General features: G+C 59.9%; 54 protein-coding genes and 1 pseudogene (1 of these 55 running past the window's edge). 24 read left to right on the plus strand and 31 right to left on the minus strand.

All coding sequences use genetic code 11. The features are described 5' to 3' along the window. Nucleotides 1–220: pseudogene (locus tag AC13QE_RS05115) on the minus strand (extensin family protein); the annotation flags it as partial. A 274-nt stretch (nucleotides 221–494) separates the two neighbouring features. Between AC13QE_RS05115 and AC13QE_RS05120 the strand changes: the two are divergent. Continuing rightward, nucleotides 495–2750 carry a TonB-dependent hemoglobin/transferrin/lactoferrin family receptor gene (locus AC13QE_RS05120; protein WP_488482879.1) on the plus strand — a complete coding sequence of 752 codons (2256 nt, stop codon included), beginning with the start codon at nucleotides 495–497 and terminating at the stop codon, nucleotides 2748–2750. A 421-nt stretch (nucleotides 2751–3171) separates the two neighbouring features. Further along, on the plus strand, nucleotides 3172–4695 hold the full coding sequence (locus AC13QE_RS05125) for an ABC-F family ATP-binding cassette domain-containing protein (protein ID WP_488482880.1): 1524 nt from the start codon (nucleotides 3172–3174) through the stop codon (nucleotides 4693–4695). A gap of 15 nt (nucleotides 4696–4710) precedes the next feature. Here AC13QE_RS05125 and AC13QE_RS05130 read toward each other — a convergent pair whose 3' ends face one another. Then, a complete protein-coding gene (locus AC13QE_RS05130) occupies nucleotides 4711–5610 on the minus strand; it encodes a LysR family transcriptional regulator (RefSeq protein ID WP_488482881.1) in 900 nt (299 codons plus the stop codon). A 122-nt stretch (nucleotides 5611–5732) separates the two neighbouring features. Here AC13QE_RS05130 and AC13QE_RS05135 point away from each other — a divergent pair, with 122 nt between their 5' ends. The 4 genes from AC13QE_RS05135 to AC13QE_RS05150 all read left to right on the plus strand — a co-directional run bounded on the left by AC13QE_RS05135 (nucleotide 5733) and on the right by AC13QE_RS05150 (nucleotide 10147). Then, nucleotides 5733–6098: an antibiotic biosynthesis monooxygenase gene (locus AC13QE_RS05135; protein ID WP_488482882.1), complete on the plus strand. Its 366-nt coding sequence runs from the start codon at nucleotides 5733–5735 to the stop codon at nucleotides 6096–6098. Nucleotides 6099–6364: 266 nt separating this feature from the next. Further along, nucleotides 6365–8554 (plus strand): anthranilate synthase, encoded by a 2190-nt coding sequence (locus AC13QE_RS05140; RefSeq protein WP_488482883.1) that lies wholly within the window; start codon nucleotides 6365–6367, stop codon nucleotides 8552–8554. A gap of 54 nt (nucleotides 8555–8608) precedes the next feature. Then, on the plus strand, nucleotides 8609–9394 hold the full coding sequence (locus tag AC13QE_RS05145) for a TIGR02117 family protein (protein ID WP_488482884.1): 786 nt from the start codon (nucleotides 8609–8611) through the stop codon (nucleotides 9392–9394). A gap of 117 nt (nucleotides 9395–9511) precedes the next feature. Further along, a complete protein-coding gene (locus AC13QE_RS05150) occupies nucleotides 9512–10147 on the plus strand; it encodes a glyoxalase superfamily protein (protein WP_488482885.1) in 636 nt (211 codons plus the stop codon). 39 nt (nucleotides 10148–10186) lie between these two features. On the opposite strand, the gene bluB is transcribed toward AC13QE_RS05150, so the two are convergent. Beyond that, the gene (gene bluB / locus AC13QE_RS05155) at nucleotides 10187–10927 is read right to left on the minus strand and encodes a 5,6-dimethylbenzimidazole synthase (protein ID WP_488482886.1); all 741 of its coding nucleotides are present in this window, start codon (nucleotides 10925–10927) and stop codon (nucleotides 10187–10189) included. A 403-nt stretch (nucleotides 10928–11330) separates the two neighbouring features. Between bluB and AC13QE_RS05160 the strand changes: the two genes are divergently transcribed. Continuing rightward, nucleotides 11331–12245, plus strand: coding sequence for a cation diffusion facilitator family transporter (locus AC13QE_RS05160; RefSeq protein WP_488482887.1), 915 nt, complete (start codon nucleotides 11331–11333; stop codon nucleotides 12243–12245). Between the two features lies 1 nt (nucleotide 12246). After that, entirely contained in the window at nucleotides 12247–12711 is a 465-nt protein-coding gene (queF, locus tag AC13QE_RS05165; protein WP_015340658.1) for a preQ(1) synthase, read from the plus strand. Nucleotides 12712–12770: 59 nt separating this feature from the next. Here the strand turns inward: queF and AC13QE_RS05170 are convergent, their stop codons facing one another. Continuing rightward, a complete protein-coding gene (locus AC13QE_RS05170; protein ID WP_132717177.1) occupies nucleotides 12771–13574 on the minus strand; it encodes a DUF2076 domain-containing protein in 804 nt (267 codons plus the stop codon). Nucleotides 13575–13805: 231 nt separating this feature from the next. On the opposite strand from AC13QE_RS05170, the gene AC13QE_RS05175 reads away from it, so the two are divergent. Beyond that, on the plus strand, nucleotides 13806–14393 hold the full coding sequence (locus AC13QE_RS05175; protein WP_132717176.1) for an ATP-dependent Clp protease proteolytic subunit: 588 nt from the start codon (nucleotides 13806–13808) through the stop codon (nucleotides 14391–14393). A gap of 199 nt (nucleotides 14394–14592) precedes the next feature. On the opposite strand, the gene AC13QE_RS05180 is transcribed toward AC13QE_RS05175, so the two are convergent. Genes AC13QE_RS05180 through AC13QE_RS05190 form a run of 3 tightly spaced genes read right to left on the minus strand, consistent with a single transcriptional unit; the run spans nucleotide 14593 to nucleotide 16940 of the window. Beyond that, nucleotides 14593–14976 carry a VOC family protein gene (locus AC13QE_RS05180; RefSeq protein ID WP_488482888.1) on the minus strand — a complete coding sequence of 128 codons (384 nt, stop codon included), beginning with the start codon at nucleotides 14974–14976 and terminating at the stop codon, nucleotides 14593–14595. Further along, a complete protein-coding gene (locus tag AC13QE_RS05185) occupies nucleotides 14942–16132 on the minus strand; it encodes an MFS transporter (protein ID WP_488482889.1) in 1191 nt (396 codons plus the stop codon). The genes AC13QE_RS05180 and AC13QE_RS05185 overlap by 35 nt, the downstream gene beginning before the upstream one ends. Before the next feature lie 22 nt (nucleotides 16133–16154). Then, nucleotides 16155–16940 carry a DeoR/GlpR family DNA-binding transcription regulator gene (locus tag AC13QE_RS05190; protein WP_488482890.1) on the minus strand — a complete coding sequence of 262 codons (786 nt, stop codon included), beginning with the start codon at nucleotides 16938–16940 and terminating at the stop codon, nucleotides 16155–16157. 191 nt (nucleotides 16941–17131) lie between these two features. Here AC13QE_RS05190 and AC13QE_RS05195 point away from each other — a divergent pair, with 191 nt between their 5' ends. Next, nucleotides 17132–18316: a benzoate/H(+) symporter BenE family transporter gene (locus AC13QE_RS05195; RefSeq protein WP_132717172.1), complete on the plus strand. Its 1185-nt coding sequence runs from the start codon at nucleotides 17132–17134 to the stop codon at nucleotides 18314–18316. 328 nt (nucleotides 18317–18644) lie between these two features. Continuing rightward, the gene (leuA, locus tag AC13QE_RS05200) at nucleotides 18645–20351 is read left to right on the plus strand and encodes a 2-isopropylmalate synthase (RefSeq protein ID WP_488482891.1); all 1707 of its coding nucleotides are present in this window, start codon (nucleotides 18645–18647) and stop codon (nucleotides 20349–20351) included. 68 nt (nucleotides 20352–20419) lie between these two features. Here leuA and AC13QE_RS05205 read toward each other — a convergent pair whose 3' ends face one another. From AC13QE_RS05205 to AC13QE_RS05225, 5 genes are all read right to left on the minus strand, one after another. After that, nucleotides 20420–22264: an ABC transporter ATP-binding protein gene (locus AC13QE_RS05205; RefSeq protein WP_488482892.1), complete on the minus strand. Its 1845-nt coding sequence runs from the start codon at nucleotides 22262–22264 to the stop codon at nucleotides 20420–20422. Between the two features lie 272 nt (nucleotides 22265–22536). Next, the gene (locus AC13QE_RS05210) at nucleotides 22537–22740 is read right to left on the minus strand and encodes a hypothetical protein (RefSeq protein ID WP_488482893.1); all 204 of its coding nucleotides are present in this window, start codon (nucleotides 22738–22740) and stop codon (nucleotides 22537–22539) included. Nucleotides 22741–22841: 101 nt separating this feature from the next. After that, complete coding sequence (locus AC13QE_RS05215) at nucleotides 22842–23681, minus strand: anti-sigma factor family protein (RefSeq protein WP_207899610.1); 840 nt, start codon at nucleotides 23679–23681, stop codon at nucleotides 22842–22844. Nucleotides 23682–23684: 3 nt separating this feature from the next. Next, a complete protein-coding gene (locus AC13QE_RS05220) occupies nucleotides 23685–24197 on the minus strand; it encodes an RNA polymerase sigma factor (RefSeq protein WP_488482894.1) in 513 nt (170 codons plus the stop codon). Nucleotides 24198–24584: 387 nt separating this feature from the next. Then, complete coding sequence (locus tag AC13QE_RS05225; RefSeq protein WP_488482895.1) at nucleotides 24585–25523, minus strand: metallophosphoesterase family protein; 939 nt, start codon at nucleotides 25521–25523, stop codon at nucleotides 24585–24587. 50 nt (nucleotides 25524–25573) lie between these two features. Between AC13QE_RS05225 and AC13QE_RS05230 the strand changes: the two genes are divergently transcribed. Beyond that, entirely contained in the window at nucleotides 25574–26065 is a 492-nt protein-coding gene (locus AC13QE_RS05230; protein ID WP_488482896.1) for an NUDIX domain-containing protein, read from the plus strand. Nucleotides 26066–26080: 15 nt separating this feature from the next. Here the strand turns inward: AC13QE_RS05230 and AC13QE_RS05235 are convergent, their stop codons facing one another. Next, entirely contained in the window at nucleotides 26081–27070 is a 990-nt protein-coding gene (locus AC13QE_RS05235) for a glutathione S-transferase family protein (RefSeq protein WP_488482897.1), read from the minus strand. 348 nt (nucleotides 27071–27418) lie between these two features. On the opposite strand from AC13QE_RS05235, the gene AC13QE_RS05240 reads away from it, so the two are divergent. Then, on the plus strand, nucleotides 27419–27994 hold the full coding sequence (locus AC13QE_RS05240) for a GNAT family N-acetyltransferase (RefSeq protein WP_132717165.1): 576 nt from the start codon (nucleotides 27419–27421) through the stop codon (nucleotides 27992–27994). A 135-nt stretch (nucleotides 27995–28129) separates the two neighbouring features. On the opposite strand, the gene AC13QE_RS05245 is transcribed toward AC13QE_RS05240, so the two are convergent. The 5 genes from AC13QE_RS05245 to AC13QE_RS05265 are packed head-to-tail and all read right to left on the minus strand — an operon-like array spanning nucleotide 28130 to nucleotide 35408. Beyond that, the gene (locus tag AC13QE_RS05245; RefSeq protein WP_132717706.1) at nucleotides 28130–28552 is read right to left on the minus strand and encodes a GNAT family N-acetyltransferase; all 423 of its coding nucleotides are present in this window, start codon (nucleotides 28550–28552) and stop codon (nucleotides 28130–28132) included. A gap of 2 nt (nucleotides 28553–28554) precedes the next feature. After that, nucleotides 28555–30627, minus strand: coding sequence for a hypothetical protein (locus AC13QE_RS05250; protein ID WP_488482898.1), 2073 nt, complete (start codon nucleotides 30625–30627; stop codon nucleotides 28555–28557). Between the two features lies 1 nt (nucleotide 30628). Next, nucleotides 30629–33451, minus strand: coding sequence for a DUF4159 domain-containing protein (locus AC13QE_RS05255; protein ID WP_488482899.1), 2823 nt, complete (start codon nucleotides 33449–33451; stop codon nucleotides 30629–30631). Beyond that, a complete protein-coding gene (locus tag AC13QE_RS05260; protein WP_112411599.1) occupies nucleotides 33448–34368 on the minus strand; it encodes a DUF58 domain-containing protein in 921 nt (306 codons plus the stop codon). The genes AC13QE_RS05255 and AC13QE_RS05260 overlap by 4 nt, the downstream gene beginning before the upstream one ends. 26 nt (nucleotides 34369–34394) lie before the next feature. Next, the gene (locus AC13QE_RS05265) at nucleotides 34395–35408 is read right to left on the minus strand and encodes an AAA family ATPase (RefSeq protein WP_488482900.1); all 1014 of its coding nucleotides are present in this window, start codon (nucleotides 35406–35408) and stop codon (nucleotides 34395–34397) included. Nucleotides 35409–35575: 167 nt separating this feature from the next. Here AC13QE_RS05265 and AC13QE_RS05270 point away from each other — a divergent pair, with 167 nt between their 5' ends. Genes AC13QE_RS05270 through AC13QE_RS05280 form a run of 3 tightly spaced genes read left to right on the plus strand, consistent with a single transcriptional unit; the run spans nucleotide 35576 to nucleotide 38084 of the window. Next, a complete protein-coding gene (locus AC13QE_RS05270; RefSeq protein ID WP_112334301.1) occupies nucleotides 35576–36199 on the plus strand; it encodes a DUF1285 domain-containing protein in 624 nt (207 codons plus the stop codon). Next, the gene (locus AC13QE_RS05275; RefSeq protein ID WP_132717161.1) at nucleotides 36196–36831 is read left to right on the plus strand and encodes a CoA pyrophosphatase; all 636 of its coding nucleotides are present in this window, start codon (nucleotides 36196–36198) and stop codon (nucleotides 36829–36831) included. Before AC13QE_RS05270 ends, AC13QE_RS05275 begins: the two co-directional genes overlap by 4 nt. Further along, nucleotides 36828–38084, plus strand: a complete 1257-nt coding sequence (locus AC13QE_RS05280) for a CCA tRNA nucleotidyltransferase (RefSeq protein ID WP_488482901.1) — start codon at nucleotides 36828–36830, stop codon at nucleotides 38082–38084. The genes AC13QE_RS05275 and AC13QE_RS05280 overlap by 4 nt, the downstream gene beginning before the upstream one ends. A 29-nt stretch (nucleotides 38085–38113) precedes the next feature. Here the strand turns inward: AC13QE_RS05280 and AC13QE_RS05285 are convergent, their stop codons facing one another. The 3 genes from AC13QE_RS05285 to hemF all read right to left on the minus strand — a co-directional run bounded on the left by AC13QE_RS05285 (nucleotide 38114) and on the right by hemF (nucleotide 39797). Beyond that, complete coding sequence (locus tag AC13QE_RS05285; protein ID WP_075851104.1) at nucleotides 38114–38299, minus strand: DUF1059 domain-containing protein; 186 nt, start codon at nucleotides 38297–38299, stop codon at nucleotides 38114–38116. A 123-nt stretch (nucleotides 38300–38422) separates the two neighbouring features. Then, entirely contained in the window at nucleotides 38423–38701 is a 279-nt protein-coding gene (locus AC13QE_RS05290) for a hypothetical protein (protein WP_132717158.1), read from the minus strand. 184 nt (nucleotides 38702–38885) lie between these two features. Continuing rightward, nucleotides 38886–39797 carry an oxygen-dependent coproporphyrinogen oxidase gene (hemF, locus tag AC13QE_RS05295; protein WP_132717157.1) on the minus strand — a complete coding sequence of 304 codons (912 nt, stop codon included), beginning with the start codon at nucleotides 39795–39797 and terminating at the stop codon, nucleotides 38886–38888. Nucleotides 39798–39968: 171 nt separating this feature from the next. Here hemF and AC13QE_RS05300 point away from each other — a divergent pair, with 171 nt between their 5' ends. Further along, nucleotides 39969–40229 carry a hypothetical protein gene (locus tag AC13QE_RS05300; RefSeq protein WP_041677939.1) on the plus strand — a complete coding sequence of 87 codons (261 nt, stop codon included), beginning with the start codon at nucleotides 39969–39971 and terminating at the stop codon, nucleotides 40227–40229. Nucleotides 40230–40318: 89 nt separating this feature from the next. Here the strand turns inward: AC13QE_RS05300 and AC13QE_RS05305 are convergent, their stop codons facing one another. Together AC13QE_RS05305 and AC13QE_RS05310 are read right to left on the minus strand one after the other, a co-directional pair. After that, nucleotides 40319–41473 carry a hypothetical protein gene (locus AC13QE_RS05305; RefSeq protein ID WP_488482902.1) on the minus strand — a complete coding sequence of 385 codons (1155 nt, stop codon included), beginning with the start codon at nucleotides 41471–41473 and terminating at the stop codon, nucleotides 40319–40321. Between the two features lie 77 nt (nucleotides 41474–41550). Continuing rightward, on the minus strand, nucleotides 41551–42039 hold the full coding sequence (locus tag AC13QE_RS05310; RefSeq protein WP_488482903.1) for a tRNA (cytidine(34)-2'-O)-methyltransferase: 489 nt from the start codon (nucleotides 42037–42039) through the stop codon (nucleotides 41551–41553). Nucleotides 42040–42433: 394 nt separating this feature from the next. Between AC13QE_RS05310 and AC13QE_RS05315 the strand changes: the two genes are divergently transcribed. Then, nucleotides 42434–44287 (plus strand): ABC transporter ATP-binding protein, encoded by a 1854-nt coding sequence (locus AC13QE_RS05315; RefSeq protein WP_488482904.1) that lies wholly within the window; start codon nucleotides 42434–42436, stop codon nucleotides 44285–44287. A 105-nt stretch (nucleotides 44288–44392) separates the two neighbouring features. On the opposite strand, the gene AC13QE_RS05320 is transcribed toward AC13QE_RS05315, so the two are convergent. Next, nucleotides 44393–45004: a LysE family translocator gene (locus AC13QE_RS05320; protein WP_488483328.1), complete on the minus strand. Its 612-nt coding sequence runs from the start codon at nucleotides 45002–45004 to the stop codon at nucleotides 44393–44395. Nucleotides 45005–45838: 834 nt separating this feature from the next. Here AC13QE_RS05320 and petA point away from each other — a divergent pair. From petA to AC13QE_RS05340, 4 genes are all read left to right on the plus strand, one after another. Then, entirely contained in the window at nucleotides 45839–46417 is a 579-nt protein-coding gene (gene petA, locus AC13QE_RS05325) for a ubiquinol-cytochrome c reductase iron-sulfur subunit (RefSeq protein WP_132717153.1), read from the plus strand. Between the two features lie 14 nt (nucleotides 46418–46431). Further along, complete coding sequence (locus AC13QE_RS05330; protein ID WP_488482905.1) at nucleotides 46432–47709, plus strand: cytochrome b; 1278 nt, start codon at nucleotides 46432–46434, stop codon at nucleotides 47707–47709. A gap of 21 nt (nucleotides 47710–47730) precedes the next feature. Further along, nucleotides 47731–48597, plus strand: coding sequence for a cytochrome c1 (locus tag AC13QE_RS05335; protein WP_488482906.1), 867 nt, complete (start codon nucleotides 47731–47733; stop codon nucleotides 48595–48597). A gap of 217 nt (nucleotides 48598–48814) precedes the next feature. Beyond that, nucleotides 48815–49357: an adenine phosphoribosyltransferase gene (locus AC13QE_RS05340; RefSeq protein WP_075851091.1), complete on the plus strand. Its 543-nt coding sequence runs from the start codon at nucleotides 48815–48817 to the stop codon at nucleotides 49355–49357. Nucleotides 49358–49403: 46 nt separating this feature from the next. On the opposite strand, the gene AC13QE_RS05345 is transcribed toward AC13QE_RS05340, so the two are convergent. Together AC13QE_RS05345 and AC13QE_RS05350 are read right to left on the minus strand one after the other, a co-directional pair. Continuing rightward, nucleotides 49404–49871, minus strand: coding sequence for a MaoC family dehydratase (locus AC13QE_RS05345; protein ID WP_488482907.1), 468 nt, complete (start codon nucleotides 49869–49871; stop codon nucleotides 49404–49406). Next, complete coding sequence (locus AC13QE_RS05350) at nucleotides 49868–50332, minus strand: MaoC family dehydratase (RefSeq protein WP_488482908.1); 465 nt, start codon at nucleotides 50330–50332, stop codon at nucleotides 49868–49870. Before AC13QE_RS05350 ends, AC13QE_RS05345 begins: the two co-directional genes overlap by 4 nt. Nucleotides 50333–50512: 180 nt before the next feature. Here AC13QE_RS05350 and AC13QE_RS05355 point away from each other — a divergent pair, with 180 nt between their 5' ends. Beyond that, nucleotides 50513–51637, plus strand: coding sequence for a hypothetical protein (locus AC13QE_RS05355; RefSeq protein WP_488482909.1), 1125 nt, complete (start codon nucleotides 50513–50515; stop codon nucleotides 51635–51637). 234 nt (nucleotides 51638–51871) lie between these two features. Here the strand turns inward: AC13QE_RS05355 and ychF are convergent, their stop codons facing one another. Continuing rightward, a complete protein-coding gene (ychF, locus tag AC13QE_RS05360; protein ID WP_488482910.1) occupies nucleotides 51872–52975 on the minus strand; it encodes a redox-regulated ATPase YchF in 1104 nt (367 codons plus the stop codon). A 234-nt stretch (nucleotides 52976–53209) separates the two neighbouring features. Between ychF and clpS the strand changes: the two genes are divergently transcribed. Next, a complete protein-coding gene (clpS, locus tag AC13QE_RS05365) occupies nucleotides 53210–53521 on the plus strand; it encodes an ATP-dependent Clp protease adapter ClpS (RefSeq protein WP_488482911.1) in 312 nt (103 codons plus the stop codon). 15 nt (nucleotides 53522–53536) lie between these two features. Here clpS and AC13QE_RS05370 read toward each other — a convergent pair whose 3' ends face one another. From AC13QE_RS05370 to AC13QE_RS05385, 4 genes are all read right to left on the minus strand, one after another. Continuing rightward, nucleotides 53537–53956, minus strand: a complete 420-nt coding sequence (locus tag AC13QE_RS05370) for a GNAT family N-acetyltransferase (RefSeq protein WP_488482912.1) — start codon at nucleotides 53954–53956, stop codon at nucleotides 53537–53539. A gap of 55 nt (nucleotides 53957–54011) precedes the next feature. After that, nucleotides 54012–54728, minus strand: coding sequence for an aminoacyl-tRNA hydrolase (pth, locus tag AC13QE_RS05375; protein WP_488482913.1), 717 nt, complete (start codon nucleotides 54726–54728; stop codon nucleotides 54012–54014). A gap of 73 nt (nucleotides 54729–54801) precedes the next feature. After that, the gene (locus AC13QE_RS05380; protein ID WP_488482914.1) at nucleotides 54802–55533 is read right to left on the minus strand and encodes a substrate-binding periplasmic protein; all 732 of its coding nucleotides are present in this window, start codon (nucleotides 55531–55533) and stop codon (nucleotides 54802–54804) included. Between the two features lie 14 nt (nucleotides 55534–55547). After that, a protein-coding gene (locus AC13QE_RS05385) for an EAL domain-containing protein (RefSeq protein ID WP_488482915.1) crosses the window boundary here: on the minus strand, nucleotides 55548–56141 show its 3' portion. The gene runs 1773 nt beyond the window's last position; only the last 594 of its 2367 coding nucleotides appear in the window; its start codon lies beyond the right edge, outside the window — the gene reads right to left on this strand; its stop codon occupies nucleotides 55548–55550.

Consider the following 56141-nt stretch of genomic DNA (forward strand, 5'->3'; position numbering starts at 1 on the left):
GTGACGCCGGCTTTTCCTCCGGTTGAGCCGTCGGTTTTTCCGCCGGAATGACGGGGCCGTTTGGTGATGCTGCGGGTTTTTCTGCAGGGATCGGCGCTTTGCCATCCGGCTGAACTTGTTCCTGATCGGGTTTTTGCTCGGGTATCGGGCCGGTCTGAGGGAGAGACGTGGCGATGAGAAGGGCGGCGGCGGAGACTAATGAGATAATTCTAAACAGCATCAAGTAATTCAGCCAATTCTAATGATGATGCCGATAGAACGCGCGAAGCTGTGATTTCGTTGCAATTCAGCAACGTTCGCTTCTTGTCTTAAAAGATGACAATTTTATTCATGATTATGCACGCCGAATATATTGACAATAATACTCATGTTTTTTATGCGGCAGAAAGAAGGCGGGATATTTCCGCCCGTTAACAAGATAACCTAGCCAGCCCCTTGCCTGCATTCGACGCAGCAACCAGCCAGCCCGGTGAAGCAATTCGAAAGGAATGGTTATGGTTGTCCGGCGATCCCGCTCGGTTCTTTTGGCATGCACCGCGTTTCTCGCGCTCGGGCTGGCGACGACATCTCTTGCGCAGACCGCAGCTCAGAACGAAGAGGCGACGGGCGAGGCCGCCAAGGGCGACCGCGTCACCAATCTGAAACCGATTGTGGTGACTGGGAAGGGCAAGGCAAACAAGGATGTGCTTGCCGACTCTCCGACCACAAGTGAGACGACGGCTCAGGACATCGACGACAAGCAAATCACACGTATCGAGGATCTCGGCCGCAGCACCGAGGTCGGCGTCGGCTTCAACCGCGCTACCGGTGGTGTCAATATTCGCGGCCTCGGTGATGACCGTGTGCTGACGACGGTCGACGGCATTCAAATTCCTTTCCTTCTCGATGCTTCGCGCGGCAACGCCAATGGCGCCAATAATGGTGGCAATGGTGGCGTCAACAGCTTCGATTTCAATGCACTTTCGAGCGTCGATATCGTGCGCGGCGCCGATTCCAGCCGTGCCGGCTCAGGCGCTCTCGGTGGTGCCTTCGTGCTTCGCACTCTGGAGCCGGAAGATCTGATTGCGCCCGGTTCTACCTGGGGCGGTGTTTTCAAGTTCGGCTATAATGGCGACGACCGCAGCCTCGGCGGTTCAGCCGCGGTTACCAAGCGCATCGACAATACCGCCGTTCTCTTCCAGGGCGGCTACACGCATGGTCATGAGCTTGAGAACAACGGCGATATCGGCGGCTATTCCACCAAGCGTACCGAGGCTAACCCGGCTGACTACAATCAGAGAAGTGGCCTGTTCAAGATCCGTCAATATACCGACATCGGCACCTTCGGCATCACGGCCGAGCATTACAACAAGGACAAAACCACCGATCTCATGACCCAGCAGAGCCCGACCGGAAACTTCCGGCCCGGCAACTATAACGGGAAAGACAATGTCGAGCGCAATCGCGTTTCGCTCGATTACAAATATGAAGCCGAGAGTGCCGATTCGCTGCTCGATACCGCCAATGCCGTTTTCTACTGGCAGAATCTTCTGCGTGAAGGCGGTGTGGAAGGCTATCGCTATACCTCCGTCATCGGCGACTATTGGCGCCGCAATGAAATGGAAGATCGCAGCATCGGCTTCGCCGGCAATGCATCGAAGTCTTTCGACACCGGCAGCCTGCATCACCAAGTCACTTTTGGTCTCGATGTTGCCTTCGACAAGGTTCACCAGTACTCGGCCGGTGAGGATAGCTGCGCGCTTCCTCGCTGGCGTGCTTCTTGCGCCTTCCTGCACACCAACCAGTCCGATATGCCCGATGTCGATGGCAAGCGCGTCGGCGTCTTCATCGACGACAAGATCGAATTGGGCTCCAGCAATTTCTATTTGACGCCGGGTCTTCGCTTCGACTGGTACGATTACTCGCCGAAGAACACGGCCGCCTATCGCGAGAGCGCCAACTATAACGGCCTGCCCTCCGGGCAATCCGACAGCCGCTTCTCGCCGAAGCTGCGCGCCTCCTATCAGCCGCAGGACAATGTCGAGCTCTATGCGCAATGGGCGATGGCCTTCCGTGCGCCCAGTGTCAGCGAACTCTACGTCAACTACGGCGTGCCCGGCGGTTATGTCACCTACGGCAACCCCGACCTGAAGCCCGAAACCAGCAACGGCATCGAAATCGGCACCAACCTTGGTGACGACGATTTCGGCGGCCATATCGGTGCGTTCTATAACAAGTACAAGAACTTCATCGACACGCTGAACTATCGCGATCCCACGGGCACCTATCCGCTCGGGATTACCGAATACTTCAATCGCGCCAACGTCCGCATGTTCGGTGTCGAGGTCAACGCGCGCAAAAAGTTCGACAACGGCATCCACATAAAGGGCTCGGTCGCCTATGTGAACGGCAAGGACTCCGATACCGGTCAATGGATCAATTCCGTCGCTCCGGCCAAGGCCGCCTTCACCGTCGGCTATGCGACCGAAATCTGGGGAACGGACCTGACCTTCGTCACTGCGGCGCGCGAGGCGAAGAAGACAGGCGACACGCTGCAGGCCCCTGGCTATGGTGTCTTCGATCTGACTGCCTGGTGGGAGCCGGAGCAGGTGAAGGGGCTCAGCATTCGCGGCGGCGTCTACAACATCTTCAACAAGACCTATTACGACGCTCTCAACGCGCCGTCCTATAGCGGCACGCTGACCCAGCCTGCTTCCTATTATTCCGAACCCGGCCGGACCTTCAAGCTGACGCTGACGCAGAGGTTCTAAGCCACCTCATCGATGCAGCAAACTTGGGCGGTGCTTCGGCATCGCCCTCTTTTTTGCCCTCTTGCGTGGCATCGGGAAAATTGCGCAATTGTAAATCGCAGGCTTCGATGCTATTTGACGCCCACAGTCTTCAACCCGTCGAGAAAAAAGAGAGGAGGACCATATGACCAAGATAGTCTGGCATATTCGCCAGTTCGGTCCGACTCGTGCCCTGCAGATGCGTTTGCAGGGCTGATCAGAGGCTGTTTCTCACTCATTCCTCCTGGTCTGCCCCTTGGGCGACGTGAGCCGGCGTATTTGCGCAGCCGCGTCATGACATGTTTTCGAGTATTGGCCTGCTTGGGCCTTTGGCATCGGTTTAGCGCGGCAAAAGAAGCCGCCGGCAATGCCTTGAGATGCTCGATCGAGACCGGAAAAGACCATGACTCTGATCAATCTCCGCAATCTCGGCGTCACCATGAGTGCGCCGCTGTTTTCCAATCTCAACTTCACCATCGATGCCGGTGACCGCGTCGGCATCGTCGCCGCGAATGGACGCGGGAAGACCACGCTGCTCAACTGCATCACGGGTAGGCAGGAGCCGACCACGGGCGAGATCACCCGCGCGCGAGGCTTGCGCGTCGGCTACGTCGAACAGAATGTGCCGGCGGCCCTGATGGATGTCTCCTTTTATGACGCCGTTCTGCGCGCTTTGCCCAAGGAGCAGGTAGAGAGCGAGAGCTGGCGTGTCGACGTCACTCTCGATTCGCTCGACGTGCCGGCGGCGATGCGGGAAAGAACATTGGTGCAGCTCAGCGGCGGCTGGCAGCGGCTTGCCATGCTTGCCCGCGTCTGGGTAACCGAGCCCGATGTGTTGCTGCTCGACGAGCCGACCAACCATCTCGATCTCGCCAAGATCGCGCTGCTGGAGGATTGGCTGAATGCCTTGCCGCGCGACGTGCCCGTCATCATCGCCAGCCACGACCGCGCCTTCCTCGATGCCGTCTGCAATCGAACCCTGTTCCTGCGCCAGGACCAGTCGCCAACCTACGCCTTGCCATATAGCAAGGCGCGTGCGGCGCTGGACGAGGTCGATGCCTCGGATGAGCGCCGTTACCAGAAGGAGATGAAGACGGCACAGCAACTGCGCAAGCAGGCGGCCAAGCTCTACAATCTCGGCGTCAACTCCGGCAGCGATCTTTTGACGGTGAAGACGAAGCAATTGAAGGCTCGGGCCGAGAAGCTGGAGGATAGCGCGAGGCCGGGTTACCGCGAGCGCTCCTCCGGTTCGATCAAGCTCGCCAATCGGGGCATCCACGCCAAGGTGCTGCTGACGCTGGAGGATGCGTCGGTGACCACGCCTGACGGTACGCTGCTGTTCAAGACCGGTCAGCAGTGGATTTGCCAGGGCGACCGCATCGTGCTGCTCGGGCAGAATGGCGCGGGCAAGACGCGGCTCGTGGAGATGATACGCAGGGCGATTGCCGATCAGGCGGTCGGCGGTACGATCAAGCCGACGCCATCCATCGTGCTCGGCTACAGCGATCAGGGGCTCTCCAATCTTGACCAGAAGGACACGCCGCTCGGCATGGTCACGCGCCTGTTCGAGCTCGGCGAGCAACGTGCCCGCACGCTGCTGGTCGGGGTCGGGATAAATATCGATATGCAGGGCAAAGAGATCGGCCGCCTATCTGGCGGGCAGAAGGCGCGGCTTGCCATGCTGGTGCTGCGGCTGACCAATCCCAACTTCTACCTCCTGGACGAGCCGACAAACCATCTGGATATCGATGGCCAGGAGGCGCTGGAGGGCGAGCTGACGGCAAATGAGGCTAGCTGCCTTCTCGTCTCGCACGACCGCAGCTTCGTGCGATCTATCGGCAATCGCTTCTGGCTGATCGACCGGAAGCGGCTGGTCGAGGTGGATGGTCCCGAGGAGTTCTTCGAAGCCGCCAGAGCGCAAGAGTAGACGAGGGCGGAATCTTCAGGCGGCCAACTGACCCAAAAACAGATTGGCCGCCATGAAATCCACGAAGACCCGTATTTTCGGAGAGAGATAGCGGCTTGTGGGCCACAATATGCGGAAGATGCCTGTCTTCCCGATATGGTCTTCGAGCAGTGGCACGAGCCGGCCATCGGCGATTTGTGCGCTGACGGCAAAGGACGGCAAAGATGTTATGCCGAAGCCATTCTCGGCGAGATGGATGAGCGGCTCGATGGTGCTGGCGATCGTCGTCGTCGGCAAGGTGAGCCGCAACTCCTCTCCATTACGCACCAGAGGCCATGGTTCCAGCTTGCCCGTACTGGGATAGCGGTGATGCAGGCATTTGTGCTGAAGCAGGTCTTCAGGTGTAAGCGGGGTTCCTTCCGCTTTCAGATAGTTGGGTGCGGCGACGATTTGAAAGCGGAACGTCCCGAGTTTGCGGCTCATCAGCCTCGTATCCCTGACGTCGCCGGTGCGGATGACCGCATCGAATCCCTCCTCGATCACATCGACCAGCCGGTCGGTAAAATCCAGATCCAGCGTGATATCGGGATAGGTGCGCATGAACGCCGATATTGCCGGCATCAGCAGCATTCCGGCCAAGGGTAGGCTGACGCGAAGATGACCGCGAGGAGCCGCATGCGATTTCGAAAGCTCTGCCTGAGCCGTATCCAACTCGGAGATAATGCGCCGGCAGGTGTTGAGAAAGAAGCTGCCTTCTTCTGTCAGGGTCATGCTGCGGGTCGAGCGGTGAAAGAGGCGGACCCCCATCTCCTGTTCGAGGCGGGCGATCGCCTTGCCCACGGCGGAACTGGAGAGGCCAAGCCGTCGCGCGCCCGCGACGAAGCTGCCGCCTTCCGCCGTTTGCACAAAGATGCCGAGCGTTCCAAGCCTGTCCATCGCCACTCCGATTGCGGAATATAATTCCGATCTTATGAGAATACCGGATCATTTATCCGCTATCTTAACCCCGATATCCAGTGTCGGCGCGGCAAGGACGCCGCTTTTCTAGAGGAACCGCAATGGATACGAACTCTGCACATTTCATCGCCCAGCCGCTGCCGACTACCTTCATCGTCAATGTCATCCACGTTCATCCCGGCAAGCAGGAGGAAGCCTTCCGGGTGATCCAGGATGTTGTTCACTACGTCGCCGAAAGGAAAGAAGGGTTCCTCTGGAGCAATCTCGCCAAGAGCACGGACGGTCTTACGGTTGTGAATATCGAAGCCATCAAGGGCGCCGGCAATGTCGATGAATTCTTTTCCGATCCGGTCTTTGTCGAGAAATTCCGCAGGCTCGACCAGGTTTCGACGAGCGAATTTCACACCTACACCGTTGGTGATCTGGTTTTGCCGAAGCTCGGACATTCCGAAAGTGGTCGCGTCTAAGGAACCTTGATCGATCGCGAGCGGACGGTGCTTTCTTATGCCGGAAACTTTCCTTCCATCTTCCGCTTGCGCATCGCGGCATCTCACGCTAACAATTCCCGCCATGAACATGTCCTTGAACAACATTGCGGTTTGGTGGTGGGCACGCTGAGGCGGCCTCGACCAATCGTGTTCAAAGACGACGAGTGAGCCGCCCGAGATTTCGAGGCGGCTTTTTTGTTATATTGGCCGCCTGTCGTCCGGGCCCGATAACGGAGTGAGGAACAATGGTAACGATCCTTCGGGATGATGGTGCGGAGATCTACGAGACGAAGGGCGGCATCACCGTCACCCGGCAGCGTCGGCCGACGCCCTATGCGGATGCGGTTTTGTCCTACATCGACAAACTCGACGAGCGCCGCGGCGCGGTCTTCTCCTCCAATTACGAATATCCCGGCCGTTATACGCGTTGGGATACCGCCATCGTCGATCCGCCGCTCGGCTTGTCCTGCAATGGGCGCGATGTCTGGATCGAAGCCTATAACGAGCGCGGCGAAATCATTCTCGGCTTCATCGCGGATAAGCTGAAGACGGTTTCGGAGGTCGTTCTCGGCGCTTCGACGCCGCGCCGGCTCGATCTGACCGTAAAGACGCCGGATCGCGTCTTTACCGAGGAAGAGCGCTCGAAAATGCCGACGGTCTTCACCGTGCTGCGTGCCGTCACCGAGCTGTTCTATTCGCAGGCCGATGCCAGCATCGGCTTTTACGGCGCTTTCGGATACGATCTGGCTTTCCAGTTCGACGCGATCGATCTGAAGCTCAAGCGACCGGACGACCAGCGCGACATGGTGCTCTACCTGCCGGACGAAATCCTGGTGGTGGACAACTATTCCGCCAAGGCCTGGATCGACCGGTACGATTTCGCCAAGGGCGACGTATCGACGGAGGGCAAGTCGGGCGAGATCGCGCCCGAGCCATTCAGGCACACCGATGCCATTCCGCCGAAGAGCGATCATCGCCCGGGCGAATATGCCGAGCTGGTGGTCAAGGCGAAGGAGAGCTTCCGCAAGGGCGATCTTTTCGAAGTCGTGCCCGGCCAGAAGTTCATGGAGCGCTGCGAGAGCAAGCCGTCGGATATTTCCAAGCGGTTGAAGGCGATCAATCCGTCTCCCTATTCCTTCTTTATCAATCTCGGCAATCAGGAATATCTCGTCGGCGCTTCGCCTGAGATGTTCGTGCGCGTATCCGGCCGCCGCATCGAGACCTGCCCGATTTCGGGCACGATCAAGCGCGGGGACGATCCGATCGCCGACAGCGAGCAGATCCTGAAGCTCTTGAACTCCAAGAAGGACGAGTCCGAGCTGACCATGTGCTCCGACGTCGATCGAAACGACAAGAGCCGTGTCTGCGAGCCGGGTTCGGTCAAGGTCATCGGCCGCCGGCAGATCGAGATGTATTCGCGCCTCATCCACACGGTCGATCATATCGAGGGTCGCCTGCGCGACGACATGGACGCCTTCGACGGCTTCCTGAGCCACGCCTGGGCCGTCACCGTCACCGGCGCGCCGAAGCTTTGGGCCATGCGTTTCATCGAGAGCCACGAGAAGAGCCCGCGCGCATGGTATGGCGGCGCGATCGGCATGGTCGGCTTCAACGGCGACATGAACACCGGCCTGACGCTGCGCACCGTTCGCATCAAGGACGGCATTGCCGAGGTGCGGGCCGGCGCGACGCTGCTCAACGATTCGATCCCCGAGGAAGAAGAAGCCGAAACTGAACTGAAGGCCTCCGCCATGCTTTCCGCTATCCGTGACGCCAAGACCGGCAATTCCGGCAAACAGCAACGGGACGTTGCTTCCGTCGGCAAGGGCGTGAAGATCCTGCTCGTCGATCACGAGGACAGCTTCGTCCATACGCTTGCCAACTACTTCCGCCAGACGGGTGCGACGGTTTCGACCGTTCGTACGCCGGTGCCGGAAGAAGTCTTCGACCGGCTCGATCCGGATCTCGTCGTGCTGTCGCCTGGTCCCGGCAATCCGAAGGATTTCGATTGCAAGGCGACGATCAAGAAGGCGAGGGCGCGCAACCTGCCGATCTTCGGCGTCTGCTTGGGCTTACAGGCGCTGGCCGAAGCCTACGGCGGCGAGCTGCGCCATCTGGCGATCCCGATGCATGGCAAGCCCTCGCGCATCCGAGTGTTGGAGCCCGGTCTGGTCTTCTCCGGTCTTGGCCGCGAAGTGACCGTTGGCCGCTATCACTCGATCTTTGCCGATCCGTCGAGCCTGCCGCGCGACTTCATGATCACGGCCGAGAGCGAAGACGGCACGATCATGGGCATCGAGCATGTGAAGGAGCCGATCGCAGCCGTCCAGTTCCACCCGGAATCGATCATGACGCTCGGCGGTGATGCCGGCATGCGGATGATCGAGAATGTCGTGGCGCATCTGGCGCGCCGGGCAAAGACGAAGGCCGCCTGAGGTTGGCGTTTAGAATTCGGAAGTTTGATAGTCCCATGCACTCGGAAAAAGTGCATGGGACTATTTTTATGCCTTGAAAGAGCCAATAAACCGCTGAAGAGATTGAATGATGGCGGGGGCGTTCAGTCGGTGATCTCAAGGATATTCAAGGGCGTTCTCTACGTCGTTCTTGCTGTCGTGCTCCTCGTCGGTCTCGGCATCGTCGTGCCACGGCCGCTCTGGCATGACGGGCCGGCTGTCCGCACCGAACGCTCCCAGCAAGTCCTCATGCTCAGCAACCCCATCCATACGGACATTGCCATTCCCGTCGATGCCGATCTCCTGAGCCGCTTCGCCTTCCTGCGGCCGGCCGGGCTCGATCTCGACAATCCCAACCTGCGCTATCTCATCTTCGGCTGGGGCGGCAGGAGCTTCTATACAGAGACGCGCACGTGGGCTGATTTGAAGGCGGGTCCCGTGCTGAAGAGCTTCGCGCTCGACCGTTCCGTCATTCATGTGGAGCTCGCAGGCGATATCCCGCTGGATGCTCCGGCTGTCACTGCGATCAACCTCGATGCCGCCGGGCTGGAGCGGCTCAAACAGTTCATTCTCGGCAGTTTCGATCGCTTTGACAGTGGCCCGATATCTCTGCCTGGCAGCAACTACGGACCCAACGATGCGTTCTTCGAAGCGCGGGGCTATTTCAATGCTTTGATGGGCTGCAACACCTGGACGGCTGCCGCGCTGAGGCAGGCGGGATTGACCTCCGGCCTTTGGACATCCTTGCCCTTGATGCTGCGAATGTCCCTGAGGCTGCATAATGACGATGAACGCTTTGTAGCACGCCATGCCCTGCCTTGAGGCGGTTTGACTTGCTTCAGGTTGTATCCTAATCTTTGCGCCGTTCCTGTGGGGCACATCGGCATCGCGCCGAAAGGGCTAGGCCTGCCCGCTGATATCCTCAGCAGGAGTCTGCCCATGCCAACCCTCGATACCTATCGCAAGCAAGCCAAGCTCTTGATGCGCTGGCACCGTGAGCGCGACTATTCCATTGGCGGAAGAGTCCGAATGCTCGATCGTTTCAAGGAGTTGACGGATCGCGAGATCCTGGCGATGAAGTTCCCCCTAACGCTGGCGCAGGAGATCGTTGCGGTCGAAGCGGGCCACGGGAGCTGGGCGGAATTGAAGTCCGTCGCAGCGGACGCGCTGAAGATGCCGGCCGCATTGGCAGAACCGCCGATTTTCAAGAGAGTGGTTCCGATCCTTTTCGTGCGGGATGTGACGGTCAGCGCAGTCTTCTTCAGGGAGAAGCTTGGCTTTGTGGAGGAATTTCTGCATGGGTTGCCGCCATTCTACGGTGCCGTGTCGCGTGATGGCATCCGGATTCACCTGCGGCTCGTCTATGAACCCTATTTTGCAGCTGCTGCGGCGAAAGAGGGCGCGCTGATCCTGGCGTCGATCGAGGTTTCGAACGTCCAGGGATTGTTCGAGGAATTCAAGGCGAAAGGCGTGGAGTTTGCGCAGCCGCTCACCAAGCAAGCTTGGGGAGGCACCGATTTTCACGTGCGCGATCCCGATGGAAACGTGATCTCGTTTGTTACGTTCAGGTCGTAACATTTTGATCCGTCGAGGATTGCCGCAGAGCGGCCACCGTCACATATCCTCGCAGTCCTGCCAGCCTTCCTCGAAGACCAGCTTGTCGAGCGGCAGACGGTCGCGCCATCCCTTCACCGCAAGTTCCGGCATATCGTAGAGCTCGTCGACATAGCCGACACAGAGCCATGCGACGATCTTGACGTGTTCGGGTATGCCGAGGATCGCCTTGATGGCATCCTCGTGGAAGATGCTGACCCATCCGACGCCGACGCCTTCGGCCCTTGCCGCAAGCCAGAGGTTCTGCACGGCGCAGACCGTCGAATAGACATCGGTATCCGGATTGTGGGTGCGGCCGAGCACGACGGGACCGCCGCGCTTGGTGTCGCAGGTGATGCAGATGCTGAGGGGCGCCTTGCGAATGCCTTCCAGCTTCAGCCGCTGATACTGCGCGCGGCGATCGCCTTCGAACATCGCACAGGCCTCCTCATTGGCTTGATGGAAGGCCTGCCACACGCGCTCGCGCGTCTCGCTCTGACGGATCAGGATGAAATTCCACGGCTGCATGAAACCGACCGACGGCGCCGAATGAGCGGCCTTGAGCAAGCGCCGGACAAGATCGTCGGGCAGGGGATCGGGCCGGAACTGGTCACGCACGTCGCGCCGCGTCTCGATGGCGCGATAGACGGCGCTGCGTTCCCCCTCCGAAAATGCCCCGGCTGTAACCAGATGGTCCGACACACCCGCGGGAGCGTCGGCGATGGACGGTGTAGCATCGGCAGTCTTTTCAGGAGCGGGCATGTTCAACCATGATTTTTATTAGGCGGCGTATCGGCCGGTATCGACGACCCTTGCACACCAGGCTGAAGCACAGCTTAGTGCTGGATGGCAAGCCAAACTAGCAGGACGATTTTCCACAGGCGAGCGCATTATCGGCTTCCAATTGTTGTGGAACGGCGGTTTGGGAAACGTCTTCCTCATGTTCCGCGAATGGACTGCCCGGATGGCGCTTCCTTCAATCCGCACATCGGCAACGAATTGTGGTGTGAAAAGGTGACTGCCTTTGACAAACGCGAAGTCCTGGCCCATATGGACCGTCAATAAGCCGCCTGCGCGAAAATCCGCGCGGGCGGTTTTGCATTTCAACGGCGCCTTTTTTGCAATTCATTCGCATAAGCAGGCGTGGGGGCATTTGGAGACGGGCATGAACAGTCAGGGAAACGATACGATCAGGCGGCTCGCCCTTTGGGGCATTCCGCTGTCGCTCGGCGTCATGGGGCTGAAGATGCTGGCCTGGTGGTTGACAGGCTCCGTTGCGCTTCTGTCCGATGGACTGGAATCGCTCGTCAATGTCGTTGCCGCTTTCATCGCCTTTTTCGTCATCCGTTATGCCCAGAAGCCGGCCGATCACGATCATCCCTTCGGGCATCACAAGGCGGAATATCTCTCTGCTGTTACCGAAGGCGTGATGATTGTCGTTGCGGCGCTGATGATCGTGCAGGAAGCGGTCGGGCATCTCGGTAATCCGCAGCCGATGCAGGCGCCTGTGCTGGGTCTCGCCATCAACTTCGTCGCCGGCGTCATCAACGGCGTGTGGGCCCTGACGCTGATCCGCGCCGGAAGGACGCACCGCTCACCGGCACTGACGGCGGACGGCCAGCATATCATGTCGGATGTCTATACTTCGATCGGCGTGCTCATCGGCTTGTTGCTGGCGCTCGGCACCGGCCAGCCGATCTTCGACCCCGTACTTGCCATTCTTGTTGCCATCAACATTCTCTACCAGGGCTGGAAGGTCATCTCCACTTCGATCGATGGGCTTATGGACAAGGCCGTCCTGCCGGAAGAGGAGGAGACTATCAAGAGTGCGATCGCGGGGAATGCCGAGGGTTCGCTCGGCGTGCATGATCTCAAGACGCGCAGGGCAGGAGCAGTGACCTTCGTCGATTTTCATATGGTCGTGCCCGCCGCCATGCCGGTGCGAGAGGCACACAGAATCTGCGACCGCCTTGAAGATGCCATACGGGCGATCCATGCGGGCGCCGAAATAACCATTCATGTGGAGCCGGAGGGCGAGAAAGCCCATGGTATCCGCGTCAAAGTGATCAAGGAGACCTGAGATGCCAAAGACCGATGTGTCCGGCCTGTCGATGCTCGGCAACCAGACGGAGACCGCCAGCAACCCGGAAGAAGCCGTTCTGGAGAAGGTGCCGTCCGGCCATGCCGGCACCGATTATGTCGTGCGCTTCACAGCGCCCGAATTCACCTCGCTCTGCCCGATGACGGGACAGCCGGATTTCGCCCATATCGTCATCGACTACATTCCGAACGAATGGCTGGTCGAATCGAAGTCGCTGAAGCTTTTCCTGCATTCCTTCCGCAATCATGGTGCTTTCCACGAGGATTGCTCGATCTACATCGCCAAGCGCCTTGTGGATCTGCTGCAGCCGAAGTGGCTGCGCATCGGTGCTTATTGGTATCCGCGCGGCGGCATTCCGATCGACGTCTTCTGGCAGACCGGCAAGCCGCCGGAGGGTGTGTGGCTGCCGGATCAGGGCGTGCAGCCCTATCGCGGCCGAGGCTGAATGAAAAAGCCGCCATCCGGAGATGGCGGCTTTTCTGCTAGATGCGATCAGACTGCGGCTCAGGCAAACGAGTTGTCGTCGCCGTTGTCATAGGACGAGTCATCATAATCGTCGTCCTGAGCGTCTTGGGCAGCATCCTGGGCGTAATCGGCCGCGCTCTGATCATTCTGGTCGCTATTATCGTCATTGCCGAAATAGTTGTTGTTGATGATCGTTTCCTGCACCGGTTGCTCGGCAGCATTGGCCGCCGTGCCTCCGAAGAGGCCGCTGCCGGCATTGCCGCCGAAGAGGCCGCCGCCAGTACCGCCCAGATGCGGGCTGAAGAGGCTGGAGAGCGATTCCGCCAGCATCACACCGCCGGCCACGCCGGCCGCCGTACCAAGCGCGCCGCGCAAGAAGCTGCCGCCGGCCGAAGGCGCTGATGCCTGTTGGCTCCACGGGCCGGATGGTTGCGGCTGGCCAGCCCAAGGGCCGGGCTGAGGCGCATTGCGGGCATAATCGTCATAGAGCCGGCCCTGCTGCTGCGGATTGCCGCCCTGTGGAGCTACGGCGCGCTGCTGGCCGCCACCGAAGAGCGAGCCGATCCCGCCCAGGAAGCCGCCGCTCTGGCCTTGCGGATGGGTGTCGGCGCCCTGCTGCTCGAGTTCGTGCACGCGGGCTTCGAGCTGCTGGATGCGATCGGCCGCAGCCTTCATGCCCTGTTCCTGCATGATGACGGCCTGCGCCAGGAAATAGGGCGCATAGGGCTGGTCGCGGACCGCCTGGTTGATGAAGGCCTCTGCATCGGCGTCGCGGGGCGTGCTGGCGGCACCGCGCACGCGATCGAAGAGAGAAGCGAGCAATTGACGTTCTTCTGGCGACATGATGGCCTCCTTGGCTATCCGTGCTGCAAATTAGGGGCGCGATTTCTAACCGCGCTGACCTGACGTAGGATCAAATCTCGGCTTTTCAAAGCCATTCAAGTTACATTTCGGTAATCCGCAATCATAACACCATGTTGTCAGTCGCTATTCCCGCCTTGTCTTTTTCCGGCATTGTTTTACGCATTGAGTCGCACTATGTGCGGTGAACGACGCATCATGCTGGAGAGTTGAATGAACGACGAAGACGAACAGGAAGACAAGAAGACCGAGCAGCCCTTGGGCAAGGACGCGGAGGCGAATCTTTTCAAGTCGCGTTCGATCTTCATCTATGGCGGCATCACGCAGGAACTGGCGCAGAAGGTCTGCTCGCAGCTCGTGGCGCTTTCCGCTGCCAGCGACGATGATATCCGCATCTATGTGAATTCGCCCGGCGGTCACGTCGAATCAGGCGATTCCATTCACGACATGATCAAGTTCATCAAGCCGAAGGTCTGGATGATCGGTACGGGCTGGGTTGCTTCCGCCGGTGCGCTGATCTATGTCTCCGTTCCCAAGGAGCGCCGCATTTGCCTGCCGAACACGCGCTTCCTGCTGCACCAACCGTCCGGCGGCACGCGCGGTATGGCCTCCGACATCGAAATCCAGGCACGCGAGATCATCAAGATGAACGAGCGCCTGAACAAGATTTTCTCGGAAGCCACCGGCCAGCCGATCGAAAAGATCGCCAAGGACACGGATCGCGACTACTGGCTGTCTGCTGAAGAAGCCAAGGCTTACGGCCTGGTCTCGCGCATCGTGACCTCGCAGGCAGAAATCTGATCTGACGGGTTTTCCCGATGGAATTAAGCGCCCTCGCTTGCCGGAAGGCTGGCGGGGGCGTTTTTGCGATGAAGTAGTTTTGATCGAAAGCCCAAAGCTGGCGGCAGAAATCTCCGCCGCCAGCCTTCGCCACTCTGGAGTTGCAACGTTTCCGGGAGCGGCGAACTCGAAAGCTTAAGTTTCAAGCGGAGTGCGCCTCCTAGATGGTGATCTCTACCGGTATTCCCTCAGGCATGGTGATGACAGCCTCATAGAAGCCGTCGCCGGTGGTGCGGGGCGCGGATTTCAGGCAATTATCCGCCTTGCATCGTTCGGCCAGCGCATCAACCGCAGCTTTGCTGCCGAGCGATATGGCAATGTGGTCCCAGCCAATGCGTTCACTCTGCGAGTCGCGGGGAAGCCAGGGACCGGTCATCAGTTCGATCTGGTCGTCGCTTCCAGGCAAGGAAACAAAACGGGAGACGAAGCCAGGCCGTCGCAGGCTTCGATAGGCTTCGCCGACGGTCGCGCCGAAATAGGTCTTCCAGAAATCGACGGCGGCATCGAGATCATGCGTCCATAGAGCGGTATGAGCGATCCGCATTGGTCTCTCCCTGTTCCTGTTCGTGATTGCGGGTGACGATACCGGCGCAGAGAGGTGCGACGCAGAGGAGTGCGGCGAGCATCCAGAATGCGCCGGGCAGGCCAAGATGATCCGCCGCAAAACCGACGCCGGCGGGGCCGACGAGCACCCCGGCATATCCCGTCATGGTGATGGCCGCGACGGCCAAGCCTGCCGGCATGACCTTTTGCGCGCCGCCCTTGCGGAAGAGCACCGGGACGATGTTGGAGGCGCCAAGACCGATCAGCAGGAAACCACCCATTGCGAGGATCGAAATTGGGCTAAGCAGGAGGACGACAAAACCTGTAACTGCAATCACGCCGCCCCATAGCATGACCACCCTGTCTCCGACCCTTACTGTAATGGCATCGCCACTCAACCGTCCGATCGTCATCGCAATGGCAAACAGCATGTAACCGAGACCGCCATGGCTCGCGTCGACCCGGTCCTGCGTCGTGAGGAGCAAGGCGCTCCAGTCTAGGATCGCGCCTTCGACGAGGAAGGTGATTGCTGCCAGCGCGGCGAGCAGCAGCACGAAGCCGCGCGGCATGACGAAAAGCGGCGCGTCTTCCGCGGGGACGGTCCGAAGCAGGCGGGGCCATGTGACGAGTATGGCGACGACCATCACGGTCGAGCTTAGAAGCGTGGCGGCGAGAGGGCCGGCCTTGACGGACAGGAGCAGCGTGACGAGCAGGGAACCGATGAAACCGCCGATGCTGAACAACGCATGGAAGCCGGACATTAGTGGCCGGTCTGCGCCTTTCTCCACTTCGACGGCGTGGATGTTCATGGCAACGTCGAGCGATCCGAGGCAGGCGCCAAAGGCCGCCAGCGCAAGGCCCAGGGTGAACGGCGAGTTGGCCACGGCTAGTGTTGGTAAAATGAGTGCGAGGCCGAGTCCGCTCGCGATGATGATCGGCTTGCTGCCATATCGGGCGCTCAGCATACCGGTCGCCAGCATCGCCGCCACCGAGCCCAGACCGAGGCAAAGCAGCAGCATGCCCAGCACGCCGTCATCGACTCTGAGGCGAGCTTTGGCGAAAGGGACGAGGGGCGCCCAGCAGGCGAGAGCGAAGCCCCCGACCAGAAAAGCAAGTCGTGTTGCCAGCCGGGTTTCCGGCTGATCCGTGGATTGCATGGTCATTTCTTGTCTTTCGAAATCAGGAGGATGAGGTGACGTCGCTTGCTTTGACGAGCGAGAAGCCGGCGTCGGCGGCCGCTTTTTCGTCTGCGGCAGGCAAGTCATCCTCGACAACGAGCCAGTCGATATCATCGGCGCCACCGATGCGGTGCGGTGCGCGTTCGTGAAATTTCTCCGAAGTAATCAAGGCGATGCGGGCAGCGCTTCTCTTCAGTAGCGTCCGTTTGAAGATCGCATCTGCATGTTCGTACACGCTGATGCCGATTCTTGCCGAAACGGCGCAGACACCCAGGAAACAACGGTCGATGTTCATGGCTTCGATGGCCGCAACGGCGGACGCATCGACGCTGCCGCCGACGATGGGATCAACTGCGCCGCCGATCAGGACAAGCGGGATGTCGCCGCGCTTCATGATGGCACTGGCGATATCAATGGAATTCGTCGCGATGGTCGCTTTCAGATCCTTCGGCAGAAGATCGACTATTGCGAGATTGGTGCTGCCGCTGTCGAAAAACAGGAATTCACCCGGCTCGATCATTGCGACGGCGGCTTTGGCCAAGGCTTTCTTGCGGCCTGATTCCTGTCCGACGCGGGCGGCCATGGGCTGCGATGGTGTCAGCAGGGGGAGCGCGCCGCCATAGACGCGGCGGCATTTGCCCTCTGCGGCAAGCGCCCGCAGATCGCGGCGCACGGCATCTTCGGACACGTTGAATTCGGCAGCCAGAGATGCGGCCACGATCTGCCGGCCCTCTGCAAGCCGCGCTTCGATGACGTCCCGGCGGGACAAGGGGAGTGGATTGCTCATAATCATGCATTAACGTGCATAAACGAGATAGTCAATTTGCATATTTGTACACGATTTGAATCATGCTTGATATAGACGGCGGTCGATTCGACCTTGCCGCCGTTACTTCGTCCGGAACTGCACTTGCACGCCCGATGCTTGTGATGCTCCATGCGGTTTCAATCGATCATCGCCCCTGAGTCTCCGCCGCCATGCTCAAAGATTTTTCCATTCAAAGCCTGTTCATGGGATGCCTTACGGCTTTTGTCGGCTTTGCCAGTTCCTTCGCCGTGGTCTTCCACGGCCTGCAGGTGGTGGGCGCCACGGATGCACAGGCGGCCTCCGGTCTGACGGCGCTTTCCGTTGCGATGGGCCTCTGCGCCATCGTTCTCAGCATGGCAACCAAGCTTCCGATCAGCATTGCCTGGTCGACGCCTGGCGCGGCGCTATTGGCGAGTGCAGGGGCGATCGAGGGCGGCTTCCCGACAGCTGTCGGTGCATTTTTCGTTTGCGGCATATTGATCGTTGTTGCCGGGCTTTTTCGGCCTTTTGGCCGGGCGGTCGCATCCATCCCGGCACCGCTTGCCAATGCCATGCTGGCCGGAGTTCTGCTCGGCCTCTGCTTCGCACCGGTGAAGGCGATCGCCTTCAATCCTGCCTTCGGCCTGCCGATCATCCTTGCCTGGATCGTCGTTGGGTCCTTCAAGCGGTTATGGGCGGTGCCGGCGGCGCTTGCTGCCTTTGCATTGGTGCTGGCCTTCGGCGTGAAGATACCCGATGGCGCCTTTGCTTCGCTCGAACATTCGCTGCTGCCGACGGCCGAATTCGTGAAGCCGGTCTTCACGCTTGCCGGCATTGTGTCCATAGCGCTGCCGCTGTTCATCGTGACGATGGCGTCGCAGAACATTCCCGGCATTGCGGTGCTGAAGGTGCATGATTACGACCCGAAGCCAGGTCCGCTGTTTGCCGTGACCGGCGTGTTCTCGCTGCTTGCCGCTCCCTTTGGAGGTCATGCCGTCAATCTGGCGGCCATCACCGCCGCCATGTGCGCCGGACAGGATGCGCATGCCGATCCCGCGCGGCGTTATTGGGCGGCGATCGTCGCCGGCATTGGCTATGTGATCCTCGGATTGCTGGCGAGCGCGGTTACGGCTTTCGTGGCGCTGGCGCCGCCTGTTCTCATCGAGGCGGTTGCCGGTCTGGCGCTGGTCGGTGCGCTCTCCAATTCCGCCTTGAACGCCTTCCAGCAGCCGGAATCGCGCGAGGCGGCCGCCATCACTTTTCTCGTGACGGCATCGGGTGTTTCCTTCGGCGGGATCTCCGGCGCCTTCTGGGGGCTGATCGCAGGCGGATTGATGCTGGCGCTGTCGCGCGGCGTGCAGATGCTGAAGAAGTAGGCGAGGGGTTGCTTCTTTTTGATCCGGCGGCTATAAGCGCGGCCATGAAGCTGAATGGCGCAAAGATTTCCGAACAGATTGCACGTGGGCGCGTTGCCCTGCGTGACAATACGCGCGCCCTTACCTCGCTTCTCCTCCTCGGCCTTACGCGCGGTTGCCGGGTCCTTTGAGGAGCGCCCGGCGGCCGAAAAGCCCGCTGGCCATCGCTCCTCGCGACTTACCCTAAAATCGATAGCTTACCCGCAAAGGGTCCGCATTTGTCATCGCCAAGCCGCATCCGATCGGCTAAGACGCGGGATAAAATGACGGGAAAGGAAGAGACGAGACCATGGACGCGAACAGCCATTCCCCCAAAGGCATGCCCGAAGCAGCGGTGAAATACCGCGCCTATCCCCAGATCAACATTCCCGACCGGACCTGGCCGTCCAAGACCATTACGAAGGCGCCGATCTGGTGCTCGGTCGACCTGCGCGACGGCAATCAGGCGCTTGTCGACCCGATGGGCCATGACCGCAAGGCGCGCATGTTCCAGCTGTTGCTGGATATGGGCTTCAAGGAAATCGAGATCGGCTTCCCGTCGGCTTCGCAGACCGACTTCGACTTTGCCCGCTGGTGCATCGAACAGGGCAATGTGCCTGCCGACGTATCGCTGCAGGTTCTCGTCCAGTGCCGCCCGGAATTGATCACCCGCACCTTCGAAGCGCTGGAAGGCGCCAACAAGCCGATCGTGCATTTCTACAATTCCACCAGCGAATTGCAGCGTCGCGTGGTGTTTGCCAAGGATGTGCAGGGCATCAAGCAGATCGCCGTTGATGCCGCCAAGATGATTAGCGATATGGCTGCCAAGGCCGGCGGCGGCTATCGCTTCGAATATTCGCCTGAGAGCTTCACCGGCACCGAGCTGGATGTGGCGCTGGAGATCTGCAACGCCGTCATCGACGTTATGAAGCCGACGCCTGACAACAAGCTGATCATCAATCTGCCGTCGACGGTCGAAATGGCGACGCCGAACATCTATGCCGACCAGATCGAATGGATGTGCCGCAATCTCGACAACCGCGAAAACCTGATCATCTCCCTGCATCCGCACAATGACCGCGGCACCGGCATCGCCGCCGCTGAGTTGGCCTTGATGGCCGGCGCCGATCGCGTCGAAGGCACGCTGTTCGGCAATGGCGAGCGCACGGGCAATGTCGATGTCGTCACCATGGCGCTGAACATGTTCACGCAGGGCGTCGATCCGGAGCTCGATTGCTCCAACATCGAGCGCATGAAGGAAGTCTTCGAATATTCCAACCAGATGGCGATCGGCGAGCGTCATCCTTACGTCGGCGAGCTGGTCTATACCGCCTTCTCCGGTTCGCATCAGGATGCGATCAACAAGGGCATGAAGGCCGCCAAGGTCGCCAACGATCCGGTGTGGGAAGTGCCGTATCTGCCGATCGACCCGCAGGATGTCGGCCGCACTTATGAGGCGATCATCCGCATCAACTCGCAGTCCGGCAAGGGCGGCATCGCTTATATCATGCAGCAGGACTACGGCTTGAATCTGCCGCGCAATCTCCAGGTGGAATATCGCGAGGGAATCCAGCGCATCACTGACGAGGAAGGCAAGGAACTGCCGTCCAAGCGCATCTATGAGCATTTCATCGAGCGCTATGTGACGCAGCCGGACGCACGGCTCCGCTTCGTCGATCATCACACTTTCGCCGATCCCGAGCACAAGGGGCAGCGCATCGTCGCGGCCGAAATCACCGACAATGGTGAGGTAAAGCGCATCGAGGGCAGGGGCAACGGCCCGATCGACGGCTTCATCAATGCGCTCTCGATCTATCTCGGCATTCCGATGTCGGTCGAGGATTATTCCGAGCATTCGCTCCAGCACGGCTCCAACGCTGCGGCGATCTCCTATGTCGAGGTCTCCTATCCGGGCGGCAAGCTTTTCGGCGCCGGCATCAACACCAATATCGTCGCGGCGTCTCTCGAGGCGATCGTATCGGCGGCGAACCGGGTGCTTGCAGTCAAGGCGGCCTAAGGCTCTGGCTTGCTTCCAGTTCTGGTTTGAAGGCCCCCTCGTTTTCGAGGGGGCATTTTTATTGCACATCAGTCGGCCGCTGGCTCATCCTCTTCGATGAGGCCGCCGGATTGGTGCGACCACAGCGTTGCGTAGATGCCGTTTTGGGCGATCAGTTCCGCATGCGTGCCGTCCTCGATGATGCGGCCGTGGTCGAGCACGACGATGCGGTCCATGCGCGCGATGGTTGACAGGCGATGCGCGATGGCGATCACGGTCTTGTCTTCCATGATGCCGTAGAGCGTATCCTGGATTTCGGCTTCGACTTCGGAATCGAGGGCGGAGGTTGCTTCATCGAGCACCAGGATCGGGGCATCCTTCAGGATAGCGCGCGCAATCGCCACGCGCTGCCGCTGACCGCCGGAGAGCTGGACGCCACGTTCGCCGGCGTGCGCGTCGAAACCGGTTCTTCCTTCCTGATCCCGCAGGCCCGCGATGAAATCGCTGGCGGCAGCCTTCTCGGCGGCATCCAGAATCGCATTTTCCGAAAAGTGCGGATTGCCATGGGCGATGTTATCGCGGATGGAGCGGTGAAGGAGCGATGCCTCCTGGCCGACCACGGCAATCTGCCGGCGCAGGCTATCCTGCGTCACCTGCCGAATATCCTGCCCGTCGATTTCGATGGTGCCTGCCTCTGGATCGAAGAAGCGCAGCAGCAGATTGACTAGCGTCGATTTGCCGGTGCCGGAGCGGCCGACAAGGCCGACCTTCTGGCCCGCCGCAATTCGAAGCGAAACGTTGTCCAGCCCGCCGTCTCCCTTGCCGTAGTGATGCGTGACCTGCCGGAAGACGATTTCGCCCTTGGTTATGGCAAGCGGCTTTGCGTCTGGCGCATCGGTAATCGCAAGCGGCTGCGAAACAGTCAACAGTGATTGCCGCATGGCGCCGAGGTGGGCAAAGAGCGAGGAAACGGCATCCAGCATCCATTCGGCCATGCCGGTTATGCGGAAGCTTAAGGCAAGTGATGCCGCGATCAACCCGAGTGGCGCTCCGCCGGACTGCCAGAGGACGACCGCATAGCCGACTAGCGCGACGATGAGGAAACTGCCGAGGAACAGCATGCTCGAATTGACCAGCACCTCAAGCTTCTGCACCCGAACGAATGTCTCGCGGGTTTGAGCGAAACGACGACGGGCTTCCTTGTCTTCCGCCCTGGCATCGGCAAAAAGCTTGATGAGGTCGATATTGGCATAGCTATCGACCAGCATGCCCGTCAGCTCGGCATAGGCTCCCTGATACTGCGCGGAGGCCTCCTGCAGGCGAGGGATGACATAGGACATCAGTGCGAGATAGCAGAGAAGCCAGACGGCGAGGGGCCAGATCAGGCGCGGGTCGATCGAGGCCATCAGCCAGAGCGAACCGGCCACATAGATCGTCACGAAAGACAGGGTGTGCAGCACCGCATAGGCGGCGCCCGTTGCCGCCGTACCGATGTCGCGCACCTGGCTCGCGATGCGCCCGGAAAAATCCTGACGAAACCAGCCGACGGATTGCCGGAGGACATGACGGTGAGCCCGCCAACGGAACAGGGTCTCGGCATTGGGCCGGAATGCGATGTCATCCAGGCTTTCGCGGAGATAGCCGGCAAGCGGCCTTCCGATCAGGACGAGGGCTGCTGCAGCGAGCAAGCCCAACCCTTCGGATACCCAAAAGTCTTCCCGCCGGGCGACAGCCAGATTATCCACCAGCCTGCTGGAATAGCCGATGAGCCAGATCTCGATGACGGCGCCGATGACAGTCAGGCCGAGGCTCATCGCCATGACTGTGCGAAACGGGCGAAGGTTGTTTAGAAGATAGCGCCAGGCCTTGGATGATGGTTGCGGCTGGTCATGATCCTGAAATGGATCGACAAGCTCTTCGAAGCGACGAAACATGAGTGCCCTCCACGGGCGAAGATATCAATCTGATGGTCGGGCCGATAAAGCAGCCCTTCACGGCACTGCTTCTCAGCGGTGGTTTCCTGTGCCGTGATTTTTCATCAGAGTGCTCTCCTCATTGGTCGCTGCAACCTACATAGCTTGTATCGGTGCCGATGTCAGCAGCAATTGTATCGGGGATCGTTCGACATATATGAGCGAATACCGTCCTTTACACGGCTCGCGTTGAGGTCGTCCGAGAATATATATGTTTCAATGGTGAATTTTGCTCAGACCTGGCCTTTGGCAAGTTCATCGCGTCGCTTCGTCAGACGCTCGAGCTCTTCTTCCTGTTCGGCTATCCGCTCGGACGCCCGCTCTTCGTCGGCAGCGCCGGAAAAGGCTGCTGCCTGCTCAATCAGTTCGCGAAGATTTTCCCTGATCGCTGCGATACGCCTGTCGATTTCAGGAATGGTCAGCAGAACGTCGGACATGTCGAAACTCCAGCAAGACTATCGGACCCCACACGATTACCGCGCCCTATTATCCATCGACCGGCTGGTGGCTGCAAGCGGCAAAACGGATGGGATATCAGTCAGATCTCCGAGGATACCCGATTGGCGATCTGATCGAGCATCGCATTCGAGGAGGGGCCAACGATCGCATAGGTGGTACCGTTGCGATGCCAGGATACGATGCTGATATCGTCCTTGATGGTTTCGCTGAAATCGTCGTCGGCGATGCCGTCCGTCTTGGTAAAGCAGATGGCGACGACATCGCCATCGAGGTTCTTGTAGATCAGCTGGCCGACAGGCTTACCGGCGGCGATGGACATGCGCGCGCCCTGGAAGACGAGACCATCAGCTGCGAGATCCGGCAAGTTGAATTTGACGCCGACCGTGCTTGCCAGCCATTTGGCGATCTCGTCCAACTGGCTTGCCTGCAACTCGACCATATGCTGCGGCTGACGCGCATAGATGCGGTGGTAGGCAGCAATATCCTCCAGCCAGTTGCGAGTCATAAGCTGTGACGGGGTCGGCGGAGGGCTCGCCGGGACATCAGCGGGTTGCATACCGAAAAGATAGCCGATGCCGCCGCCGACGGCGAACAGGATAAGGGCCGCGGCCAATGATTGCTTGCCCGTCGGTGCCAGTTTCAGCGAATGCCTGGTAATACGCGGAGATGGCTCTCGGGTCTTGGGCGGCTGAGCGCTCTTGATGGAGCGAACGAGGGCCAGCGGTACCGGCTCCTTCAGAACCTCATCGAAAGCCTTCCGGCCGACATCGGAGCCGTGTTTCAGCTCATCGAAAATACGCCGGGCGTCCGCGTCGGAGGCAATGAGCCTTTCCAGCTCTTCTTTTTCTTCGCGGCTCGTCTCGCCATCCATGAAGGCGGACAAGCGGACTTCGAGCGGCGTTTTCTTCATATCTTGCAATACTTAAAACCTTCGGGACGAGCGGCTATGACCCTGGGAGGCGAGGTAAAGGCGTGCGCTGGAGAGCCTTGATGTCACCGCCGCCAACGGGATGCCGAGAACATCGGCCGCCTGCTTGTAGCTGTGTCCTTCGACATCGACCAGCAGGAAGACACTGGCAAGTCCTTCGGGCAAAGATGTGACAAGGCGATGCGCTTCACCGGCTTCCACCGGATTTAAATGGGTTTGTGATGCCGGATCGCCCTGTTCCAGGGCATTGCCCTTGCCGGTGGGACGTAGCTTGTGACGTCGCGCTTCGTCGACCCATTGGTGCCGGGCCATGGTGTAGAGCCAGCTTTCCAGCTTGCCGCCGCTGTTCCAAAGATGGAACTTGGCTATGCCGCGTTGACAGACGTTTTGGACAAGCTCGTCCGCCTCGGCAAGATCGCCGGTCAGCGTCACAGCAAAGCGGCGAAGCTTCGGAAGAAGACCGACCAGATCGCGTCTGATATCGATGGCTGCTACCGGCGTTGGCATGACGGTTCCAGGAAGGCGTTGGAGGTTGTCAGATCGGCAATTTGCTTCCGCGATCGACGGCCTTCCCCGTAAGAAAGGTGATGCGAGCGGAATAATCGTCCTGTGCTGATATGAACCATTTTCCTGCCGTTTCGCAAGTCTTCAAAAGCACCCGCGCGTTTGACCGTCATCCTTAATGCGCTATCCCACAATGTACCGACGCGTACTGCACCAATGTTGGCCCAAGCCCTCCAAGAAGCAGCAACCTGATCGGATACAGGTTCCCGAAGCTGGCATGCGTCGCTCCTCACGATGCATTCCTTATTTCGGAATTTCAGTGCTTCGATTGTAGCTCCGTATCTTAGAAAACGCTACCGAAACGATGCGCGCTACGACGCAAAAAGCTCGTCATGTCGCCAGAATATCGAAGCCTTCGGGGTCGACGCCGTTGCCACTGTCGTTGAGGCTATAACGCTCCGCTTTCAGTTCCCAGGCGCCGGGACGGCCGGCGATGGTGAAGAGATTATAGGCAGCGCGCGGCTTCAATCCGCCGACCCCTTGCGATGCGGAGGCGATCCCTACGACGGGAATCGAACCCATGTGTCCCCGCAGCCAGTGCAGGGTGTTGAGATGTGTATGGCCGTGCAGGACAAGTTCGGCGCCGCCGGTGGAGATGACGGCTGCGAAACGGCGAATGCCGATCATCCGCTTGTAGAAGCTGGTCGCGCCGCGAATCGGCGGGTGATGGATCATGACGACACGAAAGAGCCCGGCATCGCCCGCTGCGCGCAGGATATTCACCGTCTCGCGGGCCTGGCGTGAGGAGTAGAAGCCGCTTGCGGCAAAGGGCGGGGTGGCGACGGCTGTGGAGCATCCCACAAGCGCGACCTGCCCGCGGATGCGCAGATAGGGGAAAATGCGCTTGTCCTCCTGCCATTCGGCGGGAGCCTCGTCGCCGCGGACATAGGGATACCAGGAGCGCATTGCCTTTTCGTAGGCACCGGGCACGTAGGCATCGTGGTTGCCGGGAACGACGGATGTGTGAAAGGGATCGCCGACCGTCTTCAGCCATGCGGCCGCTGTTTGGATCTCCATGCCGCTTGCAAGGTTGACGAGATCGCCGGTTACGGCCAGATGATCGGCCTGTTTCGCCTTGATGTCCTCAAGAAGGAGATCAAGCGTATCGCCAAAAAGATGCTTGCGCCGGTTCCGGTGCCAGTTCACAAATCCGGTAATGCGTTTGGAGGCGAGTTCTCTGATCGAAAGACGTGGCAGCGGACCAAGGTGAACATCGGAAATATGCGCGAGCTTGAACATGGGATGAGACATAGCCCACTCTATTGTCAAAACAAATACATCCTCGATCCGATTGCAGATCACGATGCCGGGGTTCCGGCATGAGTGAAGACGATCGACGCGATGAAAGGCAGGGTTTGGCTGTGCGTCTGTTCGGCCGCGCGTTGCATGTCTATTTCGTGCTGACCCGCAGCATGACGATCGGCGTGCGCGCCGCCTGCTTCGATCGTGAAGGGCGGATTTTCCTCGTGCGACACTCCTACATTGCCGGCTGGCACATGCCCGGCGGCGGCGTCGAACGCCATGAGACTGTGGAGCAGGCGCTCGAAAAGGAGCTGCGTGAGGAAGGCAATCTGATGATCTCAGGCAAGCCGCAGCTCTTTCACGTCTATTTCAACAATCACACCAGCAAACGCGACCACGTCGTCTTCTATCGCGTGGAGGTCACCCAGACCGCGCCGCGCAAACCGGATCGCGAAATCGTCGAAAGCGGCTTCTTTCCGGTCGATGCGCTGCCGCCGGGCACGACGAAGGCAACCTATCGCCGGCTTAAGGAGCTGGAAGGGGCATTGGCTCCCTCCAGCTACTGGTAGTTTCCGACGCCTGGGTCACGCAGCCTTTGCCAGCCGCTCGCGCCCATGCGGGTGATCGAAATCCAGTTCCGGCCCGATCGGGACGATCCCTGTCGGATTGATGGTCTTGTGGCTGCGATAATAGTGGTTCTTGATGTGGTCGAGATTGACGGTCTCCGCAACGCCGGCGACCTGGTAGAGATCCCGTAGATAGGCCGAGAGGTTGGCATAATCGGCGATGCGGCGGATGTTGCATTTGAAATGCCCGACATAGACGGCATCGAAGCGGATAAGCGTCGTAAACAGCCGCCAGTCGGCCTCCGTCAGGCGATCTCCGAATAGATAGCGCTGCGTTGCCAGTCGTTGGTCCAGCATGTCGAGGGTTTCGAAGAGACGGAGCGCGTTTTCCTGATAGGCTTCCTGCGTCGTCGCAAAGCCGGCCTTGTAGACGCCGTTGTTGACCGTATCGTAGACGCGCTCGTTCAATGCATCGATATCGGCCCTCAAGTCAGCAGGATAGAAATCCGCCGTGGAGCCGGTCAGGCCGTCGAAGGCGGTGTTGAACATGCGGATGATTTCGGCCGATTCGTTGTTGACGATCGTGCCGGTCTGCTTGTCCCAGAGAACGGGAACGGTCACGCGGCCGGAATAATGCGGATCGGCTCTGACGTAGACCTCCCAGAGTTTTGTCGCGCCAAAGAGATGGTCGACGGTGCCGCCGTCTGTGCCTTTGAATTCCCAGCCGTTTTCAACCATTAGCGGATCGACGATCGAGACGGAGATCAGCTCCTCCAGCTTCTTCAGCTTGCGGAAGATCAGGGTGCGATGCGCCCAGGGGCAGGCGAGCGACACGTAAAGATGATAGCGTCCGGCTTCTGCCTTGAAGCCGCCGATGCCTGTCGGGCCGGCGCTGCCGTCTGCGGTCACCCAGTTTCGAAACTGCGACGCAACGCGCTTGAAATGGCCCTTCGTCTCTTTGGTATCGTACCAGACGTCATGCCAGACGCCGTCCACCAACATGCCCATTGCTTGATCCTTTCGAGGAACTACCGAAACTATATATCTGGAGATACGGTATGCACGCCGGATTTCGAGACAGCAAATGATGAACACTGCGTTATGGGTGCTATCACCAGGCTCATTCGGGGCGCCGAACTCGATAAAAGAGGTGATGCCAACCCGATCTTGCATGAATGAGCGGCGGGATGCATTTTGCATTGGACGCGCCGAATATTTCCTGCTATCCGGCTTTTCACAGTTTAAGGACCCCTTGGCATGAAAGTAACCAGAAGCCTGCGACGACGCCGATGATCTTGAACGCTCGATGAGCGCTTTCGGGAACAATATCGTCCGTCTATCTGGTTTTCTGGGCTAATGTACAAGCACGATCTGGTCTACCTCACTGAGGATGCGTCGCACGACGCTGCAATCGAACTCATCAACGAAGAAGCTTTCGGTCCGGGACGGTTTACCCGTGCCGCTGCTCGCATTCGCGAGCAAGGGCCGCATGACCATTCGCTGTCCTTCATCTGCGCCGATGATGGCGAAACGATCGCCTCCGTGCGGATGACGCCGGTGCTGGCCGGATCGGTCAAGGGACATCTCCTCGGCCCGCTCGCCGTGCGCCCCTCGCACAAGAACAAGGGCATAGGCCGCGAGCTTGTGCGGATCGCGGTGGCCGCTGCCCAGCGCAAGGGATCGGAAGCCGTCATCCTCATCGGCGATCCGCCCTATTATTGCCCGCTCGGTTTCGAGAAGGTTGCCTATAACGCACTGACCTTCCCGGGGCCTGTCGATCCCAACCGGGTGCTGGTCGTGCCGATCGCGGCAGACACGCATGCGCGGCTGCAAGGCTCGATCGCATGGCGCGATGATTCCACTGCGGCTGTGGAAGCCGAAGATGACGACGATCTGGATGATGTCGTGCAGCTCACGGCGATCGCTGTCTAGAGCAATTCCAGGAAAAGTGCGAAGCGGTTTTCCGTCCGGAATTGCGTAAAAACAAAGGGATAGAGCATTTTCGCGATTCGAAGAAAAGCGGAAAGGCTTTAAAGGCGCTATCAACGAAAAATCGCCCTGCTTATATCAGCGGGGCGACAATTTCTTCTGCAGAAAGAACCGGCTGCGACCGGCGGGGAAATCCGGCAGTTCGCCGAAGACGGCATAGCCCTGCCGCTGATAGGCTTTCAGCGCCTGTGGATTGAAGGTATCGATCCACGCGCCGAAACAGCCACGCGCGCTTGCTTCCGCTTCCGCCGCCTCCAGAAGCTTTCCGGCCATGCCCTGGCCGCGCAGGCTTTCCGGCACGAAAAGCAACTGCGTGAACAGCCACCCCCAGGCGGTATAGCCGGATATGCCGCCGATGGTTTTGCCGGCGTCATCGCGGATCAGAACAGCCAGGGATTGCCGAGCGGACGGCCCGACATCCGCGGTGTTGAACGCCGTCAATCCTTCGCTGATGGCTGTAAGGTCGCCTTCCGATGGCGTATCGGTCACGTCGATCTTCATAGTCATCGTCCTTCGCGCCACCACGTGGCGGAGAAAGCAAAGAGGAGGGCGGCGAGACCGGCAAAGCCTGCAAACAAGGGCAGGGTATTGATCCCCTTCAGCACGGTTTCGTCGGTCATGCGGACGGTCAGGCGCTGACCGTCGGCGACGCGAACGGCGCCGCGCACCGGCAGAACCTGCGGCACCGTCACGCTGCCATTGGCACCGGCGACGCGGGTGACGAGACCCTTGGTCTTCTGCGCCAGCGGCTTCAGCGTCTCCGTGGTGGAGATCATCGCCTTGAATTCCGGAGCATCGATGGCGCCGATATGGACCAGCGTCGACAGATCGCCGCTGGCGATCTGGTAGAGGCCGATCTCGCCCATATGCTTCTCTGCCTGATAAAGGCCCGGCTGCGTCTGCTTCAGCGGTAGGGTGTCCGTCTTGCCCGATGGCGTTTTGATCGTGGCGGGACCGGGGTCGTTGCCGATCGTCTGGCGTGTTACCTGCAGCGTGCGACCGGCAGCATTGGCGGTTAAGGCTTCTTCTTCCAGCGACGGCTCCTTCAGCAGCCAATGGGCAATGCGGCGGTAGAGCGACACATGGGGCCCGCCGCCTTCGAAACCGCGTGCCCATAGCCACCCTTCGTCGGAGAGCAGCATGGCGACACGACCCTGGCCGACGCGGTTCAGCACCAGCAGCGGGCTGTTATTGGCTCCGACCATCACCGTCTGGCCTTGCGGCCTCTCCACATCCACGCTGCGGAACCAGCGGCCCCAATGCGGCGGCTCGGTTTCGGAGCCATCCAGCCCGCGCGTGACGGGGTGTTTCTTCCCCTGATCCGAAAGGCGCGGATAAAAGGCTTTCTCGATCATCTGGCCCGTCGGCTCGGCCGGCAGGACCGAGGCAAGCGGCGTCAGCGCGATCGAACTGCCGCCGGCATGTTCGGGACCGGCCGCCACCAGCAGCGCGCCGCCATTTTCGACATATTGCGCCATGTAATCATAATAGATCGTCGGCAGGACGTTCTGGCGGTCCTGATAGCGGTCAAAGATGATCAGGTCGAAAGAACTGATCTTATCGACGAAGAGCTCGCGCGTGGGAAAAGCGATCAGCGACAATTCGTTGATCGGCGTGCCGTCCTGCTTGTCCGGTGGGCGCAGGATGGTGAAATGCACGAGATCGACCGATGCGTCCGATTTCAACAGGTTGCGCCAGGCGCGCTCGCCGGCGTGCGGTTCACCCGAAACGAGGAGAACGCGCATGTTCTGGCGGATGCCTTCGATCACTTGGACCGTCTGATTGTTGATGCCGGTGACTTCGCCAGGCACTTCGGCGACTGCAAATTCGAGGACATTGTTGCCGGCGCGCGGCACCTTGAAGCTGAAAGGAGTGTCCTGGCCGGGCGTGGCCTGCAGTGTGGCAATCTCGTCGCCATTCATCTTGACCGTGACTGCTGCGGTGCCGCCGGGGCTCTTGCCGTCGTCGACGACTCGAAAGACCAGCTGCTGCTCATCATTGACGATGCCGAAGCGCGGGGCGCGCACGATCTCTATGCGGCGATCGAATTCGTCCGGCTTGCCTGTTATCAGCCCGTGGACGGGCGCGTCGAAGCCGAGCTGCTGATTGACGCCGGGAATGTCGTGGATCTGACCGTCGGTCAGGAAGATGGCACCGCCGATGCGGGCCGGTGGCACGTCGGCGATCGACGAGGAGAGGGCGGAAAAAAGCCTTGTCGACGGTGATTCCGATTCCGCCGGATCGCGGAATTCCACAATGCGCGGCTCAATGCGGGGGAATTGGGCCAGCCGATCCTTGAGCATTGCCAGGGCTTCGTCCGTCATTTTGCTACGTTCCGGCGTCTGCTGGCTGAGGCTGCGGTCAACGACAACGGGAACGATCGTCGACAGTTGATCGCGATCTTCCTGCATCAGCACCGGGTTGGCGAGTGCCGCAAGCAGAGCGATGCCCGCCAGAGCGCGAATCCAGCCGCCGCGCAGGCGCCTGTAGATTGCGAGCGCCGCGATGGCGAGCGTCAGCAGCGCCAAAGCGGCAAGCACGGGCCAGGGGAGGAAGGGGGCAAAGCCGATATTCATATTATTGCCCCAAGCGCTGCAGGATATCGGGAACGTGGACTTGATCGGACTTATAATTTCCGGTCAGCATGTACATCATGATGTTGACGCCCGTGCGGTAGGCATATTCGCGCTGGGTCTCGTCCGGCGGCACGGTCGGCAGCAGCGGCGAGCCATTGTCGGCCACGGCCCAGGCGCCGGCAAAATCATTGCCGGTGATCATGATCGGCGTCACCCCGTCGGAGGTGGCGACTGCATTCGCGTCGCGACGCGCATCCTGGCGTGCTTCCACCCAGAGCGGACTGTCCGCATAGCGCCCCGGGAAGCTCGACAGCAGATAGAAGGACTTGGTCAGCACATGGCCCGCAGGCACCGGCTCCAGGGGAGGGATGTCGAGATTGGCAAGGATTTGCTGCAGCCGCTGGCCGTTCGGGCTTGGCGACGAGGTGTCGCCCATCGTGTCGATGGCGTCGCGGGTGTCGAAGAGCACGGTGCCGCCATTGCGCATATAGGCGTCGATGCGATTGATGGCGTCATTGGACGGCATCGGCGCCGTCGCAGAAATCGGCCAGTAGATCAGCGGATAAAAGGCGAGTTCATCCTTTGCAGGATCCACACCCACCGGCGGGCCGGGTTCGAGTGTCGTGCGATAGGTGAGATAGTCGGAGAGGCCTGCCAGCCCGCGCTCCGAAATGTGATCGACATCTGTCTCGCCTGTCACGACATAGGCAAGGTGTGTCTTGTCCAGCCGCGAGAAGATGGTGTCGTCGCCCGGTTTGGAATCGTCGGCCAGGACGCTTACCGGATGTAAGAACATGGCGAGCGAGACGGCCAGCAGCAGCATTGCCACACCGCCCGCAATCGTTTTGGCCGATCTACCCAGGCGGGGAAAGGCGCCGTTCATGAACAGGACGATGATGCTGTCTGCCAGCAGGATGAGGAAGGCGAGGGTGAAGAGGATCGGCTTTGCCGACCAGGCCTCGCCGCCGATCAGGCCCTCGCGTGCGACCACACCGGCTGCCGAGGCATCCAGCGGCCTGAGCGCTGTGGCGCTCGGCAGGGTATTGAGCGCGCTGAAGCCCTCTTCGGAACCATAGAGGCCGGGCGGGTTGTCGAAGCTTGCGACTGCGGCTCCCTTGTTGCCTGGTTCCAGCGGGCGGGCACTGCCGATCTCACTGGTCAACACGCCCTTGGCGGTCAGGAGCCGGTAGGGCGGCATTGCTTCGTTTGCCTTGGCAGCTCCTTGTCCCGACGCAACGCCGCCGGCGCGCGAGAGCTGGACGATACGGCGCAGCATCTCAACGAAATCGCCTGATATCGGCAGATCAGACCATTGCGGCTCGGCACTGACGTGGAAGAGCACGATGCGGCCGGCCTGCATCTGCTTTTCTGTGACGAGCGGCGTGCCGTCGGCAAGGCTTGCCCAGGTGCGCTCGGCCAGATCCGGTGTCGGCTCCGCCAGGACCTGCCGCTTGATCAGGACATTGTTCGGCTTCGGCATGCCGGCGAAGGGGCCGAACGATGGGAAATCGGCAAGCGGCTGCGGTTCGGCCCAGGAAAGAGCGCCGCCGAATGTGCGCTCGCCCTGCCGCAATGTGACCGGGACCAAAGGATCGTCGGCGGGTGCCGCGGCAAGGCGCGGGCCGGCAAAGCGGACAAGCGTGCCGCCATTTTCGATCCACTTCTGCAGTGGCGCGTAGGTTTCCTGCGGCAGGCGGCCGACATCGGCCATGATGATGACGGAGGGGTTGCCCGCGAGCAGTTGCGGGATCGACTTCGCCAGATCGGCGCTGTTGGGCTGGGTCAGATCGGCATAGGGTTGAAGCGCACGCTGGATATAATAGAGCGGCGACAGGATCGGCTGGAATTCGTCGGCGGCCTGTCCGGAGAGGAGCGCCACGCGGCGGCGGCGAAAACCGTCGTCCAATAGGTATACGCTGCCGGCGCTGGCCTGACGGTCGATGCTGATGCGGGCGAAATCATTGCGCATTTCGAAGGGCGCGGTGATGGACCCGGTCGCAACTGTCTGCCCGCCTGCGAAATCAAGCGAACCGACGGCAATCGGCCGTCCTTGATTGTCCTGTGCCGTCAGCCCGAGGCGCATCGGGCCGCTACCGTCCAGCCGTGTGGCCGTGACGGTCATGTTGCTGGCGGTATTGGCTGCGCCGGTGAGCGCCATGATATCGTGGCCATCGCCCTCGATGAGCCGCAGCTCGCTTGGCTGCAGGGCAGCAAGGCGGCTGACGATATCGTCCTTGTCCTTGCTCTCGATGCCGTCGGAGATGAAAGCGATGGTGCCGGGCTTGCTGCCATTGAGTGCCGCCTTGACGGCATCGGCGGCGCGTTGCCGATCCGGCACCAGCGGCCTCGGGTTCATGGCATGCAGCTTGTCTCGGGCAGCTATTGCCGCACTCGGGGTCGCATCGTTGCCCTGCTCGGCGGTGAAGGTGATTGAGACGGGAATGCCCTTGGCGTCGGCATCGTCGATCAGCGCGTCGGCGGTACGTACGCGGCGTTCCCAGTCGGAGACGCTCGCCCAGCTATTGTCGATCATCAGCACCAGCGGGCCGCCGCTCGACAGCGTATTGGTGCGCGGATTGAACATGGGATTGGCGATGGCGAGAATGACCAGGGCGGCAAGCAGCATGCGCAGCAGCGTCAGCCACCACGGGCTGCGCGCCGGCGTTTCCTCACGCTTGAGAATGCTCGCCAGAATGCGCAGCGGCGGGAACACCTCCGCGCGCGGCTGCGGCGGCGTCAAGCGCAGCAGCCACCAGATCGCAGGAAGCAGAATGAGCGCTGCCAAGATGGCCGGTGAAGCGAATGCGAAGGAGAGGCCGCTCAAGGCTGGCCTCCTGACGCGACCCTCGCGGGCATGCCTGAGAGATACATATGTACAGCGACCAGGGCTTCGGAAGCCAGCCGGTCGGTGCGGTGGCTGACGAAGGTCCAGCCGAGATGGCGGAGCGACTGACCGAGATTTTCGCGCCGTGCGAGATAGGCGCGCTGATAATCGTCACGCAGGTTTTCCGCGCGGCCGGCGATCAGCTTCGAGCCCGTTTCTGGATCACTGAACTCGGTGCGCCCGCTATAGGGAAAGAGTTCTTCGGCGGGGTCGGCAACCTCGATCACATGGCCGCGCAAGCCACGACGGGCCAGCGGCCCGATCCTGCCCATGACGCTATCGGCATCGTCGAGAAAGTCGCCGATCAGCACGATATCGCTCCAGCCACGGATCATTGCTGTCTGCGGCAGGCCGCCCTCGAGCGGCGTGTGCATCAGCGCTGCGGCCAGGCGCTCCGCGGCATTGCGGGTCGAAACCGGCTCCATGATGCCGGGGCAGCCGATGCGCTCGCCGGAGCGGGACAGAATTTCCGCTAGCGCCAGCATGAGGACAAGCGCGCGACCCTCCTTGGACACATGGCCGTAGGTCGACTTATACATCATGGATGGCGAGAGATCGGCCCAGAGCCAGATCGTGTGGGCGGCTTCCCATTCATGATCGCGGATATAGGTATGATCGTCGCGAGCCGAGCGCCGCCAGTCGATGCGCGACAGGCTTTCACCTTCCGTATAGGGGCGGAACTGCCAGAAATTCTCGCCGATGCCGCGCTTGCGCCGACCGTGCCATCCGGCAATGACCGTGTTGGCGATGCGCTTGGCTTCGACGAGGCAATCCGGCACGAGGGCGGCACGGCTGCGGGCTCGGGAGAGGGCATCATTGCCTGAGGTGGGTCTGACGGTCTGTCCGATGGATGCCACGCGCTATACTCTCCTCGACACCCGGGTCACGATTTCGACTGCTTGACCAGCCCTGAAATGACATCGCGGACGGACATGCCTTCGGCGCGGGCTGCAAAAGTCAGCGCCATGCGATGTTCCAATACTGGCTCGGCAAGTGCATGAATGTCGTCGATCGACGGGGCAAGCCGGCCTTCGTAAAGGGCGCGGGCACGGGCGCAGAGCATCATCGCCTGGCCGGCACGCGGGCCTGGACCCCAGGCGACATGCTTGTCTGTGGAGGCATTGCCCTGGCCCGGGCGGGCAGAGCGCACGAGTGACAGGATCGCATCGACAACGCCGTCGCTGACGGGCATCTGGCGGATGAGCTGCTGGATTTCCAGCAAGCGTTCGGCGTCGATGACAGCCTGCGGCGTCGCTTCGCTCAAGCCTGTGGTTTCGAGCAGGATGCGGCGCTCGTCGGCAAGTTCGGGATAATCGACATCGACCTGCAGCAGGAAACGGTCGAGCTGGGCTTCCGGCAGCGGATAGGTGCCTTCCTGCTCCAGCGGGTTCTGCGTTGCGAGAACGTGGAAGGGAGCGGGTAGGTCATAACGCTGGCCGGCGATGGTGACGTGATATTCCTGCATGGACTGCAGAAGGGCGGACTGTGTGCGCGGCGAGGCGCGGTTGATTTCGTCGGCCATCAGCAATTGTGCGAAGACCGGTCCCTTGACGAACCGGAAAGAGCGTCGGCCGGTTTCATCCTGGTCCATGACTTCGGAGCCGAGAATATCCGAGGGCATCAGGTCCGGCGTGAACTGCACACGATTGGAGGCAAGGCCGAGGACTGCGCCGAGCGTCGTTACGAGCTTCGTCTTGGCAAGACCCGGCACGCCGACCAGCAGGGCATGACCGCCGGCAAGCACGGCCAGAAGCGTGTTTTCCACGACGCTTTCCTGGCCGAAAATGACCTTCGACACCTCTTCGCGGACGCGGGCGATATCGCCCAGTGCCTTTTCGGCTGAGGCGATGATGGCCTGCTCATCGAGGCTCGTTTCGGTCGATTTGATCATGCCCATTTGCGTCTCCAATGGCAGAAAAACGGTGCGCGTGATTCGCAGACGTTACACATTTGCCTCATAATCAATACAACTTATCGCCAGCAAGATAGCTGACAAGCACGTTTCAAATGACTATCTCGTGAGAACTGTCATATTCCTGACTAACGACCAACCGGGACAGAAGAATGGCAACCGAGGAAATCAGGACAACGGGCGATGCCGCAAGCCTCGCGGCGCTGATTTCGCGCGCGGCAGGCGATAGCGGCGGCTCCAAGAAGGGTCTGCCGCCAGTCGATCGCTGGAATCCGCCATTCTGCGGCGATATCGACATGGAGATCCGCGCCGACGGCACCTGGTTCTATCTTGGCACACCGATCGGCCGCGCGCCGCTGGTGCGGCTGTTTTCCACAGTTCTGCGCAAGGACGAGGATGGAAAGACCTATCTCGTCACGCCTGTGGAAAAGGTGGGCATTCGCGTCGTCGACGCGCCGTTCGTGGCCGTCGAGATGAGCGTGACGGAGCGTGAGGGCAGACGGGTGCTGACCTTCCGCACGAATGTTGGCGATGTCGTCGAGGCTGGCAGAGATCATCCGATCCGCTTCGTCATACGCGGCGAGAACGACGAGCTGAAGCCTTATCTGCATGTCCGCGGGCGGCTCGAGGCTCTGGTGACGCGTGCGGTCATGTACGATCTCATCGAGCTTGGTGAGCCCGTCGTGATTGCCGGACGAGAGATCTTCTGCGTGCGTTCCGGCAGCTCCATCTTTCCGGTCATGCCGGTTGCCGAATTGGATGCGCTTACTCGATGAATGAATTCCCTCTTTATTCTGCGGACGAGTTCCGCCGTCGCGCCCTTCATCAGAGTGGTGGGCCGGTGGAGCTTGCCTGGCGCGATCACGGCGATCATCTCCTCAATCCCGAGACCATATCGCAGGTCGCGGACCTGAAGCTCAAGGATGCCGCGGTGCTTGTGCCCGTCGTCGACAGCGGCGACGATGCCAGGGTCATTTTTACGCTCCGGACATCGACGCTCCGCAAGCATTCCGGCCAGATCGCCTTTCCGGGCGGGGCCATCGATCCGGAAGACGCGTCGCCGGAGATGGCGGCGATGCGCGAAGCGGGGGAGGAAATCGGGCTTGCCGACATCTTCATCGAGCCGGTGGCGCGGCTGCCGCATTATCTGGCGGCGACCGGCTTTCGCATCACACCCATTCTTGCCGTGGTAAAACCCGGTTTTCATCTGACCCTCAATCCAACCGAAGTGGAGGATGCCTTCGAGGTGCCGCTCTCTTTCCTGATGGACCCCGACCACCACGTGACCGACACGATGCTCTGGCAGGGGACTGAACGCCATTTCTATCGCATGCCCTATGGGCAGCGCATGATCTGGGGCATTACTGCGGGTATCGTCCGCACACTTTATGAAAGGCTCTATAGATGACGTCCGTTGCCGATGAGGCCTGGTTTCGCGATGAGGCATTGCAGCGGGTGCTGGCGCTGCTCGATGCCGATGGCGGCGAGGGGCGTGTGGTCGGTGGTGCCGTCCGCAACAGCCTGATGGGGCTGCCCGTCGCCGATATCGATATAGCAACGACGCTGTTGCCTGAAACCGTCGTCGAAAGGGCCGAGGGCGCCGGAATCAAGGCGGTGCCGACCGGCATCGCGCATGGCACGGTCACCTTGGTCATCGATGGAAAGCCGTTCGAAATCACCACGTTGCGACGCGACGTTGAAACCGACGGGCGCCGTGCCGTAGTGGCCTTCAGCCGGGATTGGCAGGCTGATGCCGAGCGGCGGGACCTGACGATCAATGCGCTTTATGCATCTGCCGATGGCGAGGTCGTGGATCTCGTCGGAGGGCTGGCCGATCTGGGGCGCCGCAATATCCGCTTCATCGGCGATGCCGCGACGCGGATTGCCGAGGATCATTTGCGCATCCTGCGCTTCTTCCGCTTTTTCGCCTATTACGGCACCGGCCGCCCCGATGCGGAGGGCTTGCGCGCCTGTGCTGCTGCAAAATCGAAGATTTCAACGCTCTCGGCCGAGCGAGTCTGGTCGGAAATGAAGAAGCTGCTGGCGGCTCCAGACCCGGGCAGGGCGCTGCTCTGGATGCGTCAGATCGGCATTTTGACCGAAGTGCTGCCGGAAACCGAGAAATGGGGGATCGACGCCATTCCTGGATTGATTGCCGCCGAACAGGCTTTCGGTTGGCCGGCGGAGGCTCTGCTTCGTCTCGCTGCTATCGTGCCGCCCGATGCGGCAAGGCTCACCAAGCTTGCCGAGCGGCTGCGCCTCTCGAAAGCGGAAGGCGCCTATCTGCAGGCCTGGGCGAATGCGCCGATCGTCAAGGACGACATCTCGGAAGCGGCCTTCGATCGTCTGCTTTATCGCCATGATCAAACCGGCGTTGCGGCTCGCCTGAAGCTGGCGCTGGCCGTTGCCCGCAGCAAGGCGGAGGGCGATTTCGAGGAAATGGCGCGCGTGGCGCGGCTCGGGAAATTGCTGGAACGAACGGCAAACTGGAAGAAGCCCGCTTTCCCGCTTAATGGCGCGGATGCACTCGCAGCGGGCGTCGGTGCCGGGCCGCGTGTGGGCGAGCTTCTCGGCAAACTCGAGCAGGAGTGGCTTGACGCGAATTTTGCGATGAACCGGGCGAGCCTTCTCGCCCGACTCAAGGATTTGGCCAATGCCTGATAATGAGGCCTGATTAGCAGGCCCGCCAGTCAGGCCGCGTTGGCCTCGTCGCGAATCCGGGCCTTGATATTGTCGACCATGTTTTCGCGGATGATGGTTTCGCCATGCGCTTCGCGCATGTGCTCGACCGCGCGGCGCACCACCTCGGCGTCATCCTTGGCGCGGGTGTGCCAGGCGCAGCCGGGCACGAGCGTACCACATTCGAACAGTCGCATATCTTCCTCCTCATCTTTCAACGGATTCTCGCCCTAGAAAGGACCCGAAGGCCTAAACGCAACGAACGAGAAAAGGTTTCCGCTGTCCGGCAAGTCTCCTGCCCGGCGGCGGCCTTCCGGACATTAATCCGGCATTGCCCAGGATTTGAAGCAATCCGAGGATTGATATTGGGTGATAGGCGCCTGCTTGGCCGAACGATCGGCCGCGAAGCTGGCGATATCGCTTGGAGATTTGCCCGCCAGTTGCATCCTCACCTGCTCCAGGAAGCAGGAGAGGGGCAGATCGGATCCACTGCGGGTCCGCATATCCTCTGCCAGTCGGATAATGAACTCCGGACTATCGACTGTGCGCGACAGTTTCTGTTCTTTCGAAGCTTCCGTGACTTGTTTCTCTGCTGCCATTACAACCTCCTCCGATTGAACGAGCATTAGGTCACTTAGGCACTCCTCCCGCTGATTTCAGGGCGTTGTCCGATCATTTAATGTTGAACGTTCAAGCGCATCGCGATCTTTCAATCGTTTGCTGCGCTTGAGGTTTCCCGCATGCCGCGATCGCAAAATTGCCGCCCAGCTTACGCGACACGCTTCAAGGCCAACGCACCACCGGCGGCAGAGACGATAGGATCGACTCGACGTTACCGCCTGTCTTCAGCCCGAATATTGTACCCCTATCGTAGAGCAAATTGAACTCCACATAACGTCCGCGGCGAATTAATTGCTCGTCACGGTCTTCTTCCGTCCATGTTTCGTTGAAATTGGAGCGGACGATGCGCGGATAGACCATCGCGAAGGCGCGGCCGACGTCGCGGGTGAAGGCGAAATCCGCGTTCCAGCCACCGGCTTCCTCTGTCGAATGCAGCCAGTCGAAGAAGATGCCGCCGATGCCGCGCGGCTCGTTGCGGTGCTTCAGGAAGAAATATTCGTCACACCAGCTCTTGTAGCGCTGATAGTCGGCGACGGCATGACGATCACAGACGATCTGCATGGCGCGATGGAAGAGGGCGCTGTCCGGATCTTCCTGGGTGCGGCGGCGATCGAGCACCGGCGTCAGGTCGGCGCCGCCGCCGAACCATTGGCTCGTCGTCACCACCATGCGGGTGTTCATATGCACGGCCGGCACATTCGGATTGACGGGGTGGGCGATCAGCGAGAGCCCCGAGGCCCAAAAGCGAGGATCTTCCTCGGCGCCAGGAATCTGGCTGCGAAAGTCAGGAGAGAATTCGCCATAGACTGTCGAGGTGTGGACGCCGACCTTTTCGAAGACGCGGCCCTCCATCATCGACATGCGGCCGCCGCCGCCCTGGCCCTTGTCGCGCTGCCAGTCCTTGGCGATGAAGCGGCCCGGTTCCTGGTCGGAAAGAGGGCCGGTCAGCTCGCTTTCCAGCAGCTCGAACTCCGCGCAGATCGTGTCGCGCAGGCCTTCGAACCAGTGTCGCGCTGCCTCCTTCTTTTCTTCAATATCCTCGGGTAATCCCTTGGGAAGATTGGGTCGTTCCATTCACGCTCTCCGACGATGCGAGCAGCCGGCGGCCCGCGATTCGCACCGTATGTATCGTGATTTGGAATATCAGCAAGATTGCGGCGCAACCAGTGCAGCAACGCCGCAGGAGAATCGACTCGCAAATTTCACACTGCGGTATTATGTTCCCTCTCTCAAAGGCGAGGTTTTATCATGAAGATACCCGGACCGCCGCCCCTGGATGGGTTGAGAAACAGAATATTCCGTTACCGGCAGGACCATCCCGCCGGTGGAAAGAGTGAATTCGTTCGCGAGACCTTTTGTCTCAGTCGCCCGGAAGCGCGCGAAAAGGCGCGCGAATGGTTCAACGAATTCCCCAAGGCTGCCTATTGGACCGAAGTCGAAAGCTGGCGCCAGGTCGACGGCGATCGCATCGAGTTCACCATGCGGCGTCTGCCATCGGCGGATTGAACTGGACGAAACAACCGCCTGCCACGAGGGGCGAAGAGGTCGAAGCATATTTCAGCATGCTTGCGGCACATCATTGGCTTGCGGCTTGCTCAATACGGCTTGGCTGATTGCGCATCATCAGACGCGCCGAATCCAGCCGGCTGGGCGCCTACCGCGATGCTGACAGGGAAGGCTTTCTTGACCGTTTCTCTTGTTGCCTTTTGTCTTCCGTCCGGAACGGCAGGCAAGGGAGCCTCGGTGTTCGGCACCGCTGGTTTGGATATCGCGCCGAGCGTCTCGTCCTGGTGTTCCGCTGTTCGGGAGTTTTCGACGATTGGCGATGCCGCAAGGATTTCCCGGAGCGTGGTTGTTACAGGCAGATGCCCGCCCAAGTCGGTGTTCGTGTGATGCCACGCTTGCGCAACGCGTCGATCGGCATGAATGAATGCTCGGGAGTTGATTTCGCCGAACCAGTCCCATTCCCCCATGACGTCGACGACATCCGTGAAAACAGGCGGCATAGCGATGCGTGTGCCGATCGTCACGATCTTTGCATGCTGCGCCAGCTCGGTGATCCGCGCTTCGTCTTGTTTACAGAGGTTATGGAGTGCAGCTGACAGCACGAGGTTTCCCTTGGAGTGGCCGGTCAGCAGACGGAAGGAGAGGCGGGGGTCGGCTAGAAGCGCCTGCGCGGTTCTCGTGTCGAGACTGGTGCGAGCCGCTGCCGTCTCAGCCTGTGCTCCGACCTTGGGGCGACCGGCAAGGTCGTCCAGACTTTCAAGAAAAGGCCGCAGGCCTCGCAAGTGACCGAAGAAAAACAATCCGCCGAAAGCTTCAGTGATGACATCGGCTATGCCGTAGCCGGAGACGACGACCGCGGCCGGCGCATCGATCGCATCGGCCACGTTGCGGGCGAAAGCGGCGGCTCCGAGTGCCGAACCACCGATGCCGGCGACTGCGAGCGCCCGTGCCTTAGTGCCGCCGCGCAGGACGAATTCATCGATGGTTTCGCAGAGTGTGAGTGCTCCCAGACCGCTTGGCGGAATGAGCATGATCGCGCCTTCGGCGGCGAGCGAGTCACTGATATAGAAGGCTTCCTCCGGCGTGATAGCCTTGACGTCGTAGAATAGTGCGTCGAGGGCGAGATTGCGTTGGCGCAGGCCTTCAAGAGCGAGGTTGCGCGCCGGTGAATGCTGCAGCCGCTCGGGGAGGCTCAGCGTGCGTGCGAATTGCGTCAGGGAAAGCGTGAATGCCGTCTGGAACATGGGTCACCTCGCCAAGGTCGCCTGAGTTAGAGCATTCCAAGGCAAAGCTTCTCACACTTTATCCCACGTGCCAACGGCTATTCGGGTGCGACATTCAGGCCCGGTGCAGACCATTGTGTCTGTCGCAGCGCTTCACCCGAAATCATGGCCGCCGACATCGCGACATTGATGGAGCGCTGGCCCTCGACCATGGGGATCAGGATGCGGCCATCGGCCTTTTCGTGCACGTGGTCCGGCACCCCGGCGCTTTCGCGGCCGAAGAGGAGAATATCGTCGTCGCGATAAGTAAAATCCGTGTAGCGCTGCGCTGCTTTTGTGGAGGCTAGCACCAGCCGTCGTCCGCTTTCTCGCCTCCATGCCTCGAAGCGCTCCCAATTGACGTGCCTGGTCAGGGTGACGGCGGCGAGATAGTCCATGCCGGCGCGCTTCAGATTGCGGTCGGATATGTCGAAGCCGGCTGGCTCGATAATGTCGACGCCAAGGCCGAGGCAGGCCGCAAGCCGCAGGATCGTGCCAGTGTTGCCGGGAATATCGGGTTGGTAGAGGGCGATGCGGAGCTTGGTCATATGTTGCAACTAGCGAAATCGCCCCGATTTGTCTCCGGTTTTTCCTGGGATCCCTCGATTCCGGTGATGTCTCCCATCAGCAGAATTGAAGAGTTTAGCCCATTTTTCAGGCATATTTCGCTTTTCAAACAGGAAAAGTCGCGCTAAAAGACGCGTGCTCTACAACTTGCGAAAGAGGAGGCTCAGATGGATATCTTGTTTATGATGCTGCGCCTCGGTGCCGTGAACCCACGGATTTGAAGAGCGCTATAAGGCGCATATTCGCAAGTATCCCCCTTCTTTAAGTCATTGCGCGGCCACTATGGCCTCGTCGTTTTACCGCCCGGCCACCATATGAATCTGCGATCTTTCAGCGCAGCGGGTGGTCGAAGGGTCGAGTCTTTGGAGCATTTCCATGTTTAGCTGGTTCGAACGCCGACTAAATCCATTTCCGAGCGAGGCGCCGGATACGCCGCCGCGCGGCCTCTTCGCTTTCTGCTGGCATTATTCCAAGCCGGCCCTGCCGTGGCTGATTGCCATGAGCATTCTCACCATGTCGATCGCGATCGGCGAGGTGGCGTTGTTCCAGTTCCTCGGCGATATCGTCGACTGGCTGACGCATGCGGATAAGGCGACTTTCCTGCAGACGGAATGGCATAAGCTGTTCTGGATGGGGGCGATGGTGCTGATTGGCCTGCCGGCTGCGGCGATCCTCGACAGCTTCATCATGCACCAGGTGCTGCTCGGCAACTATCCGATGATCGCGCGTTGGCAGATGCACCGCTTCCTGCTGCGCCACAGCATGACCTTTTTCGCCAATGAGTTCGCAGGCCGCGTCGCCACCAAGGTGATGCAGACCTCGCTTGCCGTGCGCGAAACGGTCATGAAGATCCTCGATGTCTTCGTCTACGTGTTCACGTACTTCCTGTCGATGATCCTCGTCATCGCGGCGGCCGACTGGCGGCTGATGATTCCGATCCTGGTCTGGCTTGGCGTTTATGTCGCCATCGTCGCCTATTTCGTGCCGGTACTGCGCAAGATCGCCGCGCAGCAGGCCGACGCGCGCTCGATGATGACGGGCCGCGTGGTCGACAGCTACACTAACATCGCCACAGTGAAGCTGTTCTCGCATGCGGGCCGCGAGGAGACATATGCCAGGGCCGGCATGGAGGAGTTCCTCAATACCGTGCACAAACAGATGCGCAAGGTCACGCTGTTCCACGCCTCGGTCTATTTCAACAACTGCGCGGCGCTGTTCATCGTCTCGGCTCTGTCGATCTGGTTCTGGCTCAGCGGCTCGATCTCGGTCGGCTCGATTGCCATCGCCATCGGCCTTGCGATGCGCGTCAACGGCATGTCACAGTGGGTGATGTGGGAAGTCTCTGCGCTCTTCGAAAACATCGGCACCGTCTATGACGGCATGGAGATGATGACGAAGCCACACGACATCATCGACAAGCCGGCGGCACCGCCGATCGTTGCCCAGCAGGGAGCGATCCGCTTCGACCACATTCGCTTCCATTACGGCAAGGCGAAGGGTGTCATGGAGGATCTGACCCTCGATATCCGCGCGGGCGAAAAGGTCGGCCTTGTCGGCCGTTCCGGCGCCGGCAAGACGACGCTGATGAACCTGCTTCTGCGCTTCTACGATCTGGAGGGCGGCCGCATTACCATCGACGGCCACGATATCGCGGGTGTGACGCAGGACAGCCTTCGCTCGATGATCGGTGTGGTGACGCAGGACACCTCGCTGCTGCACCGTTCCATCCGCGACAACATCGCCTACGGCCGTCCGGACGCGACCGATGAGGACATCATCCAGGCGGCCAAGCGCGCCAATGCCTGGGACTTCATCGAGGGTCTGGTGGATATGCATGGCCGCACCGGGCTCGACGCTCAGGTCGGCGAGCGGGGTGTGAAACTGTCAGGCGGCCAGCGGCAGCGTATCGCGATCGCCCGCGTCTTTCTGAAGGACGCGCCGATCCTGGTGCTCGACGAGGCAACCTCGGCGCTCGATTCCGAAGTGGAAGCGGCGATCCAGGAAAACCTCTTCGCGCTGATGCATGGCAAGACGGTGATCGCCATCGCCCACCGCCTGTCGACGCTGACCGAGATGGACCGCCTCGTTGTTCTCGACAAGGGCAGGATCATCGAGATGGGCACGCATCAGGCGCTGGTCCAGCAGGGCGGCATCTATGCCGAACTCTGGAGCCGCCAATCCGGCGGTTTCCTTGCCGACCATGAAGAGGTCGAGACGGCGGCACAATAATGAGACGGACAACTGGGGCGCCAAGGTACCCCAGTTGTTGTTTCCTGTGTGGCTATTTTTCAGAAATCAAAGCGTAACGAGAAGTCTGGAAGACGATGTTGCGGGCTAGCGGCTTGCCAGAGCGAGTTGCGTCACAAGCAATCCGAACGCAGTCGCGAAGCTTCGCCGCATCCATGATTGCACCGTTTGATTCGAGACGATATGGCGGCGCAGGTGAGCTGCGAATACGCCATAGGCTGCGAAGATGATGAAGGTGAGCGCCATGAAGACCAGGCTGAGCTTCAGCATCAGCATGATCGGGCTTGTCTGATCCGGCGTCACGAATTGAGGCAGGAAGGCGAAGAAAAAGATCGACAATTTGGGATTAAGCAAATTGATCAGGATTGCCGAGCCTATCACCTGTCGCGTGCTCTTGTCGATCGGTGCGCCGTCAATGCGCAAAATACCCTTTTCCAAAAACATCGACCAAGCCATGTAGAGCAGATAGGCCACTCCCAGCCATTTGAGCGCTTGAAACGCTACTGCGCTGGTGTGCAGGAGTGCGGCAAGGCCGCTTATCGCCGCAAGCAAATGCGGGATGATGCCAAGCGTGCAGCCGAATGCGGCGACCATACTCGCCCTCGTGCCGCCAGACAATCCGGCGGCAAGTGTGTAGATCGCGCCGGTGCCGGGAGAGGCGACGATGATGAGGGTCGTGATCAAAAACTCGATGTTCATGCGGTAGCCCCCACGGAAGAGCGGAATATCGGCAGTAAGGTTTGAGCCGAGGTGCTTGTTTCGGCGACTGATCCACGCGAGGCGTCCTGATGGACTCTCGGTGAAGCTTTCTCGACGACGAGAGCCGTCGTCGCACGATTTCGCGCGATGAAATATCCGACTGGTAGGTTTGTCGCGGGCAAGGTGTCGAGCGACCACGGATGCTGTCGATACATGGCGTCGGCTTGGGTAGCGTGCATGACTCTCACTCGATAATGGCTTGAGGCAATATCGAGGCATCGTGTTTTCCGGTCTTGAATGAAATTGCAGTTCAACCGGCATTTCGCGCTCGACGCTCAATGCGCCGCTCACGGCCGTTGCCAACTCGACCGGTCGATCCCGGCTCCGTTTTACAGTTCTTATAGGGTTGCAGGGAATATGGCGTTCACTGATAAATCGCGCACGAAATTCGGTCTGCGTTCACGTGAGAAGGAGAGGTTGAGATCGGAATTTCGAGGAATTTTCATTGTTTTTGTTGCTATGCGGTATTGTGCTGATCGCTTATTTTGCGTCGCGCCGGAGAAAAACGCTGCGGAATTCCCTAGTTTTTCATGGGCTTAACTTCTCTCTGCGGAGAAGGGGAAGATTGAGCTCCGGCCTTGCGACGCATTAACGCAGTTTTGCCGCGACATTGTGCCCTGACCCCTTGCCAAGACTGGACATAATTTGCGATCAAGCTTAGAACGCAGCGGGTTACGGAGGAATCTATGGCGGAATTGTGGTCGCATTGATTCGCCGTTAGTGAGAGGGGTACCGCGGTTTTTGCCGTGGGTTGCGGGAAGAGGATGTGCAGCTTTGAGCGAGCAGAGTACGACAGTTGAGTCCACCGGCGAGCCGACTCGCCGCGATTTCCTTTATTTGACGACAGGTATGGCCGGTGCGGTGGGTGCAGTTGCCGTCGCATGGCCGTTTATCGACCAGATGCGGCCCGACGCATCGACACTCGCTCTTGCATCTATCGAAGTCGATGTGTCGAGCCTTGAGCCCGGCATGTCGTTGACGGTGAAATGGCGCGGTAAGCCCGTCTTCATCCGTAACCGCACGCAGAAAGAAATCGACGATGCCAAGGGCACGCAGCTTTCGGACCTGAAAGATCCGGTCGCTCGCAACGCCAATCTTCCGTCCGATGCACAGGCAACCGACGTTGCCCGTTCGGCCGGCGAGGGCAAGGAAAACTGGCTCGTCATGATCGGCGTCTGCACCCATCTCGGCTGCATCCCGCTCGGTCAGGCGGGGGAATATGGCGGGTGGTTCTGTCCCTGCCACGGTTCGGTTTACGATACTGCCGGTCGCATCCGCCATGGGCCTGCACCGCAGAACCTCTTCATACCGCAATATGCGTTCACGTCGGAAAAGAAGATCAAGGTCGGTTGAGGGGGAGCTGAAACATGAGTGGTCATTCGTCTTACGAGCCATCGACAGGGCTCGAAAAATGGGTCGACGCGCGGCTTCCGCTGCCGCGCATGGTCTATGATAGTTTCATCGCCTATCCGGTCCCGCGCAACCTGAACTACGCTTACACCTTCGGCGCCATGCTAGCCGTGATGCTGGTTCTGCAGATCCTGACCGGTGTCGTGCTGGCCATGCACTATGCGGCCAATACGGCGATCGCCTTCAATTCGGTCGAAAAGATCGTTCGTGACGTCAATCATGGATGGCTGCTGCGCTACATGCATGCCAACGGCGCGTCGTTCTTCTTCGTTGCGGTCTATCTGCACATCGCCCGCGGCCTTTATTACGGCTCCTATAAGGCGCCGCGCGAAATCCTCTGGATTCTCGGCGTGATCATCTACCTCCTGATGATGGCGACTGCCTTCATGGGCTACGTTCTGCCTTGGGGTCAGATGTCCTTCTGGGGTGCAACCGTCATCACCGGCTTCTTCTCGGCCTTCCCATGGGTCGGCGACTGGATCCAGACCTTCCTGCTCGGCGGCTTTGCCGTTGACGATCCGACGCTCAACCGCTTCTTCTCGCTGCACTATCTGCTGCCGTTTATGATCGCCGGCGTCGTCATTCTGCACATCTGGGCGCTGCATGTGACCGGCCAGACGAACCCGACGGGCGTCGAAGTCAAGCTGAAGACCGACACGGTCGCCTTCACGCCCTATGCGACGCTGAAGGATGCGCTTGGCGTTTCCGTCTTCCTGCTGGTCTTCGCCTATTTCGTCTTCTACCTGCCGAACTTCCTCGGCCATGCCGATAACTACATCCCGGCCAACCCGTTGAAGACGCCGGCTCACATCGTTCCGGAATGGTACTTCCTGCCGTTCTACGCGATGCTGCGCTCGATCACCTTCAACATCGGCCCGATCGACTCCAAGCTTGGTGGCGTTCTGACGATGTTCGGTGCGATCATCGTGCTGTTCTTCCTGCCCTGGCTCGATACGTCGAAGATCCGTTCGGCCGTCTATCGCCCCTGGTACAAGCTGTTCTTCTGGCTGTTCATCGCCGATGCCATCCTTCTAGGCTGGCTTGGCTCGCAGCCCGCAGAGGGCATCTATACCACGGCCGCGCAGTTCGCGACGCTGTTCTACTTCCTGTTCTTCCTGGTCATCATGCCGATCCTTGGCATAGTCGAGACACCGAAGCGCATTCCGAATTCAATTACGGAGGCGGTTCTTGAAAAGCAGGGCGGCAAAAAAGACGCCGTCACGATGAGCGCCTGAGCGGTTGGAAGGAAGAAAACGATGAAAAAGATTGTTGCCGGCCTTCTCTCGCTTGCCCTGATCGGCGGTTTGGCCACCGTTTCCGCCATTGCTGCGGAAACGAAGCCTGCCGCGGAAGCCGAGACACCGCATTATCCGCTGAAGGAGCCGCGCGAGCAGCATTGGACCTTCTCCGGCCCGTTCGGCTATTATGACAAGGCACAGCTGCAGCGTGGTCTGAAGGTCTATACGGAAGTCTGTTCCGCCTGCCATTCGATGAAGCTGGTGGCTTACCGCACGCTGGAAGATCTCGGTTACACGGAAGCCCAGGTGAAGGCCTTTGCCGCCAACTACGAAGTGCAGGATGGCCCGAACCCTCAGGGTGAGATGTTCACCCGCAAGGCGGTCCCGTCTGACCATTTCAACTCGCCGTTCCCGAACGACGAAGCGGCCGCGGCCTCCAACAACGGGGCTGTGCCGCCCGACATGTCGCTGCTTGCCAAGGCACGCGAAATCGAGCGCGGCTTCCCGCAGTTCATCTTCGATATCTTCACGCAGTATCAGGAAGGTGGACCGGATTACATCTACTCGCTGTTGACCGGATACGAAGAGCCGCCGGCCGGTTTCAAGGTGCCGCAGAACTCGCACTACAATCCGTATTTCGATGCGGCCGCGACCTTTGCGATGCCGAAGCCGCTTTCGGATGGTCAGGTGACCTATGACGACGGTTCGCCGCAGACGGTGGACCAATACGCTCGCGACGTGTCTGCCTTCCTGATGTGGACGTCCGAACCGCATCTGGAAGATCGCAAGCACCTCGGCTTCATGGTCATGGTGTTCCTGCTGATCTTCTCCACGCTGATCTATCTCACCAAGCGCTCCGTCTATGCCAAGGCAGGCGCTCACTGAGTACTGCGATGTTTCGATGAAAAGGGCGGCCCGTCGAGGCCGCCTTATACATTGAGAGGCCGGGACATCGGTTGTGATGTTCCGGCCTCGTTTGTCATTGAGGTGATAGCAACACCGCAATGGCGGAGCGCAAAGCGGTTGGGCTTTTTTGTTGGTATAGGGCTCGGGTCTTGATAGGGTGCGGCCGGCCCTATCATAGCCTGAGAGTATATATTTCATGAACACTATCGCTTCGGAGCTCGCCGCCAGCATCCGTTCCATTCCGGACTATCCCAAGCCCGGTATCATCTTCCGCGACATCACGACGATGCTTGGCGACGCCAGGGCGTTTCGTCGCGCCGTGGATGCGCTGGTGCATCCCTATGCCGGCTCCAAGATCGACAAGGTCGCCGGCATGGAAGCGCGCGGCTTCATTCTCGGCGGCGCGGTGGCGCATCAGCTGTCGTCCGGTTTCGTGCCGATCCGCAAGAAGGGTAAGCTGCCGCACGACATCGTTCGCATCGCCTACAGCCTGGAATATGGCGTAGACGAGATGGAGATGCATCGCGATGCGGTCAATCCGGGTGAGAAGGTCATCCTGGTCGACGATCTGATCGCGACCGGCGGTACTGCCGTCGGTGCCACCAAGCTCCTGCGCCAGATTGGTGCCGAAGTGGTTGCCGCCTGCTTTGTCATCGACCTGCCTGACCTTGGCGGCCGCAGGAAGCTCGAGGAGCTTGACGTGCCGGTACATACGCTGGTGGAATTCGCCGGCCACTAATGGCCGAAAGGACTGATGGGGCCGCTCCGAACGGCCCCGCAGCCCGCTATTCAAAAGCCAGAACGCTGCTTTCGAAGCGCAGGGCCGGAGCACCGTCCTGGTTCACTCCATCGCAGGCGAGCGTATAGAGCGTCCAGCCGGCGCGCGAGGCCAATGGGCGACTGTCAAGGATCGTGACGCCATAGCTGATCGTATCACCGCCGAAGACGGGCCGCAGCCATTGCAGGTTTTTGAAGCCAGGCGAGGGGCCGAGGATGGGCGGCGTCTTGCCTTCGGCAACCAACCGGGCCTGTTCGGACTTCCAAAAATCGACGAAGCTGCGCATCCACATGGAGCAGCTATGCCAGCCGGAAGCGCAGAGACCGCCGAACAGGGAGTGCTTGGCGGCTTCCGCATCCATATGGAAGATTTGTGGATCGAAGCGCGAGGCAAAGTGCATGATGCCTTCCGGCGTGAAGGTGTGGCCACCGATTTCGATACGTTCACCGACGGCATAGAGTTCTCTCATCTTCATGCCGAAACCTCCGCGACGCTGCGCATGCGGATCATGACCGCGTTCTCTCCGAGGCAGACCAGTTCGCCGCGCTGGTTTTCGACCTCATGGCGGAACCTGACGATGCCGATACCCAGGCGGGAGCGCATGGGACGGGCCTCGACGACGATCGATCGGCCCGACAGGGTATCGCCCGCCAGAACCGGCTTCTTCCACTCCATAAAATCGATGCCCGGCGCGCCTTGTGCGTCGGTGGCAAGGAGATAGGAATCGCACATCATGCGCATGAACACCGCCGAGGTGTGCCAGCCGGAAGCGGCAAGGCCGCCGAGAATGCTGGCGCGGCCTGCTTCCTCATCCAGATGCATCGGCTGCGGATCGAATTCTCTGGCGAATTCGATGATCTCCCCCGCCGTCATGAGTTTGGGACCGAGCGGAAATTCCTGTCCCGGCCGGAAGTCTTCGTAGACGAGTTTCGTCATATCCTCTGTCATCCTCCACTCTCGTTCATCGCCAATCGCATGGCCCGCTGTGGCGGCGCAAGCGTTTTCATAACCCTACAGGCGCTGCTCAGGGTGATTGTCTATCGATGCCGGCAGCTCTTGATTGTGCGACGATGATATGGTGAGGCATGGATCATGGCGCTATGAAACGAGAGCAAGATGAGGGAACTCAAGATCGCATTGGACGAAGCGGCCGGCGAGGGGATTATTTCCTCCATCCAGGCCGAGAGATTGCTGCCCTATCTGGTGGCCAAGAACATCGGCGCGGTGCCGGCAGCTGAGGGTCGTCTGGGCGTGCCATCGTTCAGCGAAGCCAATCCTTTGGAGGATACGGAAGCTCCGCGCTTCATCCGTGGCTTCCACGACGTGCTGATCACGATCGGCATCATCGTGCTTCTCGCTGGGCTATGGGGTCTGACGAACCGCTATGTGTCGCTGCTGGCGATCGTCGTTCTGGCCGAAATTCTTGTCCGCCGTCAACGGCTGGCGCTTCCGGCCGTCGTGCTGACCGTCGCGCTGGTAGCCTGGGTCTTCCATACCGTGATCACCTATGTCGGCTCCACGCCTGCACTGAGTGAAAATTTCACCATCGGCGCAATCGTCATCGCGGCACCATTTCCGCTGTCGCTGGCATTGTTCTACTGGCGTTACCGCGTGCCTCTGTCGCTGGCGCTATTGCTGTTTTCGTTATTCGGGCTGTTTCTCGCAGGGGTCTTCTATATCGCCGGCATGGTGACGGGATCTGCAAATGTGCCGGCAGACTATCCGATCCAGACGCTCATGATCCTGCTGGTGACGGCAGTCGGCAGCTTCGTCCTGGCGATGCGCTTCGATCTCAGCGATCCCCAGCGGGTCACGCGCCGCTCGGATGTGGCATTCTGGCTGCATCTCGCGACCACGCCGGCGCTGCTTTATTCGACCGTCCTTCTGGCCTTGCGCCTGGAGCTTGCCAGCAGCGGCACCGTTTTTACCAATCTCACCGACGTGCTCTTCGGTGGCTACCTGCAGGCGGTGACTGTGCTGATCGCAGTTCTGGCGATGATGCTGATCGGGCTTGTGATTGATCGCCGCGCTTTCGTGACGGCCGGCCTCGTCTCGCTCGGCCTCGCGACTGCGGCCATCCTTCGGCACAACAATGCCAGCTTCGACAAAATCGGTTTCCTGGTGCTGATGATTGTCGGGCTGGTGGTGCTTGTGATCGGCATCGGCTGGGCCGATCTGCGTGGCATCGTCGTGCGGCGCCTGCCCGCCGGCGTGCAGGCGAGATTGCCGGCGCTCAGATAGAGTTTTCCGCTTTTCTTCGAATCGCGAAAACGCTCTATCCTTTTATTTTAGAGCGGGATGCCGAAAAGTGTGCGCGGTTTTCGGGCGACATCCCGCTCTAACTTTTTAATTTAGAGACGGATTCAGATTTCAGGTCGAACAGACCTGAAATCATCCGTCTCTAATACAATTCCGGACGGAAAACCGCTTCGCACTTTTCCTGAAATTGCTTAGGCGCCGGCAGGATAGAAGCAATCAGGTGTTGAAGCGGAAGTGGATGACGTCGCCGTCCTGGACGACATATTCCTTGCCTTCGTCACGGGCTTTGCCGGCTTCTTTCGCGCCGGTTTCGCCGTTATAGCCGATGTAGTCGTCGTAGGCGATCGTGTTGGCGCGGATGAAGCCGCGTTCGAAATCCGAATGGATCACGCCGGCTGCCTGCGGCGCCTTCGTGCCCTGTTCGATCGTCCAGGCACGCGTCTCCTTCGGGCCTACGGTGAAGTAGGTGATGAGGTGCAGGAGCTTGTAGCCGGCACGGATCAGACGGTCGAGGCCAGCTTCATCGAGGCCGAGCGCGGAGAGGAATTCCTTCGCCTCTTCGTCGGGCAGCTGCGCCACTTCCGCCTCGATGGCGGCGGAGATGATGACGACTTCCGAATTCTGCTCCTTGGCCATGGCAGCGACTGCCGCGGTATGCTCGTTGCCGGTCGCGGCATCGCCCTCGGCGACGTTGCAAACGTAAAGCACCGGGTGCGAGGTCAGAAGGTTTAGGCTCTTGAGGATGCGGATCTCTTCGGCGTCGAGCTTCGAGAGCAGCGTGCGAACCGGCTTGCCTTCCTGAAGCAATGCAAGCGATGCATCCATGATCGGGAGCATCGCCATGGATTCCTTGTCCTTGCCGGTGGCGCGCTTGCGCGTCTGCTCGGTGCGGCGTTCGAGGCTCTCAAGGTCGGCGAGCATCAGCTCGGTCTCGATCGTCTCGGCATCGGCAACCGGATTGATGCGGCCTTCGACATGGGTGATGTCGCTGTCTTCGAAGCAGCGCAGCACATGCACGATGGCATCGACTTCGCGGATATTGGCAAGGAACTGGTTGCCGAGGCCTTCGCCCTTCGAGGCGCCACGGACGAGACCGGCAATATCAACGAAGGAGATGCGCGTCGGGATCAGTTCCTTCGACTTGGCGATGTCGGCGAGCTTACGCATACGGGGATCGGGAACCGCGACTTCACCCGTGTTCGGCTCGATCGTGCAGAACGGATAATTCGCCGCCTGCGCCGCCGCCGTCTTGGTCAGCGCGTTGAACAGAGTGGACTTGCCGACATTCGGCAGCCCGACGATACCGCATTTGAAACCCATGGCACCTTGTCCATATCTTGAAGATCTTTGCAGTGCCTATGGGGGAAGGGCCGTTGCGGGTCAAGTCTTGTGCGGGCAAGGAGGCTTTTTTCTGCCGAAAGAGAGGCGGAAGTCTCTCGAATGCCCCTTTGCATCATCCGAGAGACGCTGTCGTCCTTGAATGACCTAGTGCGCCGCACTATAATCTTCACCTGTTAGCCCAAAACTCTTTTTCTGTCGTCAACGGTGATGCCGATGAGTGACAATGATGTTGTCCTGAAGCCAAAGCCTAAAACGAAGCCGAAGGTCGAAAGGCCGAAGCTCTATAAGATCATTCTCGTGAACGACGATTATACGCCGCGGGAATTCGTCATCATGGTGCTGAAGGCCGTCTTCCGTATGAGCGAGGAGACCGGCTATCGGGTGATGATGACTGCGCACAAGCTCGGAACCTGCGTGGTCATGGTCTGCGCGCGGGATGTCGCCGAGACGAAGGCGCAGGAGGCGATCGATCTTGCTAAAAGCGCCGGTTTCCCGCTGATGTTCACGACCGAGCCTGAGGAATAGGCACGGTAATACTTGCTAAGCAGGCCGGCGGACATGGAAGCCGGTCTTATCCTGCTTGAAGCCGCAATTGGCGTAGAAACGCAGCGTTGCCGGGTTCTTCGAGCCGGTCAGCAGCATGACCTTGTAGCAGTTCTTTTCCCAGGCAGTTGCGAATGCCGCACGGATGACTGCGCCGGCAAGGCCGCGCTGACGGTAATCGGCGTGGGTTACCACGTTCTCGATCAAAGCATAGGGCGCACCGCCGCGCGTGAGATTGGGAATGACGGTCAGCGTCACGGAGGAGACGGCCTTGTCGCCGTCAAAGGCGGCGAGGATCGTCATGCCGGGATGAGTGAGGATTTCCGCGAAGCGGCTTTGCGCCAATTGCAGATCCAGCACCGGGTCTTCCGTGTTCAGATGCCGATAAAGCGCAAGCAGCGTCGGAAGGTCCGCCATTGCGACCGAACGTATAGGGAGATTTGCGGCGTCTGTGACTGCTGGCTGCGGCACCTCAATCGTCCTTCTTGCCGAACATCCTCTTCAGCATTTCCGCCATAGGCCCGGTTTCGGGGATCTTCGGCTTGATCTGATTGCGCGCCTGATGGATGTGGGACTTGGCGGGCGCTTTCTTCTCCGGCTTCGGTGCGTCTTCCTCCGGCTTGCCGCCGAGGGCAAGCGCGATCTTGTTCATCAGCTGCGAATCCTCGCCGCGCACCAGCATGTCGGCATTGTCGGCGAGCGCATCGAACAACGGGTCCAGCCAGTCCCTGTCCACTTTGGCGAAATCGCCGAGAACGTGGTTGTGCACTAGCTCCTTGACGCCGGGATGGCCGATGCCCAGCCGCAGACGGCGGTATTCCTTGCCGCAATGGGCGTCGATCGACTTGATGCCGTTGTGACCGCCATGGCCGCCGCCGGTCTTCAGCCGCGCCTTGCCGGCCGGCAGGTCGAGTTCATCGTAGATGACAACGAGATCGGACGGCTGCAGCTTGTAGAAGCGCATGGCTTCGCCGACGGCTTCGCCGGAGAGGTTCATGAAGGTCTGCGGCTTGATGAGCAGCACCTTCTGGCCGCCGAGTTCGCCTTCGGCTATCTCCGCCTTGAATTTCTTCGACCAGGGCGAAAAGCTGTGGCGGCGATAGATCGCATCTACGGCCATGAAGCCGATATTGTGGCGGTTGCCTTGATATTTGGCGCCCGGATTGCCGAGGCCCGCGATGAGAAGCATGCGCTTCACCCCTTGGAAAATACCGATGCCCTTCACCACAGCGATTTGACGGCAAAGTCAAGGCGGCATGCGGTCAGTCGTCAAGGTGCAGGCCGTACTTCAGGAAAATCTGCCGCTGCGTGCCGTTTGCGATGAGCATGTCGAGCGCGGTCTGCATTCTGCCCTGGAGTTCGGCAGGAAAATCCTTCTGGCATGCAATACCCATGGGCTGCTGAGAAAGGATCGTCACTTTCTCGACCGCATTGCCTTCTTTGCGCAGCTTGTCGAAATAGAATTCCGAGATCGGCATCAAGTCGATACGATCGCTCATCAGCTTCTTCAGGGTAGCCTTGAAATCGCTGCCGATGTCGATGCGCGGGAAATTATTCCGGCGCAGGATCGCTTCCGTATAGTCTTCGCGCCAGGTGCCGACGATATATTTCTTGGCTTCGGCGATGGTCGTTGCGGCAACGTTCGAGCCGCTATGCTTGATGAGAACGTTACGGTCGATCAGCAGCGGCTGTATCCATTTAAAGAGCTTGTCGCGCTCCTCGTTATGCGCAGTGAGGAATACGCAGGTCATCGGCTCCGCCAGAGCCTGATTGTAGGCTCTGGCCCAGGGCATGACATCGATCGTATAGTCGACCCCGATATCGGCCATAAGCTTTTGTATCTGCTCGGTGGCTGCGCCGACAGGGGTCTTGCCTTCACGATAGTTGAAGGGTGGATATTCCTCGGTGGTGAAATGAACGCTTTCGGCGTGGGCCGGAAAGAAACATGAAAACGAAAGCAGGCTGGTGGCGATTATGAACAGCAGCCCTCGCATCCGGCTCTCCATTGCTATGACGCCTGCGCCACGGGGGAAGGGCGGTCTTCCTGCAGGCTCGCCAACGTCTTCATGAGGTTTTCGGGATGCAGCGGGCGGTAGAAAAGATAGCCTTGGCCGTAGTCGATACCCATCGTACGAAGGGTTGCGCATTCCTCTTCCGTTTCCACGCCTTCGGCAATCACTGTACAGTTCATCTTGTGCGACAGGGTGGTGATGCTTTCGACCAGCATGCGGCTCTTGGCGCTGACATCGGAGGCGGTATCGTTGATCGCGCGGATGAAGGATTGGTCGATCTTGATGATATCGACCGGGAAGCGGTTGATATAGCTCAGCGAGGAATAGCCTGTGCCGAAATCGTCGAGCGCGATGCGGCAGCCATAGCGGCAGATCTCGTTGATGACCATGCGCGTCTCGGGATTGTCGTCCATGAGCACGGCCTCGGTGATTTCCACGACGATGCGCCGAGGCGCGATTTCGTAGCGTGACAGGAGAGCCGCAATGCGCAGCGGCAATTCGGATTCGAATTGCAGCGGCGAGAAGTTGATGGCGAGATAGGTATCCTGCATGCCCTCGATCCGCGAGAGGCGGGCAAAATCGGCGATAGC

It is taken from the genome of Martinezella sp. CNPSo 3957, assembly GCF_057784395.1.

Excerpts from the sequence above, each read along its gene's own strand:
- AC13QE_RS05135 (WP_488482882.1), top strand. The coding sequence starts at position 5,733 with ATGGATACGAACTCTGCACATTTCATCGCCCAGCCGCTGCCGACTACC.
- AC13QE_RS05305 (WP_488482902.1), bottom strand. The coding sequence starts at position 41,473 with ATGTTCCAGACGGCATTCACGCTTTCCCTGACGCAATTCGCACGCACG.
- AC13QE_RS05330 (WP_488482905.1), top strand. The coding sequence starts at position 46,432 with ATGAGTGGTCATTCGTCTTACGAGCCATCGACAGGGCTCGAAAAATGG.
- AC13QE_RS05320 (WP_488483328.1), bottom strand. The coding sequence starts at position 45,004 with ATGAACATCGAGTTTTTGATCACGACCCTCATCATCGTCGCCTCTCCC.
- AC13QE_RS05140 (WP_488482883.1), top strand. The coding sequence starts at position 6,365 with ATGGTAACGATCCTTCGGGATGATGGTGCGGAGATCTACGAGACGAAG.
- AC13QE_RS05210 (WP_488482893.1), bottom strand. The coding sequence starts at position 22,740 with ATGTCCGACGTTCTGCTGACCATTCCTGAAATCGACAGGCGTATCGCA.
- queF (WP_015340658.1), top strand. The coding sequence starts at position 12,247 with ATGCCAAAGACCGATGTGTCCGGCCTGTCGATGCTCGGCAACCAGACG.
- AC13QE_RS05380 (WP_488482914.1), bottom strand. The coding sequence starts at position 55,533 with ATGCGAGGGCTGCTGTTCATAATCGCCACCAGCCTGCTTTCGTTTTCA.
- AC13QE_RS05150 (WP_488482885.1), top strand. The coding sequence starts at position 9,512 with ATGCCAACCCTCGATACCTATCGCAAGCAAGCCAAGCTCTTGATGCGC.
- AC13QE_RS05195 (WP_132717172.1), top strand. The coding sequence starts at position 17,132 with ATGCTCAAAGATTTTTCCATTCAAAGCCTGTTCATGGGATGCCTTACG.
- AC13QE_RS05355 (WP_488482909.1), top strand. The coding sequence starts at position 50,513 with ATGAGGGAACTCAAGATCGCATTGGACGAAGCGGCCGGCGAGGGGATT.
- AC13QE_RS05270 (WP_112334301.1), top strand. The coding sequence starts at position 35,576 with ATGGCAACCGAGGAAATCAGGACAACGGGCGATGCCGCAAGCCTCGCG.
- AC13QE_RS05345 (WP_488482907.1), bottom strand. The coding sequence starts at position 49,871 with ATGAAGATGAGAGAACTCTATGCCGTCGGTGAACGTATCGAAATCGGT.
- AC13QE_RS05175 (WP_132717176.1), top strand. The coding sequence starts at position 13,806 with ATGAACGACGAAGACGAACAGGAAGACAAGAAGACCGAGCAGCCCTTG.
- AC13QE_RS05220 (WP_488482894.1), bottom strand. The coding sequence starts at position 24,197 with ATGCCAACGCCGGTAGCAGCCATCGATATCAGACGCGATCTGGTCGGT.
- AC13QE_RS05370 (WP_488482912.1), bottom strand. The coding sequence starts at position 53,956 with ATGGCGGACCTTCCGACGCTGCTTGCGCTTTATCGGCATCTGAACACG.
- AC13QE_RS05315 (WP_488482904.1), top strand. The coding sequence starts at position 42,434 with ATGTTTAGCTGGTTCGAACGCCGACTAAATCCATTTCCGAGCGAGGCG.
- AC13QE_RS05120 (WP_488482879.1), top strand. The coding sequence starts at position 495 with ATGGTTGTCCGGCGATCCCGCTCGGTTCTTTTGGCATGCACCGCGTTT.
- pth (WP_488482913.1), bottom strand. The coding sequence starts at position 54,728 with ATGCTTCTCATCGCGGGCCTCGGCAATCCGGGCGCCAAATATCAAGGC.
- AC13QE_RS05240 (WP_132717165.1), top strand. The coding sequence starts at position 27,419 with ATGTACAAGCACGATCTGGTCTACCTCACTGAGGATGCGTCGCACGAC.
- AC13QE_RS05190 (WP_488482890.1), bottom strand. The coding sequence starts at position 16,940 with ATGAGCAATCCACTCCCCTTGTCCCGCCGGGACGTCATCGAAGCGCGG.
- bluB (WP_488482886.1), bottom strand. The coding sequence starts at position 10,927 with ATGCCCGCTCCTGAAAAGACTGCCGATGCTACACCGTCCATCGCCGAC.
- AC13QE_RS05340 (WP_075851091.1), top strand. The coding sequence starts at position 48,815 with ATGAACACTATCGCTTCGGAGCTCGCCGCCAGCATCCGTTCCATTCCG.
- AC13QE_RS05310 (WP_488482903.1), bottom strand. The coding sequence starts at position 42,039 with ATGACCAAGCTCCGCATCGCCCTCTACCAACCCGATATTCCCGGCAAC.
- hemF (WP_132717157.1), bottom strand. The coding sequence starts at position 39,797 with ATGGAACGACCCAATCTTCCCAAGGGATTACCCGAGGATATTGAAGAA.
- leuA (WP_488482891.1), top strand. The coding sequence starts at position 18,645 with ATGGACGCGAACAGCCATTCCCCCAAAGGCATGCCCGAAGCAGCGGTG.
- AC13QE_RS05290 (WP_132717158.1), bottom strand. The coding sequence starts at position 38,701 with ATGGCAGCAGAGAAACAAGTCACGGAAGCTTCGAAAGAACAGAAACTG.
- ychF (WP_488482910.1), bottom strand. The coding sequence starts at position 52,975 with ATGGGTTTCAAATGCGGTATCGTCGGGCTGCCGAATGTCGGCAAGTCC.
- AC13QE_RS05235 (WP_488482897.1), bottom strand. The coding sequence starts at position 27,070 with ATGGGCATGTTGGTGGACGGCGTCTGGCATGACGTCTGGTACGATACC.
- AC13QE_RS05350 (WP_488482908.1), bottom strand. The coding sequence starts at position 50,332 with ATGACGAAACTCGTCTACGAAGACTTCCGGCCGGGACAGGAATTTCCG.
- AC13QE_RS05185 (WP_488482889.1), bottom strand. The coding sequence starts at position 16,132 with ATGCAATCCACGGATCAGCCGGAAACCCGGCTGGCAACACGACTTGCT.
- AC13QE_RS05145 (WP_488482884.1), top strand. The coding sequence starts at position 8,609 with ATGGGACTATTTTTATGCCTTGAAAGAGCCAATAAACCGCTGAAGAGA.
- AC13QE_RS05160 (WP_488482887.1), top strand. The coding sequence starts at position 11,331 with ATGAACAGTCAGGGAAACGATACGATCAGGCGGCTCGCCCTTTGGGGC.
- AC13QE_RS05275 (WP_132717161.1), top strand. The coding sequence starts at position 36,196 with ATGAATGAATTCCCTCTTTATTCTGCGGACGAGTTCCGCCGTCGCGCC.
- AC13QE_RS05250 (WP_488482898.1), bottom strand. The coding sequence starts at position 30,627 with ATGAATATCGGCTTTGCCCCCTTCCTCCCCTGGCCCGTGCTTGCCGCT.
- AC13QE_RS05285 (WP_075851104.1), bottom strand. The coding sequence starts at position 38,299 with ATGCGACTGTTCGAATGTGGTACGCTCGTGCCCGGCTGCGCCTGGCAC.
- AC13QE_RS05265 (WP_488482900.1), bottom strand. The coding sequence starts at position 35,408 with ATGGGCATGATCAAATCGACCGAAACGAGCCTCGATGAGCAGGCCATC.
- AC13QE_RS05230 (WP_488482896.1), top strand. The coding sequence starts at position 25,574 with ATGAGTGAAGACGATCGACGCGATGAAAGGCAGGGTTTGGCTGTGCGT.
- AC13QE_RS05125 (WP_488482880.1), top strand. The coding sequence starts at position 3,172 with ATGACTCTGATCAATCTCCGCAATCTCGGCGTCACCATGAGTGCGCCG.
- clpS (WP_488482911.1), top strand. The coding sequence starts at position 53,210 with ATGAGTGACAATGATGTTGTCCTGAAGCCAAAGCCTAAAACGAAGCCG.
- AC13QE_RS05170 (WP_132717177.1), bottom strand. The coding sequence starts at position 13,574 with ATGTCGCCAGAAGAACGTCAATTGCTCGCTTCTCTCTTCGATCGCGTG.
- AC13QE_RS05245 (WP_132717706.1), bottom strand. The coding sequence starts at position 28,552 with ATGAAGATCGACGTGACCGATACGCCATCGGAAGGCGACCTTACAGCC.
- AC13QE_RS05205 (WP_488482892.1), bottom strand. The coding sequence starts at position 22,264 with ATGTTTCGTCGCTTCGAAGAGCTTGTCGATCCATTTCAGGATCATGAC.
- AC13QE_RS05335 (WP_488482906.1), top strand. The coding sequence starts at position 47,731 with ATGAAAAAGATTGTTGCCGGCCTTCTCTCGCTTGCCCTGATCGGCGGT.
- AC13QE_RS05180 (WP_488482888.1), bottom strand. The coding sequence starts at position 14,976 with ATGCGGATCGCTCATACCGCTCTATGGACGCATGATCTCGATGCCGCC.
- AC13QE_RS05280 (WP_488482901.1), top strand. The coding sequence starts at position 36,828 with ATGACGTCCGTTGCCGATGAGGCCTGGTTTCGCGATGAGGCATTGCAG.
- AC13QE_RS05130 (WP_488482881.1), bottom strand. The coding sequence starts at position 5,610 with ATGGACAGGCTTGGAACGCTCGGCATCTTTGTGCAAACGGCGGAAGGC.